The organism is Embleya sp. NPDC005971 (assembly GCF_040629175.1).
GTDB lineage: Bacteria > Actinomycetota > Actinomycetes > Streptomycetales > Streptomycetaceae > Embleya.
Genome location: NZ_JBEXUX010000082.1, coordinates 1 through 41,838, shown reverse-complemented (window position 1 = coordinate 41,838; position 41,838 = coordinate 1). Strand labels below are relative to the sequence as shown.

The 41,838-nt window shown below is 69.2% G+C and carries 40 protein-coding genes and 2 pseudogenes; 27 read left to right on the top strand and 15 right to left on the bottom strand.

What is annotated here, in order from left to right; translation table 11 throughout:
• Positions 1 to 68 precede the first annotated feature (68 nt).
• From ABZ374_RS42100 to ABZ374_RS42090, 3 genes are all read right to left on the bottom strand, one after another.
• Positions 69 to 857, bottom strand: coding sequence for an enoyl-CoA hydratase-related protein (locus tag ABZ374_RS42100; protein WP_360322707.1), 789 nt, complete (start codon positions 855 to 857; stop codon positions 69 to 71).
• An 84-nt stretch (positions 858 to 941) separates the two neighbouring features.
• Entirely contained in the window at positions 942 to 1,727 is a 786-nt protein-coding gene (locus ABZ374_RS42095; RefSeq protein ID WP_360322705.1) for a GntR family transcriptional regulator, read from the bottom strand.
• Positions 1,728 to 1,812: 85 nt separating this feature from the next.
• Entirely contained in the window at positions 1,813 to 3,300 is a 1,488-nt protein-coding gene (locus tag ABZ374_RS42090) for an APC family permease (RefSeq protein WP_360322703.1), read from the bottom strand.
• Positions 3,301 to 3,614: 314 nt separating this feature from the next.
• Here ABZ374_RS42090 and ABZ374_RS42085 point away from each other — a divergent pair, with 314 nt between their 5' ends.
• From ABZ374_RS42085 to ABZ374_RS42040, 10 genes are all read left to right on the top strand, one after another.
• The gene (locus ABZ374_RS42085; protein ID WP_360322701.1) at positions 3,615 to 4,904 is read left to right on the top strand and encodes an aminotransferase class III-fold pyridoxal phosphate-dependent enzyme; all 1,290 of its coding nucleotides are present in this window, start codon (positions 3,615 to 3,617) and stop codon (positions 4,902 to 4,904) included.
• Complete coding sequence (locus ABZ374_RS42080; RefSeq protein WP_360322699.1) at positions 4,901 to 6,484, top strand: aldehyde dehydrogenase family protein; 1,584 nt, start codon at positions 4,901 to 4,903, stop codon at positions 6,482 to 6,484. Before ABZ374_RS42085 ends, ABZ374_RS42080 begins: the two co-directional genes overlap by 4 nt.
• The gene (locus ABZ374_RS42075; RefSeq protein ID WP_360322697.1) at positions 6,477 to 7,082 is read left to right on the top strand and encodes a BMC domain-containing protein; all 606 of its coding nucleotides are present in this window, start codon (positions 6,477 to 6,479) and stop codon (positions 7,080 to 7,082) included. Before ABZ374_RS42080 ends, ABZ374_RS42075 begins: the two co-directional genes overlap by 8 nt.
• Positions 7,079 to 7,588, top strand: coding sequence for a hypothetical protein (locus ABZ374_RS42070; protein ID WP_360322695.1), 510 nt, complete (start codon positions 7,079 to 7,081; stop codon positions 7,586 to 7,588). Before ABZ374_RS42075 ends, ABZ374_RS42070 begins: the two co-directional genes overlap by 4 nt.
• Positions 7,588 to 7,848 carry a EutN/CcmL family microcompartment protein gene (locus tag ABZ374_RS42065; RefSeq protein WP_360322693.1) on the top strand — a complete coding sequence of 87 codons (261 nt, stop codon included), beginning with the start codon at positions 7,588 to 7,590 and terminating at the stop codon, positions 7,846 to 7,848. Before ABZ374_RS42070 ends, ABZ374_RS42065 begins: the two co-directional genes overlap by 1 nt.
• 20 nt (positions 7,849 to 7,868) lie before the next feature.
• On the top strand, positions 7,869 to 8,156 hold the full coding sequence (locus ABZ374_RS42060; protein ID WP_020555964.1) for a BMC domain-containing protein: 288 nt from the start codon (positions 7,869 to 7,871) through the stop codon (positions 8,154 to 8,156).
• A gap of 5 nt (positions 8,157 to 8,161) precedes the next feature.
• The gene (locus ABZ374_RS42055; protein ID WP_360322691.1) at positions 8,162 to 8,887 is read left to right on the top strand and encodes a microcompartment protein; all 726 of its coding nucleotides are present in this window, start codon (positions 8,162 to 8,164) and stop codon (positions 8,885 to 8,887) included.
• 61 nt (positions 8,888 to 8,948) lie between these two features.
• Positions 8,949 to 10,028, top strand: coding sequence for a phosphotransferase (locus tag ABZ374_RS42050; RefSeq protein WP_360322689.1), 1,080 nt, complete (start codon positions 8,949 to 8,951; stop codon positions 10,026 to 10,028).
• A gap of 302 nt (positions 10,029 to 10,330) precedes the next feature.
• The gene (gene fabG, locus ABZ374_RS42045; protein ID WP_360322687.1) at positions 10,331 to 11,119 is read left to right on the top strand and encodes a 3-oxoacyl-ACP reductase FabG; all 789 of its coding nucleotides are present in this window, start codon (positions 10,331 to 10,333) and stop codon (positions 11,117 to 11,119) included.
• 644 nt (positions 11,120 to 11,763) lie between these two features.
• On the top strand, positions 11,764 to 12,177 hold the full coding sequence (locus ABZ374_RS42040; RefSeq protein WP_360322685.1) for a hypothetical protein: 414 nt from the start codon (positions 11,764 to 11,766) through the stop codon (positions 12,175 to 12,177).
• A 409-nt stretch (positions 12,178 to 12,586) separates the two neighbouring features.
• Here the strand turns inward: ABZ374_RS42040 and ABZ374_RS42035 are convergent, their stop codons facing one another.
• From ABZ374_RS42035 to ABZ374_RS42025, 3 genes are all read right to left on the bottom strand, one after another.
• Entirely contained in the window at positions 12,587 to 13,147 is a 561-nt protein-coding gene (locus tag ABZ374_RS42035) for a hypothetical protein (RefSeq protein WP_360322683.1), read from the bottom strand.
• Positions 13,147 to 14,067 carry a zinc metalloprotease HtpX gene (htpX, locus tag ABZ374_RS42030; RefSeq protein ID WP_360322681.1) on the bottom strand — a complete coding sequence of 307 codons (921 nt, stop codon included), beginning with the start codon at positions 14,065 to 14,067 and terminating at the stop codon, positions 13,147 to 13,149. Before htpX ends, ABZ374_RS42035 begins: the two co-directional genes overlap by 1 nt.
• A 482-nt stretch (positions 14,068 to 14,549) precedes the next feature.
• Positions 14,550 to 15,143 (bottom strand): DinB family protein, encoded by a 594-nt coding sequence (locus ABZ374_RS42025; RefSeq protein ID WP_360322679.1) that lies wholly within the window; start codon positions 15,141 to 15,143, stop codon positions 14,550 to 14,552.
• Between the two features lie 609 nt (positions 15,144 to 15,752).
• Here ABZ374_RS42025 and ABZ374_RS42020 point away from each other — a divergent pair.
• From ABZ374_RS42020 to ABZ374_RS42010, 3 genes are all read left to right on the top strand, one after another.
• Complete coding sequence (locus ABZ374_RS42020) at positions 15,753 to 16,982, top strand: hypothetical protein (protein WP_360322677.1); 1,230 nt, start codon at positions 15,753 to 15,755, stop codon at positions 16,980 to 16,982.
• A gap of 383 nt (positions 16,983 to 17,365) precedes the next feature.
• Entirely contained in the window at positions 17,366 to 18,391 is a 1,026-nt protein-coding gene (locus ABZ374_RS42015) for a hypothetical protein (protein WP_360322675.1), read from the top strand.
• 517 nt (positions 18,392 to 18,908) lie between these two features.
• The gene (locus ABZ374_RS42010; protein WP_360322673.1) at positions 18,909 to 19,295 is read left to right on the top strand and encodes a hypothetical protein; all 387 of its coding nucleotides are present in this window, start codon (positions 18,909 to 18,911) and stop codon (positions 19,293 to 19,295) included.
• On the opposite strand, the gene ABZ374_RS42005 is transcribed toward ABZ374_RS42010, so the two are convergent.
• Entirely contained in the window at positions 19,237 to 19,752 is a 516-nt protein-coding gene (locus ABZ374_RS42005; protein ID WP_360322671.1) for a hypothetical protein, read from the bottom strand. The two genes, ABZ374_RS42010 and ABZ374_RS42005, sit on opposite strands and share 59 nt — an antisense overlap.
• A 72-nt stretch (positions 19,753 to 19,824) precedes the next feature.
• Positions 19,825 to 20,889 carry a hypothetical protein gene (locus ABZ374_RS42000; RefSeq protein ID WP_360322709.1) on the bottom strand — a complete coding sequence of 355 codons (1,065 nt, stop codon included), beginning with the start codon at positions 20,887 to 20,889 and terminating at the stop codon, positions 19,825 to 19,827.
• Here ABZ374_RS42000 and ABZ374_RS41995 point away from each other — a divergent pair.
• Positions 20,811 to 21,755, top strand: coding sequence for a response regulator transcription factor (locus tag ABZ374_RS41995; RefSeq protein WP_360322669.1), 945 nt, complete (start codon positions 20,811 to 20,813; stop codon positions 21,753 to 21,755). The genes ABZ374_RS42000 and ABZ374_RS41995 overlap by 79 nt on opposite strands.
• Positions 21,756 to 21,768: 13 nt before the next feature.
• Positions 21,769 to 21,942, top strand: a complete 174-nt coding sequence (locus ABZ374_RS41990; protein WP_360322667.1) for a hypothetical protein — start codon at positions 21,769 to 21,771, stop codon at positions 21,940 to 21,942.
• 124 nt (positions 21,943 to 22,066) lie between these two features.
• Here the strand turns inward: ABZ374_RS41990 and ABZ374_RS41985 are convergent, their stop codons facing one another.
• The 3 genes from ABZ374_RS41985 to ABZ374_RS41975 form a co-directional block, all read right to left on the bottom strand.
• Positions 22,067 to 23,572 (bottom strand): hypothetical protein, encoded by a 1,506-nt coding sequence (locus ABZ374_RS41985; protein ID WP_360322665.1) that lies wholly within the window; start codon positions 23,570 to 23,572, stop codon positions 22,067 to 22,069.
• Positions 23,573 to 23,681: 109 nt separating this feature from the next.
• Positions 23,682 to 24,005: a hypothetical protein gene (locus ABZ374_RS41980; protein WP_360322663.1), complete on the bottom strand. Its 324-nt coding sequence runs from the start codon at positions 24,003 to 24,005 to the stop codon at positions 23,682 to 23,684.
• A 21-nt stretch (positions 24,006 to 24,026) separates the two neighbouring features.
• On the bottom strand, positions 24,027 to 24,884 hold the full coding sequence (locus ABZ374_RS41975; RefSeq protein ID WP_360322661.1) for an NAD(P)H-binding protein: 858 nt from the start codon (positions 24,882 to 24,884) through the stop codon (positions 24,027 to 24,029).
• A gap of 375 nt (positions 24,885 to 25,259) precedes the next feature.
• On the opposite strand from ABZ374_RS41975, the pseudogene ABZ374_RS41970 reads away from it, so the two are divergent.
• Positions 25,260 to 25,481 (top strand): annotated as a pseudogene (locus tag ABZ374_RS41970) (IS5/IS1182 family transposase); the annotation flags it as partial.
• Between the two features lie 128 nt (positions 25,482 to 25,609).
• On the top strand, positions 25,610 to 26,236 hold the full coding sequence (locus ABZ374_RS41965) for a hypothetical protein (RefSeq protein ID WP_360322660.1): 627 nt from the start codon (positions 25,610 to 25,612) through the stop codon (positions 26,234 to 26,236).
• 839 nt (positions 26,237 to 27,075) lie between these two features.
• Here the strand turns inward: ABZ374_RS41965 and ABZ374_RS41960 are convergent.
• The 3 genes and pseudogenes from ABZ374_RS41960 to ABZ374_RS41950 form a co-directional block, all read right to left on the bottom strand.
• Positions 27,076 to 27,303, bottom strand: a complete 228-nt coding sequence (locus tag ABZ374_RS41960) for a hypothetical protein (protein ID WP_360322658.1) — start codon at positions 27,301 to 27,303, stop codon at positions 27,076 to 27,078.
• A gap of 12 nt (positions 27,304 to 27,315) precedes the next feature.
• Positions 27,316 to 28,212, bottom strand: coding sequence for a hypothetical protein (locus tag ABZ374_RS41955; protein WP_360322656.1), 897 nt, complete (start codon positions 28,210 to 28,212; stop codon positions 27,316 to 27,318).
• Positions 28,209 to 28,421: pseudogene (locus ABZ374_RS41950) on the bottom strand (cytochrome P450); the annotation flags it as partial. The gene ABZ374_RS41955 and the pseudogene ABZ374_RS41950, both read right to left, overlap by 4 nt.
• Before the next feature lie 588 nt (positions 28,422 to 29,009).
• Between ABZ374_RS41950 and ABZ374_RS41945 the strand changes: the two are divergent.
• Positions 29,010 to 29,693 carry a helix-turn-helix domain-containing protein gene (locus tag ABZ374_RS41945; protein WP_360322654.1) on the top strand — a complete coding sequence of 228 codons (684 nt, stop codon included), beginning with the start codon at positions 29,010 to 29,012 and terminating at the stop codon, positions 29,691 to 29,693.
• A gap of 290 nt (positions 29,694 to 29,983) precedes the next feature.
• Here the strand turns inward: ABZ374_RS41945 and ABZ374_RS41940 are convergent, their stop codons facing one another.
• Positions 29,984 to 30,781: a hypothetical protein gene (locus ABZ374_RS41940; protein ID WP_360322652.1), complete on the bottom strand. Its 798-nt coding sequence runs from the start codon at positions 30,779 to 30,781 to the stop codon at positions 29,984 to 29,986.
• Between the two features lie 553 nt (positions 30,782 to 31,334).
• Between ABZ374_RS41940 and ABZ374_RS41935 the strand changes: the two genes are divergently transcribed.
• From ABZ374_RS41935 to ABZ374_RS41895, 9 genes are all read left to right on the top strand, one after another.
• Positions 31,335 to 32,756, top strand: a complete 1,422-nt coding sequence (locus ABZ374_RS41935) for an aminobutyraldehyde dehydrogenase (protein ID WP_360322650.1) — start codon at positions 31,335 to 31,337, stop codon at positions 32,754 to 32,756.
• Positions 32,747 to 32,995: a hypothetical protein gene (locus ABZ374_RS41930; RefSeq protein WP_360322648.1), complete on the top strand. Its 249-nt coding sequence runs from the start codon at positions 32,747 to 32,749 to the stop codon at positions 32,993 to 32,995. The genes ABZ374_RS41935 and ABZ374_RS41930 overlap by 10 nt, the downstream gene beginning before the upstream one ends.
• A complete protein-coding gene (locus tag ABZ374_RS41925; protein ID WP_360322646.1) occupies positions 32,953 to 33,273 on the top strand; it encodes a hypothetical protein in 321 nt (106 codons plus the stop codon). The genes ABZ374_RS41930 and ABZ374_RS41925 overlap by 43 nt, the downstream gene beginning before the upstream one ends.
• 220 nt (positions 33,274 to 33,493) lie before the next feature.
• Positions 33,494 to 35,632 carry a S9 family peptidase gene (locus ABZ374_RS41920; protein WP_360322644.1) on the top strand — a complete coding sequence of 713 codons (2,139 nt, stop codon included), beginning with the start codon at positions 33,494 to 33,496 and terminating at the stop codon, positions 35,630 to 35,632.
• 781 nt (positions 35,633 to 36,413) lie between these two features.
• Positions 36,414 to 37,952, top strand: coding sequence for an ABC transporter substrate-binding protein (locus ABZ374_RS41915; protein ID WP_360322642.1), 1,539 nt, complete (start codon positions 36,414 to 36,416; stop codon positions 37,950 to 37,952).
• A gap of 37 nt (positions 37,953 to 37,989) precedes the next feature.
• A complete protein-coding gene (locus tag ABZ374_RS41910; RefSeq protein WP_360322640.1) occupies positions 37,990 to 38,928 on the top strand; it encodes an ABC transporter permease in 939 nt (312 codons plus the stop codon).
• A complete protein-coding gene (locus tag ABZ374_RS41905) occupies positions 38,925 to 39,803 on the top strand; it encodes an ABC transporter permease (RefSeq protein WP_360322638.1) in 879 nt (292 codons plus the stop codon). Before ABZ374_RS41910 ends, ABZ374_RS41905 begins: the two co-directional genes overlap by 4 nt.
• Complete coding sequence (locus ABZ374_RS41900; protein WP_360322636.1) at positions 39,800 to 40,789, top strand: ABC transporter ATP-binding protein; 990 nt, start codon at positions 39,800 to 39,802, stop codon at positions 40,787 to 40,789. Before ABZ374_RS41905 ends, ABZ374_RS41900 begins: the two co-directional genes overlap by 4 nt.
• Positions 40,786 to 41,577, top strand: a complete 792-nt coding sequence (locus ABZ374_RS41895; RefSeq protein ID WP_360322634.1) for an ATP-binding cassette domain-containing protein — start codon at positions 40,786 to 40,788, stop codon at positions 41,575 to 41,577. Before ABZ374_RS41900 ends, ABZ374_RS41895 begins: the two co-directional genes overlap by 4 nt.
• The last annotated feature ends 261 nt before the right edge of the window (positions 41,578 to 41,838 follow it).

Genomic DNA, 41,838 nt, shown 5'->3' with positions numbered 1-41,838 from the left:
CTCCGCTGGTGGGACGACTTCCGCTCGCGGGTCGCCTTCACCAAGCCGGAGGACCCGGGACACGTCCGTCAACGCCCTGTGAACCGCGGCTGCGTCTTGTTCAGGAATGCGTCCACCGCTTCTCGGTGGTCCGCGGACTTGCCGACACGGAGCTGAAGGGCGCTCTCCTTGGCGAGCGCACTCGCAATCGGTAGCGTGGCCGAGCACGCCAGCGCCTCCTTGATCGCGGCGAACGCCACGGTCGGCCCCGCCGCCAAGCGTCGGGCGAGGTCGTTTGCCGCCGTTGCGACGTCTTCGGCCGGCACGATCCGGTTGGCAAGTCCCAGCTCCAACGCCTGCGACGCCGAAATCGTCTCGGACAGCATCAACAACTCGATCGCCCGAGCGTGCCCCACAAGCCTGGGCAGGGTCCATGACGCTCCCGAGTCGGCGGCGAGCCCGATGCCCGCGAACGCCAGGTTCAACGTCGTGGTCTCGGCGAGGATGCGGAAGTCGCAGGCGAAGGCGAGTGCCGCGCCGGCGCCTGCGGCCACACCGTTGACGGCCGCGATCACCGGCTTGCGCATGGTGGTCAGGGCCATGACCAGGGGGTTGTAGTGCTCGGCGACGGTGGCGAAGGCCGCCTGGGCGCTGCGGTTGAGCTGTTCACGGTGCTGCCGGAGGTCCTGCCCCACACTGAAGGCGCGTCCGGCGCCGGCGAGCACGACCGCCCGCACGTCCGCATCGCCGGCAGCCCGGGCCAGGGCATTGCGCAATGCCACCTTCGTCGCGTTGTCCAAGGCGTTGAGGGCGGCTGGTCGATCAATGGTCACCGTGGCTATGGCGTCCACGCACTCGTATCGGACGAACTCGGTCATGGCCGTACTCCTGGGTCGCGATGGCGCTTGGCGAGCCAACTCGTTCATTTCGAAGGGCGCGGCGCTGCCGCGCGTGATGGATGGTCAGGTCGCTTGGATGCGCAGCCCGCCTTCGTCCTGGGCGTCGCGCAACTGGGTGTGGATGGTCATGCGGGTCCGGTCCGCGCGGAACAGATCGTGGGACAACTCGAAGCTGCCACCGTGGCGGTCCGCCGCCACCCGGACGACGGAGATCAGTGGCGCGCCCGGCTCGACCTCCAGCACCCGGGCTTCGTCCGCGGTGGCGGCGACGACCTCGATCTCCTCGGTGACGTCGGCGGGTGTGACGCCATAGTGCTCGGCGATGAGCTCGTACACGGATCCGCCGAGGGGGCGTTCGAGGAGGCCGGGGAAGTAATCGGCGACGAGTTGTGCGTGCTCGAGGCTGATCGGCCGGCCGTCGGCGAGACGAAGGCGTACCAGGTCGAACACAAGGTCGCCGGACGACAGGCGGAGCCGGCGGGCGGTGTCCTTGTCCGCCCCGCGCATCGCGGTGGACAGGACGTTGGTGCCGGCTTCGAAGCCCTGTCGGCGCAGGTAGGCCGGCACGCCGACGGCTGCGGAGAGGTTGCGTTCGGCTTTGCCGTGGCTGACGAATGTGCCGCCGCCGCGGCCGGGCACACGGCGCACGACGCCGCTTTGCTGCAGGGCGTCGAGTGCGTGCCGCAGGGTGGATCGGCTGACGCCGTACTGCTGGGCGAGGTCGCGTTCTCCGCCGAGCTTGTCTCCGGGTCGGAGCAGGCCGTTGCGGAGCTGCTCGAGGATGCGGCGGCGTACGTCCTCGGCGGTGCCGGGCGTCGGGGCTGAAGCTTCGTCATGTTCGATGGACACAACTATGGTTTACACCATTTCCGGATTCGGTTGCCTTCGGTACCCCCAACGGCCGTGCGGTCGCCGACGGAACCGGATGCGAGTGTCAGGCCTCTCGCTCCGAGGATTCCTCGAGCACCACGCGGCCGATCAGCGCGAACCGTTCGGGTGCCCGGACCTTCGTGTAGAGCGCGAGGACGACGCCGAGCACGGCGACACCGAGCACGAGGTAGGGGATCATCCGAAAGATCGTGGTCTGTGACGCGGCGCCGCCCGCCGTGTCAAGGTTTTGGAAGAGCAGGATCACCACGTAGATCATCGCGATGCCGCCCAGCAGTGGCGCCGCGAACGTGCGGAGCGGGTGGGCGGTCTCGGGGTGCATCCGCCGCACGTGGAAGTAGCCGATGACGGCTGCGGAGCTGAGGATCTGGACGATGAGGATGGCCATCGTTCCCAGGACGGACAGGACGACGAAGAGGTCGAGGTAGGGGTCCTTGCCGGCCAGCGCGAAGCCCAGGACCAGCGTCGCGGCGATCCCGCACTGGACGTAGCTGGCGACGTGGGGCGAGCCGTGTTTCGCGTGTGTGGCGCCGAGGGTGCGCCGAGTGCCGGGCACGATGTCTTCCCGACCGATGGCGTACAGGTATCTGGCCGCGCAGTTGTGGAACGCCATGCCGCAGGCGAACGAGCCGGTGACGAGCAGGATTTGGAAGAGGGTCACCGCCCAGTCGCCGAGCAGGACGCGCGTCGGTCCGAAGAGCAGTTCGGCCGGGGAGCCGCCGCCGGCTATGCGCACCGACTCGTCGAGACCGTTGGCGGCCACGACCATCCAGGAGACGAAGACGTAGAAGATCCCGACGCCGACGACCACCACCATGGTGGCGATGGGGACGATGCGCTTGGGGTCGCGGGACTCCTCGCCGTACATCGCGGTCGACTCGAAGCCGACCCACGACCAGAAGGCCATGAACAGGCCGAGGCCGACGCTTGCGCCGGCGACTCCCGAGGCGGCGTCGAAGGCGTTCAGGGGGTTGATCGCCTGCGGTACGAAGCCGTCCGGGCCGCCTCCGTCCACGAGTATCGCCACGGCGAGCGCGGTGAGGATGAGTACCTCCGAGACCAGGGCGAGGCCGAGGACCTTGCTGGTCAGGTTGATGTCGAAGTGCGACAGCACGGCGTTGAGCGCAAGCATGAGCAACGCGTAGAAGAGCCAGGGCAGGGAAACGCCGAAGAGGTCGGCCACGGTCTGCTTCGCGAAATAGGCGAACAGGCCGGTCAGCGACGCCTCGAACACGATGTAGGCGACCGTGGCGAGCAGTCCTGCGCACATGCCCGCGACTTGGCCGAGCCCGTGCGAGACGAAGCCGTAGAACGCGCCTGCCGCGGTGATGTGCCGCGCCATGGCCACGTAGCCCACGGCGAAGACGGTGAGCACGATGGTGGCCACGAGATAGCCGGCGGGAGCGCCGGTGCCGTTGCCGAAACCCACGGCCACCGGCACGTTGCCGACCATCGCGCTGATGGGTGCCGCGGTGGCGACGGCCATGAACACCACGGCCACGAGACCGACCGCGTTGGGCCGCAGCCGCTGCATGTGTTCTTGCGGGTCATGCTCGGGTGTGGGAGGCGTCGTTCTCGAACCAATATCTGTCATTGCATCGACCTTTCAGAGGATACGGTCGGCATTTTGGTCGCCTGCGACGGAGTCCCTCTGGCAAATACTGCGTTTTGCGAAGATTCATCAGGGGGGTATCGGCGATGGTGCCACCGGTGCGCAAGGTCGGGCAAGACTTTCGCGGCATACGGTTGAGTTGTTGGTAGCGTTGACAACCGTTAAGCCAATCGGTACACATACGGTATGAACCAAAACGACGGCCTGGACGCGGTCCGCCGATCGAGGAAGGAGTGATGATGCGCGACTACGGCTTCGTCTCCTACGCGTCGAGAGACGACTTCTTCGATCGCTCCCGCGCCGCATGGAACCCCGGCAAGACGCAGTTCTGGCTGGACCAGGGCGTCGACCTCGTCATCGACCGCCGGGACGGCTACCACCTCTGGGACGCCGACGGCCGAAAACTGATCGACGCCCACCTCAACGGCGGCACCTACAGCCTCGGCCACCGACACCCCGAACTGGTCGCGGCCATGAACGAGGCGATGACCCATTACGACGTGGGGAACCACCACTTCGCGTCGGTCGCCCGCACCGCGCTGGCGGAACGCCTGCTCGCCACCTGCGACGGCACCATGGGCAAGGTCATCTTCGCCGCCGGCGGAGGCGAGGCGATCGACATCGCGCTCAAGACCGCCCGGCACGCCACCAAGCGCCGCAAGATCGTGTCCATCCAAAACGCGTTCCACGGCCACACCGGACTCGCCGTCAACGCCGGCAACCCGCGGTTCTCACGATTGTTCCTGGTCGACGAGCCGTCCCAATTTCCCCAGGTCGACTTCAACGACCTGTCCGCGATGGAGTCGGCGCTGCGGGGCGGCGACGTCGCCGCGGTCCTGGTGGAGACGGTGCCGGCCACCTACGGCTTCGTGATGCCCGAGCCGGGATACCTCGCCGGGGTCAAGGACCTGTGCGAACGGTACGGGACCGTCTACATCGCCGACGAGGTGCAGACCGGGCTGATGCGCACGGGCGAGATGTGGGGCATCTACAAGGCCGGAGTCTCGCCGGACATCCTGGTCACGAGCAAGGGCACCGCGGGAGGCCTCTACCCCCTGGGCGCGGTCATCGTCGCCGACAAGGTCGCGGGCTGGCTGGACGAGGACGGCTTCGGCCACATCTCGACCTTCGGCGGGGCCGAACTCGGCTGCATCGTCGCCATCAAGGTCCTGGAGATCTGCGGGCGCCCCCAGACCAAGGCGACCGTCGCCTCGATCGCGGCCCGTCTGGACCGCGGCCTGGCCGACATCCGGTCCGATCATCCGGACTTCTTCGTCGGCATCCGACAGAACGGCTTGGTGATCGGCCTGGAATTCGACCACCCCGTGGGCGCCCAACTCGTCATGCGAGCGCTGTACGAGAACGGCGTCTGGGCCATCTTCTCCACGCTCGACACCCGTGTCCTCCAGTTCAAGCCGGGGTTGCTCATGTCTCCTGAACTCGTCGACGACCTGCTCGAACGCCTCCATACGGCAGTCGGCCAAGCCCGCAACGCCGCACGCGTCGCCTCCGGGCAGGCCGCGTGAGCGCCCAGCCGGCCCAGGCCCGCGCGACGGCTTGGGGCCCGGATCCGGCCGCACAGGCTCGAACCCTGCTGGAGCGCGCGCGGTGGGCGGCCGACGAATTCGCCTCATTCGACCGCGCCCGGGTCGACCGCATCGTTCGAGCCGCCGCGCAGGCCGGGCACGACAACGCTGCCCGCTACGCCGAGTGGGCGGTGCGGGAAACCGGGTTCGGCGTGGTCGCGGACAAGATCACCAAGAACGAGGCGTGCTCGCTGGGTCTCCTGGCGCGCTACGGAGACGAAGACCACGTCAGCGCCCGCCACGACGCGGACGCCAAGATCCTTGAAGTCCCCCGCCCCGCCGGCGTCGTCGTCGCGCTGACACCGTCGACCAACCCGGTGTCGACCGTCTACTTCAAGGTCATGCTCGCCCTGATGACACGGAACGCCATCGTCATCAGCCCGCACCCCGCGGCCAAGGCTGCCAGCGCGGACGCCGCCCGCACGCTCCATGCGGCGGCCGTGGCGGCGGGAGCACCCGCCGACGTCGTCCAGGTCGTCGACGAACCGACGATCCCCCTGGTGGACGCCCTCATCACCGATCCCGGCTGCAGCATCGTGCTGGCGACCGGGGGAACGCCCATGGTGCGTGCCGCCTACGGCTCGGGGAACCCCGCCCTCGGCGTCGGGCCCGGCAATGTGCCCGTGCTCGTCGACGCCACGGCGGACCTCGTCGCGGCTGCCCAACGCATCGTCGCCAGCAAGGCGTTCGACAACTCCCTGCTGTGCACCAACGAATCGGTGCTGCTGGCCGAAGACTCCATAGCGGCGGACCTGTTGCGCGCACTCGACAAGGCCGGCGCGCATGTGTGCGACCCGGTCGAGCGCGACCGCCTGAGGGCCTGGCTCTACCCCGAGGGCCGCCTCCGCACCGCCGCCATCGGCCGGGACGCCGCCTGGATCGCCGAGCAGGCCGGATTCCGCATCCGCCCGGGCAAGCGTGTGCTCGTCGCGCCGTTCGAGCGCCCCTTCGAAGAACCCCTCACACAGGAAAAGCTCTGCCCCGTCCTGGGATTCCACCCGGTATCCGACGCGGCCCACGGCATCCGGCTGGCTCGGCTGCTGCTGCGCCGGGGCGGACGCGGACACTCCGCCGCCATCCACAGCAGCGATCGCGCCGCCATCATGGCGTTCGGAGCGAACGTGGAAGCCATGCGCATCAGCGTCAACGTCGGCGCCAGCCTGGGCAGCTCGGGATTCGAGACCAACCTCGCACCGACGATGACCATCGGCACCGGGTTCGTGGGCCGCAGCTCGCTCGGCGAGAACCTCGAACCCCGCCACCTCGTGCAGTACACACGTGTCGCGTACAACCGTGACGCCGACGTCGCGTTCGACGACTTCACCGGCCTCCAGCCGTGGACCGCCCGGCCCACGTCGCCCGCGGCACGCACGGCCACACGCGACACCGCCCGGCCGGGTGGTGCGGCCCAGATTCCCGACAGCCGGGTGGGCCGTCAGGAACTCGACCTGCTGCGCGAAGAAATCCGCCGGCTCGTCCGCACCGAGCTGCAAAGCGTGCTGGGAGCCCACCATGGCTGAACTGCGCTCGTTCATCTTCATCGATCAACTCCAGCCACAGACCATGTGCTATCTCGGCACGTTCGTGCGAGGCAGCCTGCCCCGCACCAACATGTCGGCGCAGATCATCGAAGTCGCCCCCGGCCTGGACATCGAGCCGCTGACCGACGTCGCACTGAAATACGCCGATGTTCAGGCCGGCATCCTGGTCGTCGAGCGGCAGTTCGGCTACCTCGAAATCCACTCACGATCCACGGACGCCGTGCGCTCGGCCGCCGACGCCATCCTGCAGGCACTGGGCGCGGATCCGTCCGCCGTGCCCACCCCGACCATCCTGGCCGACAAGACCATCACGAGTATCGATCCACGGCACGCCTTCCTGATCAACCGGAACAAGTCCGGCTCGATGGTCCTGCCGGGCGAGTCACTCTTCACCCTCGAAGTCACCCCGGCGGCGTACGCGATCCTCGCCACGAACCAAGCCGAGAAGGCCGCCGACATCAAGGTCGTGGACTACCGCATGATGGGCGCCACCGGGCGCGTCTACCTCAGCGGCACCGAATCCGACGTCCGCATGGCCGCGGAGGCCGCGCGCGAAGCCGTGCGGGCCAGGCCATGAACAGCACGCCGCCGGCCATCGGCTTGTCGACCGTCGGGACCTCATGGGACCAACTGCGCGGCCTCGTCGCCGAGGCGGTCCGCGAAGCGGTCGCCGAATTGACCGCCGCACCGAATCACGAGAGTTCACCGCCTTCTCCCGCCGCCGCACCGACCACCGTCGAGCCGGACAACCGCCCCGTGGTACTTCGGGACGACGCGGACCTCGCGAGTTTCGTACGACTGCTGCTCGATCTCGCCGCAACACCCGGGGGACGCGCAGCCCTCGACGACCGCAGGATCCGGTTCCGGCTCGACAACGGTGACCCTGCCCGTACCGACAATGCCGAGCCTGCACAGACACAGGGCGTCCATCGGATCGAGCGTGGCGCCGTCGGCGAGGCCGTGGTCACCGCGGCGGCTGCCGCCGGACAACACATCGTCGCCGGCCCCCGCGCCGTCATCACCCCCTTGGGGCGGGACACGGCCCGCAGGCTCGGCGTTCGGATCGACCGGGAGGAGGCCTGATGCGCATCGGCACCGTCACCGGATCCGTCTGGTCGACCCGACGCGTCGCCGGCGTCCCGTCGGGCGCGTTCCTGACCGTGGAATTCGACGCACCGCCGGAGCTGATCATCGCGTTCGACGTCCTGGGAACCGGCGTCGGGGAACGCGTACTCGTGGCCCAAGGCATGAGCGCCGCCCGCCGGTTCCCCGACAACGCCCCGATCGACGCCTTGATCATCGGATCCGTCGACGAGACTTCCACCACCCACCGCAACTCCTGAACACGAAAGTTGGGACCCTCATGTCCGACGCCATCGGAATGATCGAAACCCGCGGCTACGTCGCGGCGTTCGCCGCCGCAGACGCCATGGTCAAGGCCGCGAACGTGACCATCATCAGCCGCGAGGAGGTCGGCGACGGCCTGGTCGCAGTCGTCATCAACGGCGACGTCGGCGCCGTCAAGGCCGCCGCCGACGCCGGTGCGGACACCGCCGCCCAGGTCGGCGAACTCGTCTCCGTCCACGTCATCCCCCGCCCCCACCCCGAAGTGAACCGACACTTCAACGGTGGCGGAACCACCAACGGCTGAGCGCCATGACAACCACCTCCGACGAGCCGACGGCGGGCGCCCCACGGCGGCGCCCCCGCGCGGCGGCACAGGACCGCACACCGGCCCAGTCCGCCGCGCCGCCGACCGAACTCCGCGTACACCTGACCCTGCGCAGCCTTCAGCGGCAGTTCGCCGCGTACTTGGGGACCCCCACTCGAGCGCGCGGCTATCCGCCTCTGGAAGGCGACCACGCCCTGATCATCGAAGTGGCCCCGGGGCTGGCCATCGAGCGTGTCATCGACCTGGCGCTCAAGGCGGTGCCCGCCGCGGAGCCCGGGCTGCTCTTCGTGGAACGCCAGTTCGGCATCCTTGAACTGCACACCAAGAACACCGATGATCTGGAGCGCGCCGGCGCCGCCATCCAGGCCGGGATCGGCCGCGCCCCGTCCGACCAGCTCAAGCCCCGCGTGTTGTACACCGACGTGATCGAGAACGTCACCGACCAGCACGCGGTCATCTTGAACCGCACCCGACAGGCATCCATGATCCTGCCGGGGCAGACGCTGCTGGTGATGGAGATGACCCCCGCCCTGTACGCGGCCCTGGCGGCGAACGAGGCGGAACGCGCGGCGCCGAAGAACACCCTGGTCGACGTGCAGATGATCGGCGCCGCCGGACGCGTCTACATCAGCGGCACCCTGGAAGGGGTCACCACGGCACGCCACGCGATCGACGTGGCACTTTCGGCCATCGAAGGACGTGACCACTGAACCGACGACCCAGTCCCCAGACTCCACCGACCCTCCGACTGCCCGCGCCCCAGGAGAAGGCATGTCCCCCGAAAGACCCGGGTTCGACCGCGACGACACACCCGGTGCCGTCTCCGCTGAACCGTACGACTCCCTGGCACGCCGTGTCCTGCCCGCCTACGGCATCGACCGCGACACCCCGCTCGAACTGCTGAACCTCTCGGAGAACGCGACCTATCGCGTGCACGCCGGGCCGGGCTCGGCCCCACGCATCCTGCGTGTGCACCGCCCCGACTACCACTCGGCCGCCGAGATCCGGTCCGAACTGGCCTGGGTCGAGGCACTCCGCAACGACACCGAGATCGCCACCCCGGAGCCGATTCCTACTCTGGACGGCCGCCTCGTTGTCGGCGTCGAGCCGCTCACCGCCGGGGGGCAGCGGCGCCATGCCGTCCTCTTTCACCTCATCCCCGGTGACGCTCCGGACGAGAACGTGCCCGCTCCGCAGTTCGAACGGCTGGGAGAAATCACCGCGCACCTGCACCGGCACGCCGAAACGTGGACGCCTCCCGCCGGGTTCACGCGGATGCGCTGGGACCTCGCCACGACGCTCGGCACGCGCGCGCACTGGGGACGGTGGCGGGACGGGCCCGGCGCCACCGGCGAGGTCCGCCGGGTGCTCGCGGACACGGAAGCGATCATCCAACAACGGTTGCGGCGATACGGAACCCGCGCGAGCCGATTCGGGTTGATCCACGCCGACCTCCGGCTGGCCAACCTTCTCGTGCACGGCGACCGGACCGCCGTGATCGATTTCGACGACTGCGGTTCCGGCTGGTTCCTCTACGACTTGGCCGCCGCCCTCACCTTCCTCGAAGACACCCCGCAGGTCCCCGACCTCATCGACAGCTGGCTCACCGGCTACCGGCGGGTCCGCGCGCTCACCACCGAAGACGAGAACGAGATCCCCACCTTCATCATGCTTCGACGCCTGATGGTCGTCGCCTGGCTGGGCTCGCACCCCGATACCGACCTCGCGCGGGCCAAGGGCGCGGGGTTCACACGCGCGAGCGCCGAACTCGCGGACCGATACCTCGGTACACAAAACCGATGGTGGCGCGCCCGCCGGCCGACAACCATCGACCTCGGCACCGCGGATTGATCGAGTCCATGCCGCCGGCGCCTGGGCCCGACTCTCATCCGGGCGTCGTCGCCCTCTCCTCCTCGCCGACTGATCGGAGGCGACTCGGCAGTCGGCCTACGTAGCCGACCGACGGCGTGAAGCACGCACTGTCGCCGGCTGATACGTCAGGGGGCACAGACGTCCCGGACCTCGTGCCATCGCAAGCCGTGAACCGCCCGGATGCGGAACAATCGCGCCGGGAGTCGAACGGCTGCTTCCGGACAAGCCAGCGACGACAAGACCATCCGACCAAAACCACCCCAAACACCCCAGGAGCATTCATGACACTCCCATCCGTGGACGGCCGCCGTGTCGTCGTCACCGGCGGCTCGAAGGGCATCGGCAAAGGAATCGCCGCCGTCTTCGCCCGATCCGGAGCCCACGTGGTCATCACCGGCCGCAACGCCGCCGACGTCCACGCGACCGCGACGGAACTCACCGCCACCGGTGGGAAAGTCATCGGCATCGCGGCGGACGTCGGCGACCCGGCGGCGATCTCGCGGCTCGCCGACGACGCGGTCGAGGCGCTGGGTGGTGTCGACGTCGTCTGCTGCAATGCGGGCATCTTCCCCAACGCTCGGCTGACCGACCTCACCGCCGAGCGCATCGACGAAGTCTTCGACGTCAACCTGCGTGGCACCATGCTCACCGTGACGGCCTTCCTACCCGCCTTGCGGAGCAGCTCGTACGGTCGCGTCGTGGTCACCTCGTCCATCACCGGACCCGTCACCGGCTACCCCGGCTGGAGCCACTACGCGGCCAGCAAAGCCGGACAAATGGGCTTTGTGCGGGCCGCAGCCCTGGAGTTGGCCCCCCAGGGCATCACGATCAACGCGTTGCTCCCCGGCAACGTCCTCACCGAGGGCGTAACGGAACTCGGTCCCGACTACGTCCGCGACATGGCCCGGTCCATTCCGATGGGCAGGCTCGCGACGAGCGAGGAGATCGGCCACGCGGCGTTGTTCCTGGCCTCCGAACACGCCGGGTTCATCACCGGCCAGGGGCTGATCGTCGACGGCGGCCAAGTGCTCGCCGAGTCGCTGGACGCGATCACCACCGCCGGCGCCTGACGAACGTCTGACAAACGCCTGACGAACACAACCAACGGCCCGCCCGGCACCGGGCCGCCACCCGTGCACGCCCGCCCGGCTCCATGCCGCCCGACCGCGCCACCGGCCTCCGCCCACCCGGCGATGGTCGTGGTGTGGGTGGTGGGAGCGGGTGTCGGAGCCGGGCGGGTCGGCTCGGCGGTGGGCCGGCAGCACAACAGGAACGCCGTCCGAGTGGCCGTCGGAGTCGCGTTCGGCGAGGAGGTCGAGCGGCCGGGGTGGAACTCGACACCAGGCTGCGCATCGTCGCGTGGTGTTGTCGGGGTGTCGGGCGAGGCGGGTGGGGTGGTTGTCGTTCCTTCTCGTGACCTTGTTACCGGGTCTGTGACAGCGGTGTCGTGGTGCGACAACTCGGGTGTCCCCGGGTCCGGCCGACGCGGTGATCTGCACCGACCGGCCGACCACCACCGGGGCCGCCGAAAAGGCCGAGCCCCGCGAGTCCGGTCCCGTTCGGCTACGTCTTCGTTGCACCGGCGCACTCCTCGAAGTTGCCGTACGGGTCGTGCCGCTCGACGAGTCGCCGGCCGAGGGGCGGCGGGTGACTCGTGCGCGGTGCTCGCCGTGCGCAAGACTGTTCGCTCCATGACACCTGCCGAGGAGCAAAGATGTCACGTGTGAGGAAGACCGTACCCGCGGCGATGCTGGCGGCTTTGGCGCTGTCGGGCATGGGAGCCACACCCGCAACAGCGATCGGAGGCTTACTCCCCCACCCCGGGCCGGATGGTCTGGTGTGGGTGGAGGAGAGCACGGGGGACGGTGGTGTCGTATCAGGGGGCGCCTGGGAACAACTGCCGACCATACTCACCGTCGCCTGTGAGGGCGGCGGCAGCGTGGCAGTGACGATGCACTCCCGGGACGCGGAGGTGGCCGCGTTCACCGTGGATTGCCCCGCCGGCGCCATCGGCATGAACTCGGCGACCATGGATCCGGGCATCGTGCGGTCGGGGTCCTTCACCGTGGGGGTCGACGCCTCGGCACAGGCACTGCGATGGGCGCTGACGGTAACCCAACCGGAGTAGCAAACGCCGTCGGTCGGCGGGCGTTGCCCGGGCCGCCGGAGAACGGTCTGGTGACCCGCTGCCCGCCGACACGCGCGCTACGGCGGCCAAAGATGGTCGTCGTCCCACCGACTTCCGCGACGCGATCGGGTTCACCGACACGTGGCGTCCGCGTCCGGATGTGTCGAAGTCGATCCGGCCCGGCCAAAGGGCGATCCGGTCGGCTTGCTCGTGGCGGTCTGTCGGTGCCGATGGCGGGCAAGCGTCGCACCCGGATGTCGACACGAAGGGCCGTCGGCCGGACGAACACGCGGTCACGGTCACGGTCGCGGCTTGGGAGCCCGGGGCGGCGACTTTTTGTTTCAGGGCCGGAAAACACGCTGCCCGCTCGTCGGCGCGGCGACCGCGACGTGACCTGCCCGGCGTATGGTCACAGACCCGGCGCACCCCAGACCGGAAACCACCGGGACAGGTCGGATTCGAGCCGCAGATCGTCGGTGACCGCCGCGTTGACCTGGAGCTCCAACGCGGTGTCGCGCTTCTCGTGTACGCCCGGCACCGGCGCGAAGGGGTAGAAGGTGCCGCGCTTGTACAGGTAGACCAAGGCGAGCCGGCGGCCGTCGGGATGCCCGAACGCGGCCAGTGAGCACAGCAGTTGCGGACCGAAACCGCCGTCTTCGAGCGCGATGTTGATCGCGTGCAGATCGGTCACCAGGGAGCCCACGTCCTCGGGCGAGCGCTCGGCGAGCAGCCACGTGTACCCGTACTCGTCCCGGCTGCTCCGAAGCCCGTCGACCAGATCGTTCAGGTCGCGCAGCACCTGGTCGAACGCGCCGCCCTCGACGGTGGCGAAGCAGACCGACCCGGTGCCGGTGGGCCGGAACCCGGCGGCGATCTCCAGGGTGATGGCCGCCGAGGGCAAGCCGAACAATTGGTCGAGATCGGGCTTGACCGGCCTGCTTCGACCGAAGACCGAGTCGAACAGCCCCATCAGGCGGCACCGCCGAGTTCCGCGCTGATCCGGCCCAGTTGCTCCAGGCGCCGTTCGAGCGTCGGGTGGGTCGCGAACAGGTTCGCCAGGCTGTCCTTGGAGGCGATGGCCGGCGCGAAGAAGAACGCGTTGAACGGCTCGGCCCGGCGCAGATCGCGGGTCGGGATCCGGGCCATGGTGCCGCTGATCTTGGTCAGCGCGGAGGCGAGCGTGGATGGTCGGCCGGTGAGCAGCGCAGCCGAACGGTCGGCGCACAGCTCGCGGTAGCGCGACAGGGTCCGGATGAGAACGAAGCTCAGCGTGTACACCACCACGCTCACCGCGGTCACGACCCCTATCAGGACCGCGGTGTTCTGGTCGCGGCGCATCCCGCCGAAGAGGCCGAACTGCACACCGACGCGGGTGAGCAACCCGGCCAGGACACCGAGGAAGGATGCGATCGTCATCACCGCGACGTCCTTGTGGGCGACGTGCGAGAGCTCGTGCGCCAGGACGCCTTCCAGCTCGGCCGGCTCCAGGCGGCGGAGCAGTCCGGTGGTGGTGCACACGACCGTGTTCTTCCGGTTGCGGCCGGTAGCGAAGGCGTTGGGCACATCGGAGTCTGCGACCGCCACGCGTGGCTTGGGCATGTCGGCGAGGGTGCACAACCGATCGACCACGCCGTGCAGTTCCGGCTGCTCCTCGGGGGTGACCTCGCGGGCGCCCATCGCGAACGCCGCGAGTTTGTCGCTGAACCAGAACTGTGCGACGAAGAGACCGCCGATCAACACGACCGCGAGCGGCCAGGCCCGGCCGAGCATCACCACCAGCGCGCCCACGAAGACCACATAGAGCAGGCCGAGCAGAAACATGGTGACGAGCATGCGGCGCACCAAGCCGCGATCGGTGGCGAATCGGGTGCCGGCGCTGGTCCTGGTCATCGATTCCTCCCTCGTGGGGGACCTGGTGGCGGGCCTCGCGGATGGCCCGGATGGGTGAATAAGGTAACGAATCGGGTCCTACTTTGATTCTCCCTCGCCGGCGGGCTCGGCGGGCGAGGCGCGCCGGCGGCGGGTGAGGGGCGGCACGCCCGGATGCGGATCGGGCAGGTCGCCGTCCCGTTCGGGATCTGGGCCCGCCACGCCATGTGGCTCCCGACCGCCGGGCAGGAGCATGTGGCTCTGCTCGCGTCGAGCGGCCGAGCCTGCCCGGGCTGCCGCAGGTTGTCCTCGGCCGGGCCCGCCACCCGACGCTGTTGCGCCGCCGCGAGGGCATCGCCGACGCCCTCCCCCGCGCGCAGGCCGTCACCGCGACCTGGTGGGACGCCCATCGGCCGCAGGAGAAGACGTCGCCGTGGTGCCTGCGACGACTTGCCGACGCCAACTGTGGGAGGGACTTGGCACACCGCCTCGCCCGGACGTGGTCACCTGCAGTAAGCCTTGATTGGTGCGGCCGACTTGGCGGCCTGCTCGATCTTCGCGCAGTGGGCTGCCCGGGCTTCCTCGTCGATCTGCTGCTCGTGTTCGGGGCGCAGCCCGGTCCGGCCGTCGAGGCCCTCGCGCAGGATGTCGGCGTGCCCGGCGTGCCGGTTGGTCTCGCCGAGGACGTGGACCATGATGGCGAACAGGTTCGTGTCGACATAAGTCTCCGGCCACCACGGCACGTGGCCGGGGGCGTCGAGGGGGAGCTCGTTGATCGTCGCGTCCGAGTGTTCCCACGTGCGCCGGTAGAACCCGATGATCTGATCGCGGGTCTCGTCCTCGGCGGCCCACTGATCGCTGCCGTCGGAGTCCTGCCACCGGGGCAGCGGTTCCGGGGAAGGGCGGTCGAAGACCTCGCCGAAGTACCTGGCCTCGACGGTGGCCACGTGTTTGACCAGGCCGAGGAGGTTGGTTCCGGTCGCCGTCAAAGGTCGGCGGGCGTCGTATTCGGACAAGCCGTCGAGTTTCCAGAGCAGCGCCTTGCGGTCCCGCCGCAGTCTGCCGTGCAGGTTGTCCCTCGCGAATTCATCGATCATGCGGCATGAGCCTGCCATGGCCCTGTTCTCGTATGGCTACCGCCGGGTGGCGTATAGCGCCGAGTGACTACTTGGGGTTGCGGTCGCGCTGGTGGAGGGCGGCGAAGTCGGCGTGCGCGGTCTCGACGGCTTCGGGGTACGTCTGCGTCTTCTCGTGTTCGGCGAGGGTCCGGGTTCGGGTACCGGCGCGGCGTCCGGGTCGCGGGTGTCTTCGGCTTCGCCGCTGCCACGCGCGAGCGGATGGCGCCCCGACCCGGACCACGAACACGGGCACGGCGTCGGCGCCTTCTATTGCGCCGAAGTGGAGATGCGCCGCAACGACCACGAACGTCCCCGCGCCGAACGCGCCCTGATCACGATGTCAGTGGTTTTGGACAGCAAGTGTCAGTGCGTTGGACACGGCTGATATCAGTGGATCCGGGTCAGTGCGGGTGCCATGGGTTGTCCCGACGCGTCGGAACTCTTCGACCTCCCCCGCCACGACCGCCCCGGGGTCGTCGCCGAGGACCCGGACACCGCAGCGCCGACCACCGCTTGCCGACCGCGCCCGCGAAGTTGCCCAAGGGTGGCGGGGGTCGGCGGTCCGGGCGGCCCTGCTTGGCTGGGGTCGTGAACCCGCTCGCACTGCTCCTCGACCAGGCACCCGCGTCGATCACCGGTGCCGTATTGCGCCGCATCGATCCGCGGCTGCGGGCGGAACTGTTCGCGAGGCCATCGCGCGTGGGAGAGGCCGCCGGGGCGTACCTGGTGGCGCACGGCGACGTCGACGAGCGGGCGTGGCTCGCGGGCAATCCGGGTGCGACACCGGAGACGCTGTCGGATCTGGCCCGCGCCCCGGAGCCCGCGGTCGCCGCAGGGGTGTTCGCAAACCCGGCTTCCCCCCGTGAGGCGCGGCTGCGGGTGCTGACGCGGGTCGTGGCCGCGACGCCGCTCCGCGAACTCCTGTACAACGAACTCGACCACCGGCAGATCCGCCGCCGCGACGCACTGTTCGAACGCGTCTGCGTGCTGGTCGAGTCCGACGACCCGCGCGTGGTCACCAGGGCGTTCGACCGGCTCGCCGAGCACGGGGCGAGACGGCCGTGGCTGTCGGGCGTACTTCTGCGCGGCTGCCTGAGCCTGCTGCGTACGGCAGGACCCGCCGCGGTCACCGCCGCGCTGCCGCGCGTACTGCCGCAGGCGACGGGCACGCCGTCGGACACGGTGGCTGCGGCCCTCGCCGCACCGACCGACGCCGCGCTGGTGACGCGTGCGCTCGACGAGTTCACGGGCATGCCGGCCGTCGTCGCACGGCTGCGCGACGAGAAGAACCTCCCCGGCGCCGCGGCGATGTTGCTGGCCCCGCGCGGTCCACTGGACTGGGACCTCGTCCTGCGCGAGCACCGGAGACTGCCGTGGTCCGAGTACGTGCGCATGGCCTTGGCCATGCAACCGGGGTGCCCACTCGAACTGCGGGCGTACCTGCCCGCGAGCTCGTCGCGCCACCCCGTCACCGAGTGGGTCGACGCGGACCCGGCCACCGGGCGGATCGTGGGTTCGCCGGTCTTCCGGGACGACCGTTCCAACGCGAGCGTCAGGCGCGCTCACACCCGCGGCACCCTGTCCGCGGCCGTCATCCTCCGCCACGGCGCCCCGGCGAGGAACGCCCTACGGGCCCTGGACCAGCGCGACACAGAACGGTACGCCGACACCCGTACGGCCCTGCGCGCGCTGACCCTGCCTGCCCTGGGCGACCGCACCGAGGCGTGGGCGGTGGCGCTGGCGCTGCTGCCGGACTTCACCGGGCCGTTACCGCACCTGCTGATTGCGGCGGACGGGATCACCGCCCCACGGCGCTGACCCGGACGTCCGCCGCCGGCATGAAATGGGTCCCCGGACTCGCGACATCGGCTTCCTGGCCTCGGTGTGCAGGCGCGGAGCCGTTCGAGGAGCACGTGTCCGACCGGTTCGCCGTGAGTCACCGATCGGGTGGGGCCACGACGACAAGGCGATCGCAAACAGATACCGAACACCGCTGACACTTGGTCCTGCGAAATCCGCTGTCAAGTTCACGTCGGCCGGCAGTCTGCGAGAACGGACAGCGGACGTTCGCCAGTTCGGGAGGCAACGGGCATGGCGGGCGAGTCGAAACGCTCACGGGTTTCGACCGCATGACTGGCACTGCGAAGCCGTTGATGGAGGTGCTCGTGGCCGAGGTCGCCGAGTGACTAACGTTCCCTGCCATGACGAGGACCACGCCCCCGCGCCCCATCGATGTCGAGGCGCTCTTCCCGGAGCTTGCCGCCTATCGGGGCACGACCACACGGCTCCACCCGCGTCCGGGCAGCCCGCAGATTTCGGCCGGCTCGGTGGGTGGTCCGATGTTGTGGCCGGCGAACGAGCCGTGGCCGGTGTGCAGTGAGGCACATAGCCGCGGGCGCGGCCAGCGCCCGGTCGACATCCACCGCTACCGGCGGGTACTGGCCACCGCGTGGGCCCGCAACCGGGCCCCCGACCCGGAGGAACGGGAACTGCTGAAGGCGCTGCACCGCGAGCACCGGATCTCCGAGGCATCGGAAACGGATCCGCTGCCGATGATCGGCCTGGCCCAGCTGTATCGACGGGATGTCCCGGACCTCCCGACCGGGCCGGGCGGCTGCGATCTGCTCCAGGTTTTCTGGTGCCCCTTCAAGGCCCACGGCCCGGACCGGTACGACCTGGCCCTGCACCTGCGCTGGCGGCGGTCGTCAGAGGTTGGCGAGGTGCTGACATTGCAGCCGCAGCCTCCGGTCGTCGAATCGGAAGGGTTCGTTCCCGAGCCCTGCGTCCTGCACCCGGAGCAGGTGGTCACCTACCCGTTCGCCGACCCCGACTTCCTGCCCGAGGATCTGTGCGCCCGGATCGAAGCCTGGGACGCAGCCCAGGAGGAGGCCGAGCAATCGACCGACGAGAGCGCCGCCGGGCCGACCGGCTACCAGTACGACCTGTCCATCCCGCCCGGCTGGCGCGTCGGCGGCTTCGCCTCCTGGCACGCCACCGACCCATACCCCATGGATTGCCGGACCTGCGGAACACCGATGCGTCTCCTGCTGACCATCGACAGCTTGGAGTGGGACGGCGGCAGCCGCAGCTGGAAGCCGCTGGAAGACCGCCTGCCCGCCCACCGGTGCGCCATGCCCACCGAGGTGACCGCCGGCCGCTTCGGCGAACTCAACGTCTTCGCCTGCCCCACCACTCCCGACCATCCGCACCGCTGGAGCATCCAGTAGCTCGGGGACGACGGCCCCGTGCCCGGTTCGGCACTCCGCCCATCGGCGAGCACGGGTGCTGTCGGATCACCACCCAACGCCCCCGCATCGGCGAACTCCATCGTGAGATCCGCGACTTGGAACCGCGTGGAGCGAGGATGCCGTCCAGCGGATCACCACCGAGAACACCACCTCAACCAGCAGCTCCGCCGGATCACCGCCCGCAAACCGCACCCCTCGACGAGCGACTCAAGGCCGTGATCGCTGCAGAGCCAGTCCACGACCATGCACCATCCGTACGCGCGGGAAGTGTTCGCACGGGGGCGCGCCCCCCGGAAACCCCGGGGGGAAACGAGTCGCCGTCCGGCGGTGGTTTCGGCTGTCCGGGCGGGCGTCGCGAGGGCCGAGCGACGTGATGGTTGGTCCATTGGGGTGACCCGACGCCGACCCGGCCCTCGGGGCGTGTGGGAGCCGGCAGGTTGGGAGCGTGTCCCCCGGGCCGCAAGGGCCCGGGCGTCGAATCGAAAGGCAGCAACCCATGAGGCTCCGCACGTCGTTGGGCACCGCGTTCGCCGCGGCGACCCTGGTCCTGGGCACCGGCGCGGTCACCGCCCACGCGGCTCCCTCCGGGGACGAGATCGAGTACGAGGTCGTCGACGAGGCCACCGGCCAGACCACCACCGGCACCGCCACCCCCTCTCCGCTTCCCGCGCAGGCACCCACCGCGAAGGCCAGTGGTTGTTCGGGGGAGTCGTTCTCCGGCCGACGCGCCACGATCACCTGCAACTACCCGAACTGGTACGGCTACCTCGGCTGCAGCAACGGCAACTTCTACAGGAGCCCGAACAAGCACGGGAAGGCCACGATCAGGTTCGTCTGCCCGCCGAACACCACGGCCAGGAGCATCGCCATCTACACGTACTGAGCCCGGGCCCGTCGTCGAACACCTCGGCCCACCTCGCGCACGCCCCACCACAGCGGATACGCCGGGCGACAGGAGCAGGGCCCGCCGGGTCGGGCGCCCGTCGTGGAGGCCGTCGAGGGCGCCGATGCGGGCGGGGTGTTCGGCAGTGCGCAGCATCGGGCCGGCCCGTTGCCACAGGTCCGTCAGGAAGGGTGTAGGGGCGGCCGGCGGCGATGCAGGCGCATTCCTGGTCGGTGATGCCACGTACCGCGGACAGGGCCGCGCGCACGCCCCAGGTTCCGCTGGTGGTTCGTTCGAGGGTGTGGCCGGGGTGGGAGTGGTTGACGTCGACGGGCAGGATCGGCACGCCGCTTGGCGTTCGACGGCCCCGATCGGCGCGTTCACGAACTCGCCAGTCGGCCCCGCCGGGCACCGACTCGCACGGTGGAACGTCCCGCGGGGCCTCTGGCGTCGTCATCGGGGGGAACAAGAGCGATCAGGGTTGAGTCGACGCTTTCACCTGTACGGGTACCGAAGTACGTCGGGAATGCTACGGCTTGTAGGTGTTGCCGCCCGTATCCTTGACGGACTTGCACGTGCGGCCGGTGTCCGTCCCCGAGGAAACGGCCGGCGCCTTCTTGTTGTAGTAGTTCACGCTGTAGGTGTTGCCCGAGAACGTGTTTCCACCGCTTCCGCAGATGTTTGCCCTCGGGAACGCCCAGTAGGTGAACATCCCGTGGTTGCCGTTCCCTCGGATCTTCCCCTCGAAGTCGCGGCCCTTCTTGAACACGTTGTTTTGGACCTTGTTGCCGCTGCTGCCGTCGCTGGCGCGGACCGGGTCGCCGGAGACGACCTGGAAGGTGTTTCCCTTCACCAGATTCCCGTTGCTCCCCGGGGTCTTCTGTGTCTGGTTGAAGGCGAGATAGACACCGTGGGTGTTCCCCGGGACTTCCTTGTTCTCGAGATTGACGAACCGGTTGTTGGTGATCTTGGCCTTCGAAACGTAGTTCAGGTGTATGCCGGCGTAGCCGTTGCCACCCTTGACCCAGGCATTGCCGATTTCCTTGAAGGTGATCCCGTTGACCACCAGCCCTTTGACCGGTCCGTCCTGCTTGGTTCCCGTGGCCTTGATCCCGCCGTCGCCGTAGCGCTGCACGGTGTATGGCCCCTGGAAGTTCAGTTTCGGCGACTTCGGACCGACCTTCGTCCAGTACCCGTCCTTGGCCGCCCGCCCGTCGAAGGTGACGGGTCCCGTCCCCGGCTGAGCCTTGACGGTGACGATCCCGGACGCGATGCCCGGCGCCCACTCGACCCCGGCATCCGTGTAGGTGCCGCCGCGGAGCATGATCGTCGCGTTCTTCGGGTGCCTGGCCTCGAGCACAACCTGGGCGTCACGCAGGGACCTGACCGGACTCTGCGCAGTCAGGCCGGTTTTCCCGGCCGTCCGCGGAAGCGAATCCCCCGAAAGGTCGGCCGGCGACAACCCGCCGGGGTCGACGTAAACGGTGACATCCTCGCCTCCTGCCGGGGCCGCCAGTGCCTCCGGCCCGCTCGGAACCAGGATCATCACGGCCGCTGCCAGGCCCGGCAGAGCAATGCGTGAGTGTTTGCGCATGGGCGTTCCTCTGCGTTCAAAGGTCATGTGAGGCACGAGGGAGAAGTCCATCGCTGCCGCTCGTCCTGCCGAGGACGCTGCCGTGTTCACACCACCACCCGCAAGCACTTCACCCCGTTCGGGACTGTTCGGGACTGTCCCGGACGGCCCGTCCACTCCGATGCCGAGGCGGCGCGGAGGCGGCGCCGGGGCGTCCTGCCGGCGCACTCGCTGCCGCCGCTCGCGGTGGCCGTGCTCACCGGATTGTCGTCGCCACCGCGGGCGACGGCGAACAGGCCGTGCGTCTGGCCCGCAGCACCGCACCCGACGTCGTGGTCATGGACATCCGCATGCCCCGCCAGGACGGGCTGTCCGCCGCCGCGCAGATCACCGCCGACCCCGAGCTGGATGGCACCCGCGTGCTGATCCTGACCACCTTCGAGACCGACGACTACATCACCCGCGCCCTGCGCGCGGGGTTCAGCGGATTCCTCGGCAAGGGCGTCCGCCCCGCCGAGTTCCTCGCCGCCATCCGCACCGTCGCAGCCGGCGACATGGTGCTCTCCCCGCTCGGCACCCACACGGTGGTCACGCGCTACCTCGCCGTTGCCGGCCCTGACCGCCCCCTCGCCACCTCGCGCGAGATGGACCAGCTCACCCCCCGCGAGCAGGAGGTCCTGCTGTGCGTGGCCGAGGGCCTGACCAACGACGAGATCGCCGAGCGCCTGTTCGTCAGCCCGCTCACCGTCCGCACCTTCGTCCAGCGCATCATGCACAAGCTCGGCGCCCATCACCGCGCGCAGCTCGTCGCCCTCGCCTGCCGGACCGGTTTCGCCCGCGTGCCGCAGCCGCCCCCCGCCCGCCCGCGCCCCGGCCCGGCGCCGTAGCGCGCCGCGCCGCATGCCGGCGCGGGGACGGGGAATGGCCGCGCTCGGCGTCGCGGTCCGCGTCCAACGCGCCGGCAACCACGTCCTCACCCGCCCCCTCCTCCTCACCGAGGATTGGGCGGCGAACAGCTGGGACGCCTGGCAAGGCTCCGTCCTGCGCGACGCATGGCGCACCTTCGCGCACTGAACATCCCACCCGCCCGGGGATCGCGGACCCCGCCGCCGAACCCGACACGCCGGCCCGAACGCGCGTGTACGAGGCGGCACTTCCCCGCGTAACACCCCGGCGAACCTTGCGTCGACACAGGTGGTCAGTGGACGCAGATGTGGGGTGCCGCGGCGCCTGCGGCGGGGGGCCTGCTCGCGGCGGCGGCACGCGCCACCTCGTCCAGCAGGTGCAGGCGTTCCCGGCGGTCCACGTAGCGGCCCCCGACCAGGACGGAGTCGATCCGCTGCGTGTTACGGATGTCGGCGCGTGGGTCGGCGTCCAGGACCAACAGGTCGGCGCGGTCGGCGGGCAGCGCGAGCATGCGGGCGGCCGCGGTGGTCGCGGCGGTGAGGACGTCCCGGTCGGGCACTCCCGCCTCGGAGAGCAGTTCCAGTTCGTGGTGCAGGGAGAAGCCGGGGACCGCGTAACCGGTACCGGTGTCGGTGCCTGCGATCAACTGCACGCCGGCCCGGTGGAGTTCGCCGACCAGCCGGAGCCGGTGCGCGTAGATCTCACGGAGGTGGGCGATGTCGCGCGCGGTACGACCGGCCGTCAGGGCGGCCCACGTGGGCTCCCACTCGTCGGTCATCCAGGTGGGCAGGTAGCGCATCTCCGCCGGGTCGACCGCAAGTTGGTCGGTGCGCTCCAGGCAATGATGAACGGTCAGAGTCGGCACGACACACGTCCCGTTGGCCGCCAGCCGATCGAAAAGGGCCCGTGTACGGCCGACGTCGAAGCTGCGAATCGCCTGCAATTCCAGCGGGTGCACCTGCCGGAACCAACTCGCGTAGCGATCGAGACTGGAACCGAGACCGGGATCGATGCGGATCCTCGCGATGGCCCGCCTTATCTCGTCCTCTCGCGAGGACGTGGCGAGCGTCAGCGCGTGGAGATGCTCGATGGACTGTTGCCCGGCATCACTCGCGCGCGCCATGGGCACCACGTCCGGGCAGTGGCCCGCGTAACGCAGTCCCTGGCGACGGGATTCGTCGGCGATCGCCTCGTACGCCTCGCGGTCGAGCCGGGAGTACACCTTGACGAAGTCGGCGCCTTCGGCCTTCGCCTCGCGTACCGCGCGGCGTGCGGACAACGCGTCGGCGACCTCGACGACTTTGCCGACCTCGCCGGCCCAGATCGAGGGCCGCCCGTCGATGATCGAACTCGCGATCACCCAGCGGGGACCGAGGAGTCGGCCCGCGCGGACCTCGTCCCGCCATGCGTGGTGCAGGGGTTTGCCCCACATCTCGCGAACCGCGGTCACGCCGTTGAGCGGGAACAGGGGCGGCATTACGCTCTCGGGCCCGTCGTTGTGCACATGGGCCTCGACGAGGCCGCCCGGGACGATGTACTTGCCGGTCAGGTCGTAGGTCGTCGTCCCGCGCGGGATCTCGATCTCGGCCGAACGGCCGGTGCGAACGATGCGGCCGTCCCGGACGAGGACGGTCCGATCGGGGCCCACACCGAGGATGGTGGCGTGGGCGAGGGCGATGGTGCCGCCGGGGGGCCGACCGGAATCGGCCTCCGTGGCCGCTGCGGCCGGGACGGCGGACAGGAACGCGGCGCCGGTCACGGCGGCCGAGGCGGCGAGTGTCTCGCGTCGAGTGGGCATGACAACACAGTGCTACGAGGCGATCCCTTCGACCATGGCGCCAAGTGGAGAATCGGGGTGGGGACTGCCCCACCCCCGGGAACGAGGGCGGCACCGTCCGGACAACGCATCAACGGACGGCTCCCAGCACGGCCTCACACAGCGCGACATCCACGGAATCCGCCGGGAGAAGCCGATCGGCCCCGATCAGCAGGCCCGTCGCCTCCGGGCGGATGTCGTAGAAATCGGCGCACTCCTTGAGCCCCATTCCCGTCCTGATGATCCCGAAGGCTCGACAGGTCGTGACATCGAAGTCGCCTGCCTGCCACCAGAGTCCGTCCATCATGTACATCGCATCGACTTCGTCGAGCAACGCCCCATCCCGTACAAAAGGAAATCCCGCGTTCGCGTCGACGAACGGGGTGGTGCTGCGCGCCTTGGCCCGCAGCACCACCCCGCCTCATGCCGTAGACCGTCAGGCGGTCGGGGCCAGCTCGGCGGCGTGGTCGACCGCCCACTGCGCGAGCGTGCGGCCCTTCTTCCCGGTCACCTGCTCGAACGTGGGTGAGACCGACGGGGGTTCCTCGGCGTATTCGGCCTGGTAGCCCAGGATGAACTCGGCGATCTCCGCCGGGAATCCGACCTCGAGGTAGGCGCGGCGGGCCTGACCGTACGTCAGTCCCTCGAACGCGATCGCGCGGCCGAGCCCGGCGCCGATCGCCTGCGCTTGCTCCCGGTGGGTGAGGGCCTCCGGCCCGGTCAGGTCGTACGCCCGGCCCGCGTGGCCGTCCCGCGTCAGGGCGATCACTGCGACGTCGGCGATGTCGGCCTCGTGGATCGGCACGCCGATGCCGTCGGGGTAGGCGTTGCGGACCATGCTCTCGTTGCGGATGGACTCGCCCCAGACGTCGAGCTTGTTGACGGCGAACTCGCCCGGCCGCACGTGGGTCCAGGCCACCTGGCACTTCTCGACGACCTGTTCCACCGCGTGGAGCGTGTCGTAGTGGCCGCCTCGTCCGGTCGTGACGGCAGAGCTGGTCAGGGTCACGATCCGGGCGATCCCGGCCGCCACGGCACGGCCGACCAGGGCTTGCGCCAGGTCGGCCGCGTGCGCCGGGTCGAAGATGCCCGCGACGAGGAACACACTCCCCACCCCGTCGAACGCCAGGTCGCCCGAACTGTTCAGGTCGCCGTTGACGACGTCGACACCCTTGGGCAGCCCGGCGGTCTCCGGAGTGCGGGTGAGCGCCCGGACGGGCCGTCCGGCCGCGACGAGCCGAGCGACCACGTGCCTGCCCACGGTGCCGGTCGCTCCGGTCACGAGGATGGTCATGGAGAACCCCTGTTTGTGGGAAACGAACGATGGATGCGGGCCCGCTGCCGAGGACGGTAGGACAAGTCCGGAAGCCCTCGCACATGGGAACGTTCCCGCAGGGGCCTGGACAGCCGTTCCACGCAGCGGCGTCATGACCGACGTTCCGGCGGCCGGGCGTCTCGCTCCGCCGCGACGGCTTCCACTCCCCTGGTCCGCCGTTCCCGGATGGGGAACCACGATCAAAGATCGCCATCATCGTCGCGGGCATCCTCGGCTACTTCGCCAAATGGGAGAAGGACAGTTTCTTCGCCGAACTCAACGGCCTACTAAGGCAGTTGATCCTTCAGCGGAAAGGACGCGATGTGACATGAAATCTCCGCGTGCACCCGGGACCAGGGGTTTACCTCGATCCCGAAACGATGGCCGGTGGCGCGAACCTACGGATGGCTCATGCTCCACCGCCGACTCGCCCGCGACTACGAGGCCCTGCCCGCCCGCTCCGAAGCCATGATCCAACTCGCCATGACCGACCTCATGGCCCGCCGCCTCACCGGCGAGACCACCATTTCCCGGCGCGACCCAACACAACGCGATGAACACCATATTCAAGGATGACCCGACGGGAGAAAAAGACCTCTTGCACGCAACCGAGTCCCCACCTCGACCAAGGCGGACAACACCATCCCCGGAATCGTAACGATCTGAGCGTTCGAGGCGTCTGATCCCCGTGGGAGGATGGCCACATGATTGACCCTGCGGACATCGATCTGGCCGAATTTCTGACCACTTGGCACGGACCTCCGACCAAGTGCGCGATAACTATTCCTAGCTCTTTCGACTGGCTACCGTCGTCGCTACGAGGATGGCATAGCATAACCTCGCAATGGGATGCGCGGCTCACATTTATGACTAATATGGTTTCTCTTGAGAGAATTAAGGTTGCCGACGACGGCATGGCTATTTTTATGCTGGATCCTACCGGTGACTGGCGCTGGTGCTTCGATCCGGCGGAGCCGGATACCGTTCTCGGCGCAGAAGAGTACGAGGTCTGGAAGCGAATTCCAGAGCCGTTTGCCGAGTTTCTAGTGCATTGTGCAGTGAAAGACGTATTTTATGGCACTGGCGCCACAATGCGAGCCTTTGCAGTCCAGGAAGAAGCCCTGTCCGAAATTCTCCGACCTCTGGAGGAAATAGCGTTCGCCGAATGGCAGTGGCCGAGCCCAGGCTACCGAAATTTCATGGGAGAAAATTTGCTTGTAGAGATTGTTCGATCCAAGCTTGGAACTGGATGGCAAGTGAAAACGGCAGCGACCGACTTCGACCGCCTGTCTGTCTTCGAAAATACTGCAGAAGTTCATTGGAGGAAGTAGATTTCATAGAGATTCATGCATAAGGACGGATGCCGGATAGGTCACTGGGATACGCCGACATCCCGTCATGTTTCGTTGGTAGCGCCCAGGAACCAGTTCGCCCCAAGGCATGAATGGGACGGACGAGCGCATCGAGGGTTCAGGCAAGAGCGAACGTAGTGAACCAGACAGGTTCGAAGCGTGCCGCCTCCTGCGGGTCGCAGCCACAACATGCCGGACCGGCACGCACGTTGGGGCGGAGTGCATAGTGTGGCCATGGGTCGATACGTGGGTTCGGCACGTCTTGAATGGTGGGCAAATCAGTCGATCTGCCTCGCCGAGTATGGGATCGACATCACCGTTACGGTCGGCACTCCATTTGCGCTGGACGCGACTCGGCGTGAGGGCTGGGACTTCCTCGTGGAGATGGATCCCACTTCTCGCTCGCATTTCCCGGCGAGGATCGCGGCCGCCTCCTGGTGCGGGTCGAGGAGGCACAGGATGGAGCACTCATCCTCACGGAGACACGAGGGTGGGGATGGTTCCGTGACCATCACGTTCGACCTCACCTGAGGTCGGCCCCGGAGCCGGGCGCGGTGAGCCCGACTCGCGCCTGGAACGCGGCCGTCGCCAGGTCGGGCGGGGTGGTCGTCGGGAGTACCTCCCTCAGGGCAAGGCCCGGGTCCGGTCGCCGGGGCCCGGCAGCAGGCACACAGGAGGGCGGCGACCGTGTTCTCCCACGGTTCCGTGGGGGTGCCGGTGTCGATCATGGCGCGGGCCTGTTCATCGAGGCCGCGTTCCACCAGCGAAATGATCGTGATCTGGCGGCCGTCGAGCAGCCGGTTGCCGACGCCGCGCGGTCATGGTTGCAGCGGCGTCGGTCCGGCGGCCGAGGCGAGGCGTCCCGCGTCGGCGAAGGCGCGGTGCTGTTGCCGGCGCAGGTGGGCCGCGAGGTCGGGCAGCCCGACGTCGGAGGCGATCAGCGCTGCGTAGTCGAGGACTCCGCCGGCGCGGGCCACCAGGTCACGGTGGCCCGCGTCGGCGGGCGGGACGGCCGGCGCGGTGAGTGCGGTGACGCGCTCGGGCACTTCCGAAGCCGATCAGCTCGTGAATTTGCCGTCGGGGAATGCGGTGGCAGGAAGCTTGCCGCGGGGTGCGGAGGCGTCTGCGGTACCCAGGCACCGTCCGCTGTCGAACAGTCCGAGTTCGTAGTGCACGGTGTGCTCGTCGTGTCCGCTGACGGCGATCCCGATGTCATAAGTGCCGGGGTAGTGCACCTCGCCAAGATAGGTCACGCGGTAGCGCCAGGGGAGGTACCGGGGGAGCTTCCTGGCGGCGCCCTCTCCCAGCAGGTCGTGCGCGTGGGACGCGATCGCCTCGTCGTACCAGCCGACTTGGGCGATGTAGTTGACATGCCGGTTGAGGTCGACGTCCCCGACGCGGGCATGGACGGTGGCAGCGGCCGGGGAGTACTGCCGCTCGCGGCGCGGCGGATCGGGTTGCGACGCCACTGCTGCATCCGTTCCCGGCAGTCGCAACTCCGCGAGGTCGGCGCGCAGTTCGTCCGGCAAGGTGAGCGGTCCGGACTTGTCGGCGAGCACGATGGTGGCCCCGGCTGTGGCGACGAGTCGTCCGTCGATGAACATGCCCTGCCCGTAGGCGTAGGAGGTCCGGCCGATCGCCCGGATTCCGGTGCCGATCCGGCTGGTGGCATCGAAGGTGCCGAACGGCGTCCACCGCTCGACGTCCTGGCCAACCAGCAGAATGCGGAAGGGCCCGAACCCGCCGTCGGCCAGAAGCTTGTCGAAGCGGGGGAAGCGCAGGCCGATGCGGGGATGCTCGAACAGACGGGCCAGTGCCACTGTGCTCGTCGTGCCGTCCGGGGCGAGGTCGCCGAACCGTTGCGTAACTTGCCGGCGGTCGGGAAAGTCGGCCTCGGCCATGAGCGCGGCGGAATGTTCGTCGATGATCAACGTTGTTCCCTTCAGGGTTGTCACCAGGCCGAGGACAGGGACCGCAGACCGTGGCTCAGCACGCGGTGCTTGAAGTCGGGGGTGACGGCGGGATCGGCGAGGCGCAGCCCGGGGAACCGCCGCAGCAACGCCGGAGGAGCCGGCTGTAGTTCGAGGCGCGCCGGCGTCGCGCCGAGGCAGTGGTGAATTCCGTGGCCGATAGCCGGGTGCGGGCAGCGGGCGCGGGTGACGTCGCGGGCGGGCCGGCGGCCGCCATCGCGTCGAGGTACTCGTCGACGATCCCCTGGAACCGCGGGGCCGGCGCCTGGGCCCGCCGGACCGTGAAGGTCGCGGTCAGCAGCCGCCGGTGGGTGTGCTCGGGTGGATCCGGCATCGGCAGTCGCCCGGCACGGCGGTGTTTCATCTCTTCGTCGTCCACGCCCTCGGCCGCCGAGCCGGGTGACGGGCACATCGCGTCGAGCCGGAGCCGCGCGGCACGACTGTGCACGGCCCGGACATCGGCGTAGCGGCTGAAGAGGGTGGCCTCGTGCCCCGGCGGCGAGCGCACCCGGTAGACCGCGCCGGAGTCACGCCGGCTCCGCCCGCCCGGGTCGATGTCGAGCCCGTTCCGCAGGGCGGCCGGCTCGGGCAGAACCGCGTTCGACCGGTTCCGTCGAGCGCATCGCTCAGGACGTTGCCCCCGGGCGGCTCCGGGGCGGTGGGCTCGGGCAGTCCTTTCACGGGCTCATTGAACCTTGTTGCACGCGGTGCGTGCAACATCGTGTGCAACATCGCGCTCGCCGCCTGATGGAGCGCTCACTCCGCTCGACTAGACTGCCGCCATGCGTCAGCGGTGGAGCGAACAGACCATCCTGGATGCCGCCGTGGAGCTGCTCTCTTGCTCCGAAGGCGACGACTTGTTCAGCATGCGCAAACTGGCTGCCGCACTGGGTACCGACTCCTCCAGCCTGTACCGCCACTTCCGCAACCGCACCGAGCTGATGCTCGCGATCGTGGACCATGTGCTGGTCCAGGCCATGCGCGGCTACCGGCGGCAGGGAACCTGGCGTGCGCGGCTGGTCGACCTGACTCTGCGCTCATGGGATGCGTACGCCGCGCTGCCGCAGCTGGCGAAGGACACCGGCCACTATCCGGGCAGCGGACCCGGCAGCCGGCTGGTGATCGAGGAGACCCTGCAGGCTCTCGGCGACGCCGGGGTGCCCGAGGAACTCGTCCCCGAGTGGTACCACCGGCTGGTGACCTTGTCCGTGTCCCTGATCTCCACGCACGCGGCCGGCCAGTCCTGCGGCCCGACCGAGCAAAAGCGGAGACTGGAAACCTTCCGGGTGATCACGCTGGGCGCCGATCCGGCGGACTTTCCCGCGCTGGCCCACTACAGCCGCCGCATCGAACCCGTCGGTTTCACCCGCGAGAGCTTCCTCGCCACAGTGGAGCTGGTGCTGGACGCGGTGCCGGCGCACCAGGAACGAAACGGCACCCGGCCCAGCAGCCCGGAAGGTTCGTGAGGTAACAGCCCTCGGGCTCGTGCGCCTACTCTGCCGGGCAGTCCGCCGGGTGAAAGGCCCGCCGACCACCCACGCCGCCGCACACTCGCCATCGACGCCCTGGCACGGCGTTGCAATACCACGCCAAGCGCCCTCGGAGAAGGCGTCGCCCGTCGAAGGCCCATCGTTTCGCCCCGTGGCGAGGCGTGCCTTGTCGTCGGGGGAGGCCGGTTCGCGGCCTCGCCCCGACATGGGCTCGGTTCACTTCCTCGGGTCGGCTGTTGCACCTGCTGCGGTGTTTGCGACCGGGTTCACGAAGTCGCTTCGGATGCTTCCGCATCGTCGGGGAGTGGTTCGCTGAACGCGTGGATGACACCGAGGTAGGCGCTCGCTTGGGCGCTCCAGCCGTTGCGATCCGTCCGTTCGGGAATGTCGGGATGGGTGCGTGAGCGCAGGAGGTAGCCCACGGACAACGCCTCGACGGCCCAGATGAGGTCCTCCATGCTGCGGTCGGGTCGGAGCCGGCGGCGGGCGTAGCGCAGTAGGACGCTCAAGAGGTGATCGGTCTCGTCGACGTAGCGCTCATTGGCTCCGGCTTGGGCATCACGCACCATGTCGACAGGGGCCAGAGCTCCTAGGCCGAGTGCCAGGTACAGCTCCGGGGATGCGCTCGTCCACCGGAAGTCGGCCTCGCTGATCTGACGGAAGATCTCCTCGGGTGCCTCTCCGTCGGCGACCAGCCCGAATGCGAGGGCTTCGATCTGCCGTGCCCCCGGGGTGGCGATCTTGTCCATCACATGGCGCATCAGTTCCAGTTGGAAAGCGGCCTGGTCCGACCAGATCTGGTAGAACGCCCCGGTCGTCAGCTTCCTGCCGTCGGGGTTGCGTCGATTCACCTCGACGAGAACGTCCGCCATGCGAATGTCCGCCAACGGGTTGTGGGGACTCGATGCCGTGGGACGGGTTCGCTCGATGGCGAGGTTCGCCGCTGCGGCCAGCAGCAGAGCGCGGGTCTCCTCGCGGGGTCGATGCCGGCGTTGAGCGGGCGGGGGGTTGGTCGAGCGCGTGCGCGTCGGCTCGGTCGCATCGTCTTCAGGAGTGTCCACCATGCGATAATCGTACCCTGCGTTCGGAGATCGTAAGTTACTTACGATCCGGGAATGGCCCCGCCGGCGGACGCGCGGGCGCTCGCCCCCGGCGCCGCGAGTATCGCCGAGCGCGGTCGCCCCCTCGCCGAGTGCGACGGCCGGGCCCGCCCGAGGGTATCGAGTCGGTCGTCGCGGCCGGCCGTCGGTCGAGTTCCCGGCCGCCGGGCGCGGGCGGATCGGGTGGGCGCCCGACGTGACGAACGAGTCCGTCGGGCAGCGGACTCCGAGCCGAGTCCGCCCTCGACGCAGCGAATCGCCGCATGGACCCGGGGCTCGAAGGCGAGGGAAACGCCGGAGCCGAGCGGCCGGGTGGCGTCGGACCGCGTCTCTCGACGGATGGTGACCCCTGTCGCCGTGCGGACTTCCGTCGAATCCCTCGCGAAGGGCTGGCGCTCCGCATATCCAAGGTTCATAATATTTCTATGATCCTCGTGAGATTGATACACAACTCGGCGGCTGCGGTGTTCCGACGGCAAGGGGCACCCGTCGCCCGGCGGACGACCGGAGTCCCCGCATGACCGGGCACGTCGACAACTTCATCAACGGGGTCCGCAGCACCGCGCCCGGCCGACTGTCCCTGATCGACCCCCGCACCGGTGGGATCCACGGCTCCAGCGTGCTTTCGCGCGACGCCGAGGTGGACGCCGCCTTCGACGCGGCGCGCACGGCCTTCGCGTCGTGGCGGCGCACGGCACCGGGAGAGCGTCAGGTCGCGCTGCTGGCGATCGCGGCCGAGATGGAGGCCCGGGCGGACGAATTCGTTGCCGCCGAATGCGGGGACACCGGCAAACCGACGGAACTCTTCCGGTCCGAGGAACTGTTGCCGATCATCGACCAGCTCAGGTTCTTCGCCGGCGCGGCGCGCATGTTGGAGGGACGCGCGGCGGCGGAGTACGTGCCCGGCCACACGTCCCTGATCCGCCGCGAGCCCGTCGGCGTGATCGCTTCGATCGCGCCGTGGAACTACCCGCTGATGACCGCGGTCTGGAAGCTGGCGCCGGCCGTCGCGGCCGGCAACACGGTGGTCTTCAAACCGGACGCGGCCACTCCTTCCAGTGCGCTGCTGCTCGCCGAGATCTGCGGACGGCATCTGCCGCCCGGCTGCGTGAACCTGGTCTGCGGGGACCGGGAGACCGGCAAGCTGGTGGCCGGTCACCCGCACGCGGACATGGTCGCCATCACCGGATCGACCAGGGCCGGCACCGAAGTGGTTCGCGCCGCCGCCGACGACGTGCGCCGGACCCACCTCGAACTGGGCGGCAACAGCCCGGTCCTGGTGTTCGCCGACGCGGATGTGGCCGGTTGCGCGGAGCTGATCGCCGGCGCCGCCTTCTACAACGCCGGCCAGGACTGCACCGCGCCGTCGCGCGTCCTGGCGCATGCCGACATCCACGACGATCTGGTACGGGAACTGGTCGAGCACGCCCGATCGTTCGCCCTGATCGACCCGGCCGATGCCCGGGACGGCCGGAGCCCGCTGATCAGCCGATCCCAGTTGCAACGGGTGTCGGGACTCGTCGAGCGTCGCGGCGCCACCACCCGGATCCTGACCGGCGGAAGGGCGGAGGATGGTCCCGGCTTCTTCTTTCCGCCGACGGTTGTCACCGGAGTCGGCCAGAGCGACGAACTCGTCCAGGAGGAGATCTTCGGCCCCGTGCTGACCGTACAGACCTTCACCGACGAGGAGGAGGCGATCGAGCTGGCCAACGACGTCCGCCACGGGCTGGCGTCCAGCGTGTGGACGCGTGACGTCGGTCGCGCCATGCGCGTCACCGCCGCGCTCGACTTCGGCATCACCTGGGTCAACACCCACGTCACGACGGCGGCCGAGATGCCGCACGGGGGCTTCAAACAGACCGGTGAGGGCAAGGACCTGTCCCTCTACGGTCTGGAGGCGTACACCCGGATCAAGCATGTGATGCTCTCGTGGACGTGAGCCCCGACATCCTGGAGTTGTTTCCCGAGGGGACGACGGTCGAGGAGGGCCGCGGTCTGATCGTCGGCGGCGTCGCCCTGTCCGACGTGGCCGACGAGTACTCGACGCCCGCCTACGTCGTCGACGAGGCCGGCCTGCGCGCACGGATACGACGTTTCCGGCAGGCGCTGAGCGCGAACGCGGCATGGGGGACAACATGGAGGTCGCCCTCTACGGGCAGCGGTTCGAGGCCACCGTGATCGACCGGGTCGGCGGCGGCGAACGGGTCGACCTCGTCGGGCGGCACTGCGAGTCCGGCGACCGGCTCGGCTCCGGTGTGCCGCTGCGGTCGCCACGGACCGGCGACGTCATCGCCGTCCCGGTGACCGGAGCGTATTGCTACACGATGGCGAACAACTACAACGGAGCGCTCAAGGCACCGGTCGTCTTCTGCGCCGACGGGAAGGCACGCGAGGTCGTTCGTCGCGAGACGCTCGCGGATCTCTTCGCCCGCGACATGTCCTGCCCGGCGCCTTGAGGGTCCGCAGAGGGTGGACGGGATGCGGGGCCATCCAGGGTCGTCCGCCCCGGGGGATGCGGACGACCCATTCCCACCCGCTCGGTGCGCGGTCGATGGCAGGAATCGACCGGTTGCACGGCCGGCTCGAACCGGTCGTCGGGAACCCGTGCCGCGGTCGATCCCCGGCACGGCAGACACGGTGTTCGAAGCATGAAGGCGCCTCGACCGGCCCTACCTCATGACTTACGTATCTGGTAAATTACTTACGGATCTGAGCGAAGGAGTTCCCATGCTCACGCCTGACACCGACTACGGCCCTACGGTCACCGAACGTGTCGATGCGATGGAACTGCTCCACAGCGCCGACCTGAGCCCGGACGGCACACTCGTCGCCTGGTCCGTCTCCCGCATCGAGGGAGACGTGGTGCGGCACAGCCTGTGCCTGAGCCGTGTGGCCGAGCCTCGTGCGGCTACCGTCGCCGTGGCGTTCGGCGACGGGGCGCATACCCCCAGCTTCTCGCCGGACGGCAGTCGGCTGGCGTTCCTTTCCGGCGACGGCCCGGTCACGCACATGGTCCTCGTCCGGCTCGCGGACGCACCCGACTTCGACTTCGAGGTGCTCGTCGACCCGGCGGAACCGAACCGTTGCGTCTCGGAGAAGCCGGTGTGGAGTCCCGACGGCCGCCGCATCGCCTACGCCGCGACGCTGCGGACACGTGTGCCGGAAGCGCCGTATCGGATCACCCGGGCGATCGGTTGGGTGGACGGGCTGGACCTCGTCGACGACGTCACCGCCGACATCTTCGTCTACGACCTCGGCACCCGGACGCACACGCGGCTCACCGACGACGCCTGGGTCAACAGCCGGCCGACGTGGCTGGCGTCGCCCGGGCGGCCGGGCGCCGGCGCGACGGAAGCGGAATCGGGGCAGGCCGGAACCGCACGCATCGCCTTCCTCGCCGGATGCGGACCGGAGGAATGGCAACAGGGCACCGCCGCCGTTCGCTCCGTCGCGGCCGACGGGTCCGGCACGGTCACCGAGCACATGCGGGAACTCGACCTCTTCTCCCTCGCGGCATCGGGCGACGGCCGGATCGCGGTGACCTCCTCCGGCGCCGCATCGCACTCGCTGGGTCGATTGTTCCTCGTGGACCCGGCCGACGACTCCGCGGCGGCATCCCAGTCGTGGCGCCTGACCGATCGCGGCGCCGGCCTGAGTGTGGATCTCAACGGCGATGTACTGGGCGACGTGGCCATCCCGTTCGTGGACCCCGACCCGAGACTGCTTCTTCACGCGGGCGACGCTCTCCTGCGGGTGCACGTCGAGGACCGCCTGGAGGTGCACCGCGTCGCACTCGAGGGCGAACCTCGTACGACTCCGGTGCTGGCCGGTCCGGGCTGCTTCTATCCGCTGGCGGTGGCCGGGCAGCGCCTGCTGTACGCCACCGGCACCCTCACCAGCCCGCCCGACCTCTGGGTCCGCGACATGGACACGGGCGAGGACTCGCGGATCAGCGACACCGCGACCCGCAATCGGGCCTGCACCGTCCCGTGCACGGTCACCGAATTCCGAGTCCGTGCGAAGGACGGCCCGCCGGTGCAAGGCAAGCTCCTGCGACCCGCCGACGCCGTCGGAGCACTGCCGACCGTGCTGCTCATTCACGGCGGCCCCAAATCGGCCTACGGGGAGGTCTACGTCACCGACGCCCACATCCTGTGTGGTGCGGGCTTCGGGGTGCTCATGGTCAATCCCCGCGGCTCGCGCGGCTACGGCGTGGAATTCGCCGACGCCATCATCGGAGCCTGGGGCCACGACGACCTGGACGACCTGATGGCGGCGGTGGACTTCGCGGTGGACGAGGGCTGGGCCGACCCCGCCCGCCTCGGGGTCGCCGGGCTGTCGTACGGCGGGTACATGTCCAGCTGGATCGTCGGCCACACCGACCGGTTCAAGGCCGCCGTCATCGAGAACCCGGTGACCGATTTCTCCAGCCTGTACGGAACGAGCGACATCGGGCTCGGTTTTCTGCCCGATGTACTGGGCGCACTGCCCGAGACGGACCCCGACCGCTACCGGAAACTCTCACCGATCACCACGGCCCACACCTGCACCACTCCGACGTTGTTGATCCAGGGCGAACGCGACCATCGCTGCCCTCCCGAGCAGAGCAAGCAGTTCTACTCGGTGCTGCGGCGCGCCGGGTGCGTCGCCGAGATGCTGATGTTGCCGGACGCCTCCCACGAAGGATCGATCTCGGGCCCGGTGCCGGTGCGACGAGCACAGAACGAGGCGCTGGTCGACTGGATGGTGCGTCACGTAAAGGAGAGCAACCCCGCTCGGCGCGACGCTGCGGGCGCACCCGGCGACGAAGCCTGACGGCGCCGGCTCCGATGCGCCTCGCCCCCGTGTCGGGCGCCGCGGTGGCGATCCGAGGGCCGCAACGGACGCACCTCGTGCCTTGTGCCATGTGCCTTGTGCCTTGTGAAGAAGGTGTCGCGTTCGCGGGAGACGCGGCCCTCGGCGCCGTTCCCGGTCGCCCCTCGCCGACCCGTTCCCGAACGAGGGCGACGGTCGTCCCGGCGACTCGGGCCGAGGGCGCGCCCCGTCCCCCGACCGGCCTCCGGCCATCGCAACGATGCCGGGATCGGCGATGGGAGCCGGGCGACGAGGTCGGGATTCGGCGCCCGGGTTGTAAGACGAGGCCGCAAGGGGTTGTGCGGCGCGTCGCACCGACGACGATCGTCGCCCGCCCGACGGTGCAGCCCGGTCCGGATCTTCGGTAGCCGCCGCTCGGCCCGCAACAAACCAAGCGGCAGCGCAATCGTGTTCATCGGAGTTGTCCCGGCCTTCCGGAATTTCGGTTCCTGACATACCGCCTTCTCGGCCGCGCCGCCGGCCGTCCCGCCCCCGGTCCGCCCACGAAGGGTGGGTCCGTGGGCCGGCCACAGAGCCGGCTGCCGGTGCGGTCCAACCCGGTCGAGACGGTCGTCGAGGCCGACGACCGTCTCGCCGGCGGGCCCGAGTGCGCCGGGCGCGCAGCAGGGTACGGAAGCACTAGATATGACCGCTTTGCGTACCTCTAGACGGCCGCTACGCACCCGCCGTAGACTCCGGAAACCCCAGTTGCTAGAAAATTTATGAAACTGCGAGGGAATTTATGTCGCTATTCAAGGCCACGGCGTGCGTCGCGATGCTGACGGCCACGATGCTTCTGAGCGGGTGCGTCTCCGACAACTCGACCTCGCCCGGATCCGCCTCGGCGCCCCCCAAGCGGGGCGGGTCGATCACGATGTCGCTCAGCACCGCGATCGACACGTGGAACCCGCAGGAGGCCCTGTCGTCACAGAGCTTCAACGTCTACTCACAGGTGTACGCGTCGCTCCTGCGCTCCACTCCGGACGGCAAGACCCTCCTGCCGGCGCTGGCCTCGTCCTACCAGGCGGATCCGGCGGCCAAGACCCTGACCTTCACCCTGGACCCCGCCGCGAAGTTCAGCGACGGCAGACAGGTCACGTCCGCCGACGTGAAATTCTCGGAAGGACTGTGGAGCACGGGTCAGCTGTACGGCAGCTACTTCTCCTCCATCACGTCCGTGGAGACGCCCACCCCGCAGACCGTGGTCTTCAGGCTGTCCCAACCCGACACGACGCTGCCCGCGATCCTGTCGACCGCCAACGCCGCAATCTTCCCCGACAACTACGGCGGCCGGACCGCGGCCGACTTCTGGAAGAAGCCCACGGGGGCCGGTCCGTTCGGCATCGACAATCAGGCCGTGGGACGGTCCATCAGCCTCACCCGCAATCCCCACTACTACCGGGCCGGTCTGCCCTACCTCGACGGGGTCGAATACAAGGTCGTCACGGACGCTTACCAGCGACTGCTGCAGTTCCACAGCGGCTCCCTGGACGTAGTCAACGACGTGGAACTCGCCACGGCCCTCCAGTACCAGCAGGACAAGATCGTCAGCGCGCCGTCGTCCGGTGTCAGCGTCCTCACCATGAACACGAAGTCGGGGCCCCTGGGCAACGTCGATCTCCGGAAGGCGATCGCACTGGCCATCGACTACCGCAAACTCGTCGCCGGCGGTTACGCGGACCAGGCGACCGTGGCGACGTCGCTGCTGCCGCAAAACGTCCCCGGGGTCACCCCGTGCCCCACGTGCGCCTGGTCCACCACCGATGTGGCGGCCGCCAAGAACCTGGTCGGCACGTCCGGCTACACGGGCCAGAACCTCAAGCTGCTCGCGCCCAGCAGCACCGCGGAGGAACTCGCGGCTCAGGCACTGGTCCCGATGCTGGCCCAGGTGGGCATCAACGCCACCGTCGTCCCGCTCCCGACCTCTTCCCTGATCGACAGGCTCGGCAAGGGTGACTTCCAGCTCGCGATGATCACCTACAGCGCGCTCGCGCCCAGCCCGATCGACCCCCTCGGCTTTCTCGCATCGACCGGCGTCGTGTTCTCCCAGTCCGACCCCGGACCGGCGAACGCGGCACTGTCGGGAGTCCACGCGGCGAGCAACCCCGCCGAGGTCACCACCGCCGTGCACGCCTTCGAAAAGTCCGCCAACGCAAGCGACGCCGTGATCCCGCTGGCCGTCCCGAACGCGCTCCAGGCGGTCGCCGGCCGGGTACGGGGATTCCTTCCGGCGCCCTACCTGGCCTACTGCGCCGACGAATTGAGCGTCGAGAACCGATGACCGCGTCCCGCATCGTCAACGGAAAGGAGGGAGTTTCGTGACAGCGCTGAGATTTCTGCTCGCCCGGCTCCTCCAGTTGATGCTCGTGCTGCTCGCGGTCACGCTGGTGGTGTTCGTGCTGACCCAGGTCGCGCCGGGCGACGCGGCCCGGCTCCGCCTCGGTCCGCGGGCCTCGGACGAGGCGGTGAGCGAGCTGCGCCATCAACTGGGGCTCGATCGCAGCCTGCCGCACCAGTACCTGGCCTATCTGAATCGAGTGCTGCACGGCGACCTGGGAACATCGATCGACGGCCGGAGCGTCACCGACGTCATCGGCCAAGGCATCGGCGACACGTTGTGGCTGCTGCTCGGCACATTGGTGCTCGCGGTGTCGGCGGCACTCGTGCTGGCGTGGACCGCCGCCTGGTTCCGGGACCGATTCATCGACCACGCGATACGGCTGGGCATTCTGCTCGCGCTGTTCCTGCCGGCGTTCTGGGTGGGATTCCTGCTCATCAGGCTGGTGGCCATGCCCACCGGGTGGTTCCCGGTCTCGGGACTGGGGTCGGACCCGACGGAACTGGTCGAATCGCTGGTGCTGCCCTCCGTGACCGGAGCGGTGATCCTCACCCCCGTCCTCGTGCGAAGTCTCAGGTCGAGCCTGATCGACGTGCTCGACTCCGAGTACATCGCGGTCGCCCGCTCACTCGGGGTGGGGGGAAGCGCCCTGATCGTCCGGCACGTGCTGCGCAACGCACTCGGCCCGGTCCTGACGCTGCTCGCGCTGAACGTCGGCTACCTCTTCTTCGGCGTCGTCATCCTCGAGGCCACCTTCGACATTCCGGGCCTGGGCAGCGCGCTGGTCGACGCGTCCGCCAAACGCGACGTCTACGTGGTCCAGGGCATCACGCTGGTCTTCGCCACGGGAGTCGTGGTCGCCAACGTCCTCGGCGAGACGATCGTCTCGCTGCTCGATCCGAGAACGGTGAGCGCATGAGCGACCTGTCCCTGATCAAGGACGACAAGGAACACACGATACGGTCACGCCCGCGCGGCAACGGCAAGCTGGCCGCCGGGGCGGTCATCTTCGGACTGTTCGTCCTGGCCGCGGTCTTCGCGCCCCTGATCACCACGGGAGACCCGGCCGAACAGGATCTGTTGAACCGGCTCGCCTCTCCCTCGCCCGCGCATCTGCTCGGCACCGACCAACTCGGCCGTGACGAATGGACCCGGCTGGTCTACGCGATCCGGGTCGACCTGCGCGTGGCACTACTCGCCTCATTCATCCCGGCGGTCCTGGGCAGCCTCATCGGGATCGTCGCGGGCCTCGGCGCCAAGTGGCTGGACACCGCGATCATGCGTATCTCCGACGTCGTCGTCTCGCTCCCGCTGTTCATCTTCTTCATCGCACTGGTCGGGCTGCTCGGCCCCGGCGAGGGATTCCTCTTCCTCGGGCCCGGCGAGTTGCCGCTCATCATCGGTTTCACCCTCATCTCCTGGGTCGTGTACGCGCGCCTGATGCGCGCCGAGGTACGGCGGGTCCGCTCCATGGACTACGTCCGCGCCGCGCGGTCGGGAGGCCTGCCTCGATGGCGGGTGATCGCCTGGCACATCCTGCCGAACGTGATCGGGCAGAGCATCGTCTACTTCTTCGTCGACATCGGACTGGCCGTCGTGGCGATCTCGACGCTGTCCTTCCTGGGCGTCGGCATACCCGTCGGAACCCCCGAATGGGGCGCAATGATCCAGTCCGCCCGCACCGTCATGCAAACCAACTGGTGGTTGATCGCCGCGCCCGGAGCCGCGATCGCGCTGGCCGGAATGGGCCTGGCCCTGATCGGGGACGGCCTGGACGATCGGATCAAATCATGACCGGCACCGAACCCGTGATCGAGATCGCGAACCTGGCGATCGCCGCCGCCGGGCGCGACGGCGCCACCCTGGTGGACGACGTGTCCCTGCACGTCGACGCCGGTGAATGCCTCGGGATCGTGGGCGAGTCCGGATCGGGCAAGAGCCTCACGCTGCGCTCCGTGCTGGGCCTGCTGCCGCCCGCGCTGGTGCGAACCCGGGGAACCATGCGGTTCCGCGGCCGGGAGGACGAGGAGCCGCGGTCCGTCGACCCGCGCGACCTGCGCGGCCACGGAGTCTCGATGGTCTTCCAGGAACCGATGAGCTCGTTGAACCCGACGATGCGCATCGGTGACCTGGTCGCCGCCGGTCCCCGCGCCCGGGGCGTGTCGCGCCGCGCCGCGGCCGACCAGGCGTTGCGCCTGCTGCGCGAAGTCGGCGTGCCGAACCCGGAGCAACGGGTCCGGGCATGGCCGCACCAACTCTCGGGGGGCCTGCGGCAACGGGTGATGATCGCGATGGCGCTGTCGGTGGAGCCTCGGCTGCTCCTGTGCGACGAACCGACGACCGCGTTGGACACCACCGTCCAGGACCAGATCCTGACGCTCGTCGAACGCCTGCGGGCCGAGCGGGGCCTGGCCCTGATCTTCGTCAGCCACGACCTGTCGGTCATCGCACGCATCGCGGACCGCACCGCCGTGATGTACGCCGGCCGCATCATCGAACAGGGACCGACGCGTGCCCTGATCGACGATCCCCGCCACCCTTACACCCACGGACTCATCGAGTCGATGCCGCAGCTGCACGGCCCGCCGGTACGGCTGAAGGCCATCAGCGGATCCCCGCCGACCGCCGGTCGACTGCCCTCGGGCTGTCGCTTCGCCCCGCGTTGCCCGTTCGTCGTGGATGCCTGCCGGGAAGCCGACCCGCCCCTGTTGAACATCGGCCCGGACCGAGCCGGCGCGTGTCTGCGGCAGGCCGAGTTGAATCTTGGAGAACAGGCATGAGTGCGCTCATCGAACTGGACGACATCGAGGTCCACTTCAAGGTCCGGGCCCGGCGATCCGCGGCACCGCAGACGCTGCGGGCCGTCGACGGCGTCAGCCTCGCCGTCGAGCGTTCCCGGTGCCTGGGCGTGGTCGGCGAATCCGGCTGCGGCAAGTCGACGCTGGCCGGCGTACTCGTCGGGCTGACGGAACCGACGGCCGGACGGGTCCGCTACGACGGCAGGGACATCGGCGCCCGGCGTTCCAAGGACTTGCGCCGCAACATCCAGATGGTCTTCCAGGACCCGGTCGCGTCGCTCAACCCCCGTCGACGGGTCCGCTCCGTACTGGCCGAACTCATCGACTATCACGATCTCGTCCCGGATGCCGGGATGGCCTCCGCCCTCGACTCGCTCATGGAGATGGTCAACCTGCCCCCGCGCGTCCTGGAGGCACGGCCGCGCGAACTGTCGGGGGGACAACGCCAACGAGTCGCCATCGCACGCGCCCTCGCGGTCCAACCCGAAGTGTTGGTCGCCGACGAGGCGGTATCGGCCCTGGACGTCTCCGCCCAGGCCACCGTGGTCAACCTCCTGGCCGACCTGCGCGCCGAACTCGGGCTGACGATCGTCTTCATCTCGCACGACCTGGGCATCGTGCGAACGCTCTGTGACCGGGTCGCGGTGATGTACGCGGGCCGCGTGGTGGAAGAGGGCGCGGCCGAGACCATCTTCACCGCAGCCGAGCACCCCTACACCCGGGCTTTGCTACGGGCCGCGCCGGACCTGTACCGACCTGGCACGGCGTGAGGTTCACCGGCGCCGGAAGGCGACCCCACCGGGCCCTCGACATGAACACCGATGGTGCCTTCCGGTCCGGATGCCCCGAGGCCGAGAGCGCCTTCTCGTCGGCCCCGCCGCCGCACCTCGGGAGTGGATCGCACCGGATCGCCTGAATCCACGCGGCCCATTGACCGCCCGCGGCCGAAGTCGGGGGGGGGGGCCGGCCCCCCCCGCCCCCCCCCCCCCCCCACCCCCCCCCCCCCCCCCCCCCCCCCCGGCCAGGTAGTT

Coding starts and splice junctions, on each gene's coding strand:
- ABZ374_RS42100 (WP_360322707.1), bottom strand. CDS start 857: ATGACCGAGTTCGTCCGATACGAGTGCGTGGACGCCATAGCCACGGTG.
- ABZ374_RS42090 (WP_360322703.1), bottom strand. CDS start 3,300: ATGCAGCGGCTGCGGCCCAACGCGGTCGGTCTCGTGGCCGTGGTGTTC.
- ABZ374_RS42085 (WP_360322701.1), top strand. CDS start 3,615: ATGATGCGCGACTACGGCTTCGTCTCCTACGCGTCGAGAGACGACTTC.
- ABZ374_RS42075 (WP_360322697.1), top strand. CDS start 6,477: ATGGCTGAACTGCGCTCGTTCATCTTCATCGATCAACTCCAGCCACAG.
- ABZ374_RS42070 (WP_360322695.1), top strand. CDS start 7,079: ATGAACAGCACGCCGCCGGCCATCGGCTTGTCGACCGTCGGGACCTCA.
- ABZ374_RS42065 (WP_360322693.1), top strand. CDS start 7,588: ATGCGCATCGGCACCGTCACCGGATCCGTCTGGTCGACCCGACGCGTC.
- ABZ374_RS42060 (WP_020555964.1), top strand. CDS start 7,869: ATGTCCGACGCCATCGGAATGATCGAAACCCGCGGCTACGTCGCGGCG.
- ABZ374_RS42055 (WP_360322691.1), top strand. CDS start 8,162: ATGACAACCACCTCCGACGAGCCGACGGCGGGCGCCCCACGGCGGCGC.
- ABZ374_RS42050 (WP_360322689.1), top strand. CDS start 8,949: ATGTCCCCCGAAAGACCCGGGTTCGACCGCGACGACACACCCGGTGCC.
- fabG (WP_360322687.1), top strand. CDS start 10,331: ATGACACTCCCATCCGTGGACGGCCGCCGTGTCGTCGTCACCGGCGGC.
- ABZ374_RS42040 (WP_360322685.1), top strand. CDS start 11,764: ATGTCACGTGTGAGGAAGACCGTACCCGCGGCGATGCTGGCGGCTTTG.
- ABZ374_RS42035 (WP_360322683.1), bottom strand. CDS start 13,147: ATGGGGCTGTTCGACTCGGTCTTCGGTCGAAGCAGGCCGGTCAAGCCC.
- htpX (WP_360322681.1), bottom strand. CDS start 14,067: ATGACCAGGACCAGCGCCGGCACCCGATTCGCCACCGATCGCGGCTTG.
- ABZ374_RS42025 (WP_360322679.1), bottom strand. CDS start 15,143: ATGATCGATGAATTCGCGAGGGACAACCTGCACGGCAGACTGCGGCGG.
- ABZ374_RS42015 (WP_360322675.1), top strand. CDS start 17,366: ATGACGAGGACCACGCCCCCGCGCCCCATCGATGTCGAGGCGCTCTTC.
- ABZ374_RS42010 (WP_360322673.1), top strand. CDS start 18,909: ATGAGGCTCCGCACGTCGTTGGGCACCGCGTTCGCCGCGGCGACCCTG.
- ABZ374_RS42005 (WP_360322671.1), bottom strand. CDS start 19,752: ATGACGACGCCAGAGGCCCCGCGGGACGTTCCACCGTGCGAGTCGGTG.
- ABZ374_RS42000 (WP_360322709.1), bottom strand. CDS start 20,889: ATGCGCAAACACTCACGCATTGCTCTGCCGGGCCTGGCAGCGGCCGTG.
- ABZ374_RS41990 (WP_360322667.1), top strand. CDS start 21,769: ATGCCGGCGCGGGGACGGGGAATGGCCGCGCTCGGCGTCGCGGTCCGC.
- ABZ374_RS41985 (WP_360322665.1), bottom strand. CDS start 23,572: ATGCCCACTCGACGCGAGACACTCGCCGCCTCGGCCGCCGTGACCGGC.
- ABZ374_RS41975 (WP_360322661.1), bottom strand. CDS start 24,884: ATGACCATCCTCGTGACCGGAGCGACCGGCACCGTGGGCAGGCACGTG.
- ABZ374_RS41965 (WP_360322660.1), top strand. CDS start 25,610: ATGATTGACCCTGCGGACATCGATCTGGCCGAATTTCTGACCACTTGG.
- ABZ374_RS41945 (WP_360322654.1), top strand. CDS start 29,010: ATGCGTCAGCGGTGGAGCGAACAGACCATCCTGGATGCCGCCGTGGAG.
- ABZ374_RS41940 (WP_360322652.1), bottom strand. CDS start 30,781: ATGGTGGACACTCCTGAAGACGATGCGACCGAGCCGACGCGCACGCGC.
- ABZ374_RS41935 (WP_360322650.1), top strand. CDS start 31,335: ATGACCGGGCACGTCGACAACTTCATCAACGGGGTCCGCAGCACCGCG.
- ABZ374_RS41925 (WP_360322646.1), top strand. CDS start 32,953: ATGGAGGTCGCCCTCTACGGGCAGCGGTTCGAGGCCACCGTGATCGAC.
- ABZ374_RS41920 (WP_360322644.1), top strand. CDS start 33,494: ATGACTTACGTATCTGGTAAATTACTTACGGATCTGAGCGAAGGAGTT.
- ABZ374_RS41915 (WP_360322642.1), top strand. CDS start 36,414: ATGTCGCTATTCAAGGCCACGGCGTGCGTCGCGATGCTGACGGCCACG.
- ABZ374_RS41905 (WP_360322638.1), top strand. CDS start 38,925: ATGAGCGACCTGTCCCTGATCAAGGACGACAAGGAACACACGATACGG.
- ABZ374_RS41900 (WP_360322636.1), top strand. CDS start 39,800: ATGACCGGCACCGAACCCGTGATCGAGATCGCGAACCTGGCGATCGCC.
- ABZ374_RS41895 (WP_360322634.1), top strand. CDS start 40,786: ATGAGTGCGCTCATCGAACTGGACGACATCGAGGTCCACTTCAAGGTC.